57 protein-coding genes (1 of these 57 only partly in view) are annotated in these 55,902 nt (G+C 63.1%); 27 read left to right on the plus strand and 30 right to left on the minus strand.

Annotated elements, in window-relative coordinates:
• From NKH93_RS25235 to NKH93_RS25255, 5 genes are all read right to left on the minus strand, one after another.
• Positions 1 to 668, minus strand: a 668-nt coding sequence (locus tag NKH93_RS25235; RefSeq protein ID WP_352972699.1) for a phosphotransferase, incomplete at its 3' end; no start/stop codon positions are given.
• A 91-nt stretch (positions 669 to 759) separates the two neighbouring features.
• Positions 760 to 1,209, minus strand: a complete 450-nt coding sequence (locus NKH93_RS25240) for a DNA polymerase III subunit chi (protein WP_023719810.1) — start codon at positions 1,207 to 1,209, stop codon at positions 760 to 762.
• A gap of 38 nt (positions 1,210 to 1,247) precedes the next feature.
• Positions 1,248 to 2,744 carry a leucyl aminopeptidase gene (locus NKH93_RS25245; RefSeq protein WP_352501914.1) on the minus strand — a complete coding sequence of 499 codons (1,497 nt, stop codon included), beginning with the start codon at positions 2,742 to 2,744 and terminating at the stop codon, positions 1,248 to 1,250.
• Between the two features lie 49 nt (positions 2,745 to 2,793).
• Positions 2,794 to 3,177, minus strand: a complete 384-nt coding sequence (locus tag NKH93_RS25250) for a VOC family protein (protein WP_352471101.1) — start codon at positions 3,175 to 3,177, stop codon at positions 2,794 to 2,796.
• Between the two features lie 73 nt (positions 3,178 to 3,250).
• Positions 3,251 to 4,417: a flavin-containing monooxygenase gene (locus NKH93_RS25255; protein ID WP_352972720.1), complete on the minus strand. Its 1,167-nt coding sequence runs from the start codon at positions 4,415 to 4,417 to the stop codon at positions 3,251 to 3,253.
• 354 nt (positions 4,418 to 4,771) lie between these two features.
• On the opposite strand from NKH93_RS25255, the gene lptF reads away from it, so the two are divergent.
• The 7 genes from lptF to NKH93_RS25290 all read left to right on the plus strand — a co-directional run bounded on the left by lptF (position 4,772) and on the right by NKH93_RS25290 (position 12,825).
• A complete protein-coding gene (lptF, locus tag NKH93_RS25260) occupies positions 4,772 to 5,974 on the plus strand; it encodes an LPS export ABC transporter permease LptF (protein WP_352453233.1) in 1,203 nt (400 codons plus the stop codon).
• On the plus strand, positions 5,971 to 7,056 hold the full coding sequence (gene lptG, locus NKH93_RS25265; RefSeq protein WP_023677695.1) for an LPS export ABC transporter permease LptG: 1,086 nt from the start codon (positions 5,971 to 5,973) through the stop codon (positions 7,054 to 7,056). The genes lptF and lptG overlap by 4 nt, the downstream gene beginning before the upstream one ends.
• The gene (locus tag NKH93_RS25270) at positions 7,056 to 9,473 is read left to right on the plus strand and encodes an LPS-assembly protein LptD (RefSeq protein WP_352972730.1); all 2,418 of its coding nucleotides are present in this window, start codon (positions 7,056 to 7,058) and stop codon (positions 9,471 to 9,473) included. Before lptG ends, NKH93_RS25270 begins: the two co-directional genes overlap by 1 nt.
• Positions 9,474 to 9,590: 117 nt before the next feature.
• Complete coding sequence (locus NKH93_RS25275) at positions 9,591 to 10,517, plus strand: peptidylprolyl isomerase (protein ID WP_352453231.1); 927 nt, start codon at positions 9,591 to 9,593, stop codon at positions 10,515 to 10,517.
• Positions 10,518 to 10,529: 12 nt separating this feature from the next.
• Complete coding sequence (gene pdxA / locus NKH93_RS25280) at positions 10,530 to 11,549, plus strand: 4-hydroxythreonine-4-phosphate dehydrogenase PdxA (RefSeq protein ID WP_352972736.1); 1,020 nt, start codon at positions 10,530 to 10,532, stop codon at positions 11,547 to 11,549.
• A 67-nt stretch (positions 11,550 to 11,616) separates the two neighbouring features.
• A complete protein-coding gene (gene rsmA / locus NKH93_RS25285) occupies positions 11,617 to 12,456 on the plus strand; it encodes a 16S rRNA (adenine(1518)-N(6)/adenine(1519)-N(6))-dimethyltransferase RsmA (protein ID WP_352471097.1) in 840 nt (279 codons plus the stop codon).
• A 75-nt stretch (positions 12,457 to 12,531) separates the two neighbouring features.
• Positions 12,532 to 12,825 carry a DUF1330 domain-containing protein gene (locus NKH93_RS25290; RefSeq protein WP_352615819.1) on the plus strand — a complete coding sequence of 98 codons (294 nt, stop codon included), beginning with the start codon at positions 12,532 to 12,534 and terminating at the stop codon, positions 12,823 to 12,825.
• Here the strand turns inward: NKH93_RS25290 and gmk are convergent, their stop codons facing one another.
• The 9 genes from gmk to fabD all read right to left on the minus strand — a co-directional run bounded on the left by gmk (position 12,826) and on the right by fabD (position 19,882).
• Entirely contained in the window at positions 12,826 to 13,482 is a 657-nt protein-coding gene (gmk, locus tag NKH93_RS25295; RefSeq protein ID WP_023677701.1) for a guanylate kinase, read from the minus strand.
• 33 nt (positions 13,483 to 13,515) lie between these two features.
• Positions 13,516 to 14,406 (minus strand): YicC/YloC family endoribonuclease, encoded by an 891-nt coding sequence (locus NKH93_RS25300; RefSeq protein WP_352972760.1) that lies wholly within the window; start codon positions 14,404 to 14,406, stop codon positions 13,516 to 13,518.
• Between the two features lie 141 nt (positions 14,407 to 14,547).
• The gene (mltG, locus tag NKH93_RS25305) at positions 14,548 to 15,774 is read right to left on the minus strand and encodes an endolytic transglycosylase MltG (protein WP_352972769.1); all 1,227 of its coding nucleotides are present in this window, start codon (positions 15,772 to 15,774) and stop codon (positions 14,548 to 14,550) included.
• Between the two features lie 93 nt (positions 15,775 to 15,867).
• On the minus strand, positions 15,868 to 17,130 hold the full coding sequence (gene fabF / locus NKH93_RS25310; RefSeq protein WP_352454402.1) for a beta-ketoacyl-ACP synthase II: 1,263 nt from the start codon (positions 17,128 to 17,130) through the stop codon (positions 15,868 to 15,870).
• A 34-nt stretch (positions 17,131 to 17,164) separates the two neighbouring features.
• Positions 17,165 to 17,401 (minus strand): acyl carrier protein, encoded by a 237-nt coding sequence (locus NKH93_RS25315; protein WP_006203723.1) that lies wholly within the window; start codon positions 17,399 to 17,401, stop codon positions 17,165 to 17,167.
• Between the two features lie 187 nt (positions 17,402 to 17,588).
• Positions 17,589 to 18,326, minus strand: a complete 738-nt coding sequence (gene fabG / locus NKH93_RS25320) for a 3-oxoacyl-[acyl-carrier-protein] reductase (RefSeq protein WP_352471093.1) — start codon at positions 18,324 to 18,326, stop codon at positions 17,589 to 17,591.
• A 54-nt stretch (positions 18,327 to 18,380) separates the two neighbouring features.
• Positions 18,381 to 18,647 (minus strand): type II toxin-antitoxin system RelE family toxin, encoded by a 267-nt coding sequence (locus NKH93_RS25325; protein WP_352972795.1) that lies wholly within the window; start codon positions 18,645 to 18,647, stop codon positions 18,381 to 18,383.
• Complete coding sequence (relB, locus tag NKH93_RS25330; RefSeq protein WP_352467166.1) at positions 18,631 to 18,852, minus strand: type II toxin-antitoxin system RelB family antitoxin; 222 nt, start codon at positions 18,850 to 18,852, stop codon at positions 18,631 to 18,633. The genes NKH93_RS25325 and relB overlap by 17 nt, the downstream gene beginning before the upstream one ends.
• A 52-nt stretch (positions 18,853 to 18,904) precedes the next feature.
• Positions 18,905 to 19,882: an ACP S-malonyltransferase gene (gene fabD, locus NKH93_RS25335; protein ID WP_352972806.1), complete on the minus strand. Its 978-nt coding sequence runs from the start codon at positions 19,880 to 19,882 to the stop codon at positions 18,905 to 18,907.
• A 247-nt stretch (positions 19,883 to 20,129) separates the two neighbouring features.
• On the opposite strand from fabD, the gene NKH93_RS25340 reads away from it, so the two are divergent.
• Positions 20,130 to 22,055: an LTA synthase family protein gene (locus NKH93_RS25340; protein WP_352493155.1), complete on the plus strand. Its 1,926-nt coding sequence runs from the start codon at positions 20,130 to 20,132 to the stop codon at positions 22,053 to 22,055.
• Between the two features lie 31 nt (positions 22,056 to 22,086).
• On the opposite strand, the gene NKH93_RS25345 is transcribed toward NKH93_RS25340, so the two are convergent.
• Positions 22,087 to 23,631: a pilus assembly protein TadG-related protein gene (locus NKH93_RS25345; protein ID WP_352493156.1), complete on the minus strand. Its 1,545-nt coding sequence runs from the start codon at positions 23,629 to 23,631 to the stop codon at positions 22,087 to 22,089.
• A gap of 454 nt (positions 23,632 to 24,085) precedes the next feature.
• Here NKH93_RS25345 and rpsF point away from each other — a divergent pair, with 454 nt between their 5' ends.
• The 13 genes from rpsF (at position 24,086) to NKH93_RS25410 (ending at position 36,047) form a co-directional block, all read left to right on the plus strand.
• The gene (gene rpsF, locus NKH93_RS25350; protein ID WP_292663863.1) at positions 24,086 to 24,586 is read left to right on the plus strand and encodes a 30S ribosomal protein S6; all 501 of its coding nucleotides are present in this window, start codon (positions 24,086 to 24,088) and stop codon (positions 24,584 to 24,586) included.
• Positions 24,586 to 24,834: a 30S ribosomal protein S18 gene (rpsR, locus tag NKH93_RS25355; protein WP_006203718.1), complete on the plus strand. Its 249-nt coding sequence runs from the start codon at positions 24,586 to 24,588 to the stop codon at positions 24,832 to 24,834. Before rpsF ends, rpsR begins: the two co-directional genes overlap by 1 nt.
• Positions 24,835 to 25,106: 272 nt before the next feature.
• Positions 25,107 to 25,691: a 50S ribosomal protein L9 gene (gene rplI, locus NKH93_RS25360; protein WP_254820243.1), complete on the plus strand. Its 585-nt coding sequence runs from the start codon at positions 25,107 to 25,109 to the stop codon at positions 25,689 to 25,691.
• A gap of 153 nt (positions 25,692 to 25,844) precedes the next feature.
• Entirely contained in the window at positions 25,845 to 27,134 is a 1,290-nt protein-coding gene (locus NKH93_RS25365; RefSeq protein WP_352471088.1) for a cyclopropane fatty acid synthase, read from the plus strand.
• A gap of 82 nt (positions 27,135 to 27,216) precedes the next feature.
• The gene (locus NKH93_RS25370) at positions 27,217 to 27,540 is read left to right on the plus strand and encodes a YnfA family protein (RefSeq protein ID WP_352467171.1); all 324 of its coding nucleotides are present in this window, start codon (positions 27,217 to 27,219) and stop codon (positions 27,538 to 27,540) included.
• Between the two features lie 3 nt (positions 27,541 to 27,543).
• On the plus strand, positions 27,544 to 28,512 hold the full coding sequence (locus NKH93_RS25375; RefSeq protein ID WP_352835440.1) for a small ribosomal subunit Rsm22 family protein: 969 nt from the start codon (positions 27,544 to 27,546) through the stop codon (positions 28,510 to 28,512).
• A 206-nt stretch (positions 28,513 to 28,718) separates the two neighbouring features.
• Positions 28,719 to 30,209, plus strand: a complete 1,491-nt coding sequence (locus NKH93_RS25380; RefSeq protein WP_023677714.1) for a replicative DNA helicase — start codon at positions 28,719 to 28,721, stop codon at positions 30,207 to 30,209.
• Between the two features lie 228 nt (positions 30,210 to 30,437).
• Positions 30,438 to 31,856: a DNA repair protein RadA gene (radA, locus tag NKH93_RS25385; protein ID WP_352615843.1), complete on the plus strand. Its 1,419-nt coding sequence runs from the start codon at positions 30,438 to 30,440 to the stop codon at positions 31,854 to 31,856.
• A gap of 47 nt (positions 31,857 to 31,903) precedes the next feature.
• Positions 31,904 to 32,575, plus strand: a complete 672-nt coding sequence (locus tag NKH93_RS25390; RefSeq protein WP_023677716.1) for a CvpA family protein — start codon at positions 31,904 to 31,906, stop codon at positions 32,573 to 32,575.
• Positions 32,576 to 32,700: 125 nt separating this feature from the next.
• Positions 32,701 to 34,170: an amidophosphoribosyltransferase gene (gene purF, locus NKH93_RS25395; RefSeq protein WP_023677717.1), complete on the plus strand. Its 1,470-nt coding sequence runs from the start codon at positions 32,701 to 32,703 to the stop codon at positions 34,168 to 34,170.
• A gap of 74 nt (positions 34,171 to 34,244) precedes the next feature.
• Positions 34,245 to 34,985 (plus strand): SDR family NAD(P)-dependent oxidoreductase, encoded by a 741-nt coding sequence (locus tag NKH93_RS25400; protein WP_352615846.1) that lies wholly within the window; start codon positions 34,245 to 34,247, stop codon positions 34,983 to 34,985.
• A gap of 80 nt (positions 34,986 to 35,065) precedes the next feature.
• Positions 35,066 to 35,695 (plus strand): hypothetical protein, encoded by a 630-nt coding sequence (locus NKH93_RS25405; RefSeq protein WP_352820897.1) that lies wholly within the window; start codon positions 35,066 to 35,068, stop codon positions 35,693 to 35,695.
• 130 nt (positions 35,696 to 35,825) lie between these two features.
• Entirely contained in the window at positions 35,826 to 36,047 is a 222-nt protein-coding gene (locus NKH93_RS25410; protein WP_254820234.1) for a hypothetical protein, read from the plus strand.
• A 34-nt stretch (positions 36,048 to 36,081) separates the two neighbouring features.
• Here NKH93_RS25410 and NKH93_RS25415 read toward each other — a convergent pair whose 3' ends face one another.
• Entirely contained in the window at positions 36,082 to 36,588 is a 507-nt protein-coding gene (locus NKH93_RS25415) for an OsmC family protein (RefSeq protein WP_352820899.1), read from the minus strand.
• 322 nt (positions 36,589 to 36,910) lie between these two features.
• Here NKH93_RS25415 and NKH93_RS25420 point away from each other — a divergent pair, with 322 nt between their 5' ends.
• Positions 36,911 to 37,819, plus strand: a complete 909-nt coding sequence (locus NKH93_RS25420) for a DMT family transporter (protein WP_502896494.1) — start codon at positions 36,911 to 36,913, stop codon at positions 37,817 to 37,819.
• Between the two features lie 196 nt (positions 37,820 to 38,015).
• Here NKH93_RS25420 and NKH93_RS25425 read toward each other — a convergent pair whose 3' ends face one another.
• A complete protein-coding gene (locus NKH93_RS25425) occupies positions 38,016 to 38,870 on the minus strand; it encodes a LysR substrate-binding domain-containing protein (RefSeq protein ID WP_352501842.1) in 855 nt (284 codons plus the stop codon).
• A gap of 114 nt (positions 38,871 to 38,984) precedes the next feature.
• Here NKH93_RS25425 and NKH93_RS25430 point away from each other — a divergent pair, with 114 nt between their 5' ends.
• Together NKH93_RS25430 and NKH93_RS25435 are read left to right on the plus strand one after the other, a co-directional pair.
• A complete protein-coding gene (locus tag NKH93_RS25430) occupies positions 38,985 to 39,392 on the plus strand; it encodes a tautomerase family protein (RefSeq protein ID WP_352540794.1) in 408 nt (135 codons plus the stop codon).
• Positions 39,393 to 39,548: 156 nt separating this feature from the next.
• Positions 39,549 to 41,771: an AMP-binding protein gene (locus tag NKH93_RS25435; RefSeq protein WP_352972835.1), complete on the plus strand. Its 2,223-nt coding sequence runs from the start codon at positions 39,549 to 39,551 to the stop codon at positions 41,769 to 41,771.
• Between the two features lie 120 nt (positions 41,772 to 41,891).
• Here the strand turns inward: NKH93_RS25435 and NKH93_RS25440 are convergent, their stop codons facing one another.
• From NKH93_RS25440 to NKH93_RS25450, 3 genes are all read right to left on the minus strand, one after another.
• Positions 41,892 to 42,155, minus strand: coding sequence for a hypothetical protein (locus tag NKH93_RS25440; protein ID WP_352471079.1), 264 nt, complete (start codon positions 42,153 to 42,155; stop codon positions 41,892 to 41,894).
• Positions 42,156 to 42,379: 224 nt separating this feature from the next.
• Positions 42,380 to 43,195 (minus strand): CDP-alcohol phosphatidyltransferase family protein, encoded by an 816-nt coding sequence (locus tag NKH93_RS25445; RefSeq protein ID WP_023677728.1) that lies wholly within the window; start codon positions 43,193 to 43,195, stop codon positions 42,380 to 42,382.
• Positions 43,196 to 43,198: 3 nt separating this feature from the next.
• Positions 43,199 to 43,897 (minus strand): phosphatidylserine decarboxylase, encoded by a 699-nt coding sequence (locus tag NKH93_RS25450; RefSeq protein ID WP_352471078.1) that lies wholly within the window; start codon positions 43,895 to 43,897, stop codon positions 43,199 to 43,201.
• A 263-nt stretch (positions 43,898 to 44,160) separates the two neighbouring features.
• On the opposite strand from NKH93_RS25450, the gene NKH93_RS25455 reads away from it, so the two are divergent.
• Positions 44,161 to 45,027, plus strand: coding sequence for an SMP-30/gluconolactonase/LRE family protein (locus NKH93_RS25455; protein ID WP_352972855.1), 867 nt, complete (start codon positions 44,161 to 44,163; stop codon positions 45,025 to 45,027).
• A 6-nt stretch (positions 45,028 to 45,033) separates the two neighbouring features.
• Here NKH93_RS25455 and NKH93_RS25460 read toward each other — a convergent pair whose 3' ends face one another.
• From NKH93_RS25460 to NKH93_RS25475, 4 genes are all read right to left on the minus strand, one after another.
• Positions 45,034 to 45,381, minus strand: coding sequence for an antibiotic biosynthesis monooxygenase (locus tag NKH93_RS25460; RefSeq protein WP_352972858.1), 348 nt, complete (start codon positions 45,379 to 45,381; stop codon positions 45,034 to 45,036).
• 89 nt (positions 45,382 to 45,470) lie between these two features.
• Positions 45,471 to 47,357, minus strand: a complete 1,887-nt coding sequence (locus NKH93_RS25465; protein ID WP_352972863.1) for an ABCB family ABC transporter ATP-binding protein/permease — start codon at positions 47,355 to 47,357, stop codon at positions 45,471 to 45,473.
• Between the two features lie 19 nt (positions 47,358 to 47,376).
• On the minus strand, positions 47,377 to 47,751 hold the full coding sequence (locus tag NKH93_RS25470) for an ArsR/SmtB family transcription factor (RefSeq protein WP_352972868.1): 375 nt from the start codon (positions 47,749 to 47,751) through the stop codon (positions 47,377 to 47,379).
• 60 nt (positions 47,752 to 47,811) lie between these two features.
• Positions 47,812 to 49,317 (minus strand): LysM peptidoglycan-binding domain-containing protein, encoded by a 1,506-nt coding sequence (locus NKH93_RS25475; protein ID WP_352972875.1) that lies wholly within the window; start codon positions 49,315 to 49,317, stop codon positions 47,812 to 47,814.
• 114 nt (positions 49,318 to 49,431) lie between these two features.
• Between NKH93_RS25475 and NKH93_RS25480 the strand changes: the two genes are divergently transcribed.
• Positions 49,432 to 50,043 carry an LOG family protein gene (locus NKH93_RS25480; RefSeq protein ID WP_352471073.1) on the plus strand — a complete coding sequence of 204 codons (612 nt, stop codon included), beginning with the start codon at positions 49,432 to 49,434 and terminating at the stop codon, positions 50,041 to 50,043.
• Positions 50,044 to 50,144: 101 nt separating this feature from the next.
• Here NKH93_RS25480 and NKH93_RS25485 read toward each other — a convergent pair whose 3' ends face one another.
• Positions 50,145 to 51,050 (minus strand): LysR substrate-binding domain-containing protein, encoded by a 906-nt coding sequence (locus NKH93_RS25485; protein WP_352471072.1) that lies wholly within the window; start codon positions 51,048 to 51,050, stop codon positions 50,145 to 50,147.
• A 100-nt stretch (positions 51,051 to 51,150) separates the two neighbouring features.
• Between NKH93_RS25485 and NKH93_RS25490 the strand changes: the two genes are divergently transcribed.
• Positions 51,151 to 51,441 carry a muconolactone Delta-isomerase family protein gene (locus tag NKH93_RS25490; protein ID WP_352569658.1) on the plus strand — a complete coding sequence of 97 codons (291 nt, stop codon included), beginning with the start codon at positions 51,151 to 51,153 and terminating at the stop codon, positions 51,439 to 51,441.
• A gap of 55 nt (positions 51,442 to 51,496) precedes the next feature.
• On the opposite strand, the gene rarD is transcribed toward NKH93_RS25490, so the two are convergent.
• From rarD to NKH93_RS25515, 5 genes are all read right to left on the minus strand, one after another.
• Positions 51,497 to 52,429, minus strand: coding sequence for an EamA family transporter RarD (rarD, locus tag NKH93_RS25495; RefSeq protein WP_023677738.1), 933 nt, complete (start codon positions 52,427 to 52,429; stop codon positions 51,497 to 51,499).
• A gap of 150 nt (positions 52,430 to 52,579) precedes the next feature.
• Positions 52,580 to 53,119 (minus strand): hypothetical protein, encoded by a 540-nt coding sequence (locus tag NKH93_RS25500; protein ID WP_352501831.1) that lies wholly within the window; start codon positions 53,117 to 53,119, stop codon positions 52,580 to 52,582.
• Positions 53,120 to 53,122: 3 nt separating this feature from the next.
• Entirely contained in the window at positions 53,123 to 54,745 is a 1,623-nt protein-coding gene (cimA, locus tag NKH93_RS25505) for a citramalate synthase (protein ID WP_352972893.1), read from the minus strand.
• Complete coding sequence (gene pip / locus NKH93_RS25510; protein WP_352615881.1) at positions 54,742 to 55,698, minus strand: prolyl aminopeptidase; 957 nt, start codon at positions 55,696 to 55,698, stop codon at positions 54,742 to 54,744. Before pip ends, cimA begins: the two co-directional genes overlap by 4 nt.
• Positions 55,695 to 55,902, minus strand: partial view of a GFA family protein gene (locus tag NKH93_RS25515; RefSeq protein WP_352448982.1) — the final stretch only. It continues 269 nt past the right edge of the window; 208 of the gene's 477 nt are visible here — the last part of the coding sequence; the start codon falls outside the window, past its right edge; it ends in the stop codon at positions 55,695 to 55,697. The genes pip and NKH93_RS25515 overlap by 4 nt, the downstream gene beginning before the upstream one ends.

The following is a 55,902-nucleotide window of genomic DNA, read 5'->3' on the forward strand; positions in this document are numbered from 1 at the left end:
AAACACCCTAACCCCCCCCGCGCGTCTAGCTGCCCTTCTCCCCCGACCATAGGCCCCGGGGCGAGGGCCCACGGCACCCACCCGGGCGCCCGTTCCCCGCGCGCGCCATGGGCCGTCGCCCACACGGCCTCGGCGGCGGCCTTGTCGATGCGGCCGCGGAGCGCCGAGAGCGCGGCTCGGGTCTCGGCGTCGTAGACCGAAAGCCGGCCACCGCGGTGGAAATTATGCTGCCCTGCCGGTGGCCCGTCGGCAGCGTCGATCCGGTAGAGCGCAACCAGAAAGCCGGCCAGCGAACGGGCGAACTCAGTAAGATCGGCAATCAGTCCACCAGCCGCCGGTCTGCCGCCAAGCCAGCGATAGACGGACCAAGGCCATGGATAGCCTTCCCCGGGCGCGCCTTTGGCCAGCGGCACGGGTATCGGCAGAGGCAGGTGAGGCGCCAAGCGGGGCAGCCAGCGATGCTCCTTCTCGACCTGGGCGACATAGGCGGCAGCGCTCGGCAGCCGCACCGACATGCTGTCGCCCAGCCGGAACGTGCGGTTGTCCCAGCCGCCAGGCTCGACCGTCTCTACCGGCAGGTCCGCCCATTTGGGGAACTGCGCGGCAATCAGCCGGCGAACAAGTGCGGCATCTATCGGCATGCCTGGCGTTCGTTCATCGGGCGGCATCGGGCTTGCTCCGGTCTTCTGAATAGCCGGCGGTCCATCTTTTTGTCGTCGCACTATTGCGGCGCCAGTGATTCCCTTGCCGGCAAATTCTCTAAGCCTTGCGTTCCCAGCGCCGGTCAGGCGTTTGCTGCCAGTAGGTCACGGTGTGGCCGGCCTCCTTCATTGTCTTCCAGTGCGTGCGTGCCGCCTCTAGCTGGGCTGCATCGTGACCGTCGAACAGGAACACGGCGCGCTGGTAGCCGCCAAGCTCCGGCGGCACCGCCCCATCGACCAGGAAGCGTATCTGCGCCTGGTTCGGATTGTCAGGGCCGACGGTCAGAAGCACCGGCTGCTCGGCGGGATGGGCTTCGCGATCCGTTGCGTGGGCCAGGAATGAATCGTCCCGGAAAGTCCACAGATGCTGGTCCAGCGCGTCGCGCCGTTCCTCGGTGCCGGTCTGCACCACGGCACGCCAGCCGCGATCGATACTGCGCTCCAGGAGGCCGGGCAACGCATCCTCCAGCGTCGATTCGGTCAGGTGATAAAACAGAATCTCGGCCATGCGTTCAGTCTACATTGTCGGAGTCCCGCCCCAGCCGCTCATTGCTCGTAATGATCGCGCACCAGCCGGTCGAGCAGCCTGACGCCGAAGCCGGAAGCCCATGACTGGTTGATCTCGTTGGAAGGCGCGCCCATCGCGGTGCCGGCGATGTCGAGATGCGCCCAGGGCGTGTCCTTGACGAAGCGCTGCAGGAACTGCGCGGCGATAATGGCGCCGCCATGGCGGCCGCCGATGTTCTTCATGTCAGCATTCTTGGAATCGATCAGCTTGTCGTATTCGGCACCGAGCGGCATGCGCCACACCCGCTCCTGCGTCGCCTGTCCGGCCGCCGTCAACCGGTCCGCCAACTCGTCATTGTTGGAGAACAGGCCGGCATAATGCTGGCCGAGCGCGACCATGATGGCGCCGGTCAGCGTCGCCAGATTGATCATGAATTTCGGCTGGAAGCGGTCGTTGCAGTACCAGAGCGCATCGGCCAGCACCAGGCGGCCCTCGGCGTCGGTATTGAGCACTTCGATAGTCTGACCCGACATCGAGGTGACAATGTCGCCCGGTCGCTGAGCGTGGCCGTCGACGGCGTTTTCAACCAGCCCGACAATGCCGACGACATTGACCTTCGCCTTGCGCGCGGCCAGCGCGTGCATCAGGCCGGTGACGGCAGCAGCGCCGCCCATGTCGCCCTTCATGTCCTCCATGCCCGACGCCGGCTTGATCGAATTGCCGCCGGTGTCGAAGGTGACGCCCTTGCCGACGAAGGCGACCGGGCTTTCCTTGGCCTTGCCGCCGTCCCACCGCATGACCGCGATGCGGGCGCCACGCGGCGAACCCTGCGCTACGCCCAGCAGCGAACCCATGCCGAGCTTCTTCATCTCCTTCTCGGCCAGGATCTCGACCGTGACGCCGAGCGCCTCCAGTTCGGCGATGCGGGCGGCGAATTCCACCGGTCCCAAAACATTGGCCGGTTCATTGACCAAATCGCGCGCCAGCAAGACGCCGTCGATCACCGCCGCTTCATCGGCGAAGGCCTTCTTTGCAGCTGCCGGATCGGCGGTGTGAATAGTCACCTTGACCGGCTTTTTTGGCTCGCGCCTGTCGTCACCATTGTTCTTTTTGGTCTTGTATTTGTCGAAGGAATAGCTGCGCAGCAGGATGCCCGCTGCAAGCTGAACGGCTTGCCTGCCGCTGACGACCGCACCGGGAAGATCGAGCACGACGGCCACTTCGGTTGCCTTGCGAAAGGATGCGGCAATCGTGCCGCCGAGCTTCAGCCAGGCGTAATCATCGAGATTGGAGCCCTTGCCGGCACCGACCGCCACCAGCCGCTCGATCGATGTCCCTTCCGGTGCCAGCACTTCGACCAGGCTGGCGAATTTGCCGGTGAAGTCGGCGACCGGAAAAGCCCGCTCGAGGGTCTTTGCCGGATCGCAAGCCCTGGCGGCATCGCTGAGGCCGCCCTCGTCGGTCACCAGAACGAAAACGCTGCCTTTTTTGGGCGCGGCGAATTTGGCAAAGGCGATCGAGGGTCTCGAATTCATCATGTCCTGCTTTCGGGGAAGTGAGTTGGATTATTGCGAGAAACGTTCGTCAGTGAGCGGCGGGTTGAAACAGCTCGATAACATTGCCCGATGGATCTTCGAGCAGCGTCTGGGAACCGCCGACGCCCGTTATGATATCGTTGCGAAAGACAAGTCCAGCACTCTTGAGGCGCGCAACCTCTTCTTTCAGGTCCGGCACCACCAACAGGATGCGATTCCAACCTCCCGGCACCGGCTGCCGGCCATCCGGCATCGCCCGTGCACCCGAACTGCCGGGGCCGCTTAGAAGGAGCCGTAAAGCGCCGCGTGTCACGGAAGCAAAAGCCGGTCGCGCGTCCTGTTCAACAGCGAAGCCCAGATGTCCACAGTAGAAGTCGATCGAGGCGGCGACATCATCGACCATGTAGCGAATGCTGACTGGCGTCATGACCATTGACCTTTCGGTTCGAGCACCTTTCAACAAGGCGTGTCTATTGCGGGCGGAACAGTCGGCATAGTCCGGCTCATCATCGCTGCTTGACAATCCGCGCCGCTATCGCCCTGGCCTGAATGCGGGCGTTAGCGAAACAACCGCGAATGCTCGGCCGCATGCCGGTAAACCACAGACCGGGCAATTTCGGATCGGCATCGCCGCCGTTGAAAAGCGGAACGCCCTTGCCGTCGAGAACGCCGAGCTTGCCGAACATCTGCTCCAGACCGGTGCGATAGCCGGTCGCCGCAATGACGATATCGGGCGTGATCGACCTGCCGTCATTCAATACGATGCCGTCTTGGGTAAATTCCCGCAATGGTGGCACCACCACGATCGTGCCTGCCTTTATGGCGCGGACGGCGCCGTCATCGGCTGCGATCGCGGTGTAGTCGGCGCTCAGACGGCTCGCACCGCCTATAGGAGCCGGCGGAAGCCCAAATTTCGTCAGGTCGCCGAAAACCAGGCGCTGGGTTGTCGCCATCACCGCATCGGCCAGCCGCACCGGCAAGCTCGCCATCAACGGTGAAAGCCTGTGGACGGCGACCTTGCCGATGCGTTTCGGCAGCAGCGACGGGCCGTTGCGGGCCGACAGCCAGATGCTTTGGGCATCTGCATTCGCAAGATGGTTGAGTGCGTCGAACCCCGAATTGCCGGCTCCGACGACCAGCACCCTTTTGCCGACGTAGTCCTTCGCCTCGCCAAAATCGGCCGAATGGATAATCCGGCCTGCAAAATCCTTCATGCCTTTCCACGCGGGAATAAACGGCTGCCGGTCGCGCCCGGTGGCGACGACGACATGACGCGCCAGACGACGTCCGGCGTTCGTCCGCACGGTCCAGTGATCGCCATCGAACGTGATCTCTTCAACGACAACGCCGAATGCGACCGGCAGACCATGCGCCTGGCTGAAATCGTTCAGATGGCGAATGACGGCCGATTTATGCGGAAAAGCCGGGGTGCCTGCGGGATAGCCGATGCCGGGCAGCGTCGAGAGATCGCGATGCGTATTGAGGTGCAGCCGCTGGTGCCGCCGATGCCAGGGTTCAGCAAGCCGGCTCTCCTTTTCCAGGACGAGCGTCGGTACGCCGGCCTTCATCAAGGCGTGGGCGGCGGCAAGGCCGGCCGCGCCGGCGCCGACCACGATCGCGCCGTCAAAGACGGTTTCCCGACCGGTTTGACCGCGCAATTTTTCCGCTTCCATGCTGGGACTCAACAGATCCTGACCCGTCTTATCACGCCGCGGCGGTCGCGACCGGCGCGACATTTGGTCGTTTTGCCGCATTTGACAAGACTTTGGCCGAAATCGCTCCCATATGCGATATCGAACCATCCACGATTCGTCGCGGCACGGCCCCGCTTCCCGCCGCAACCTGTTGTTAACCAACAATGTTCGCCCTTTCTTATCCATTGCCGCCGACACTCCGGCCCAGCGGATTTTGCGATCCGGGACAGAACCCAGATCGAACCGCCAAACTGAGCCAGTTGTGCAGCCGGCGCCGGACGACTACCTTGTTCCAAGGCATGATGCCGTTCGAAATCGCCGAGAAAAGCCTTCATGAAGGTCGTTGAACGTTACATCATGCGCCGTGCTTTCGCGGTATTCGCGCTGGCGCTCGTCTGGACGCTGGCGATCGTCTGGACGACTCAGGTGCTCGCCCGCATCGACCTCGTCACCGATAGCGGTCAGTCGGCCCTCACCTTCTTCGAAGTCGCAGCGCTGATCATCCCGACGATCGTTCCGATCGTCGTGCCGTTCGCCCTGGTGGTCGCGGTCGCCCAGATCCTCAGCGTGATGAATTCTGATTCGGAGCTGGCCGTCATCAATGCCGCCGGCGCTTCACGCTGGACCATCGTCAGGCCGATCATGCTTCTGGCACTTGCAGCCAGCGTTTTTTCCTTCGCCGTCGACAATGGCGTCGACCCTTACGCACGCCAGAAGAACCGCGAGTTGATTGCGTCATCGCGTGCCGATCTGTTGTCGTTGATCATCCAGGAAGGCACCTTCCGCAAGATCGATGACGGCCTGTTCCTGCAGGTTGGCGAACGGCTTCCCGACAACCGTCTCGGCGGCATCTTCGTCGCCGATTCGCGCGAAGAAGGCGTCAATCTCATCTACTACGCCAAGACCGGCAGCATCATCGAACGCGGCGACGAGAAGGTGCTGATGATGAATGACGGCGTCATCCATCGCAAAACCATGACCGGCGACCTCTCGGTGATCCGGTTCACCTCCTACGCCTTCGACTTGTCCGCTTTCATGTCGGCATCATCTGACATCCTGCTTTTGCCGAAGGACCGGACGACCCAGTATCTGCTCAATCCCAGTCCGAACGACAAGATGTACCAACAAAAGCCGAACAGGTACCTGGCCGAGCTCAACCAGCGTTTTTCCGAGTGGTCCTATTCGCTCGTCTTCGCGCTGATCGCGCTCGCCGTCGCCGGAGATGCACGCTCGCATCGCGAGGCGCGTGTGCACCCGCTGATCACGGCAATCGCGATCGCGCTGTTCGTGCGCTGGCTCGGGTTCTTTGCCGCCGGCAAGGCCGACAAGGTGCCGCAATATGCCTATATGGTCTACGGCGTCCCGATCGTGGCATCGGCGATCGCCATCTGGTTCATTGTTTCCAACCGGACCATGGAACTGCCGGTTGCCTGGGCCGATTGGATAACCAATCTTGCCGGCCGCTTCAGTGAGGGCTGGAGCGCCATCAAGCTCCGTTTTGCCGGGCGTGGCGCATCCGGACAGGGAGCCGGCTGATGGGCTGGACTCTGGGTCGGTACTTCTTCTTTCGCTATGTGACGATCACCATCTGGTTCTTCATCGGCCTCTTGGCGCTGGTGTTCCTGATCGATTTCACCGAGCTTTCCGGCCGCACGACCGGCGTGCCGGGCTTCACCTACGCAACTGCGTTCGCCATTTCGGGGCTCAGGATGCCGATGATCATGCTGCAGACGGTGCCGTTCGTCGGCCTGTTCTCGGCGATGGCGACGTTGGTGTCGCTCAACCGCAAATACGAATTGGTCATTGCCCGTTCCGCCGGGGTTTCCGCATGGCAATTCCTGCTGCCGTGCTGCATCGGGGCGCTGCTGTTTGGGGCCTTGTCGGTCGGCGTCATCAATCCGGTAGCCGCGCACGCCTATTCCTGGTCCGAGGAGATCGAGACCCAGCTCCGTTCGGGCAAGTCGAACAGCGTCTCGGCCGATGCTGCGCCCTGGATCAGGCAGAAAACCAACGCCGGCGACACCATCATCGGCGCGCGCGCCATTCTCAATCAAGGCCTGGAGATGGCCGACGCGGTCTTCTTCAGCTTCAGCCCGCAAGGCGACATCATCGAGCGCAAGGATGCGGCGCGCGCCTTTTTGCGGGACGGCTACTGGGAATTGCAGGACGTCAAGGTGTTCCGGGACGGTACCATCCAGTCGTTACCCAGCGACCGGCTGCCGACCAATCTCAAGCCGGAATTCGTGCAAGAGCGGTTGGCGCGCCCTGAGACCATTCCCTTCTACGATCTGCCCGGCAAGATCGAAGTGGCCCGCTCCTTCGGCCTCAAGGCAAACGCCTTCGCCATGCAGTTCAATTCCCTGATTGCGCTGCCCTTCCTGCTTGTCGCGATGACGCTGATTGCGGCAACGGTATCAATGCGATTTGCGAGGATGGGGCAGTCGGCAACGATGATTCTGGGTGGCATCGTGGCCGGCTTTCTGCTTTATGTCGTTTCGGTGCTGGTCAAGGCATTCGGCGTAGCGGGATTCGTACCCACGGCCGTAGCGGCTTGGGTCCCGGTTGTCGTGGCTATGTTCTTCGGGGTGACATTCCTGCTATACAAGGAAGACGGCTAGTGAGGGAGGCGGTTTTGCGCAGCCATAGGCACGCCGGTTTGGCACGCCTCTCTGCGGCGAGCGCCTTGGCATGCCTGCTTGCCAGCGCCGCCCCGGTTGCTTCGGCTTTTGCCCAGGACGTCAGTGAGCTGGCAACGAAGGTTCCGAGCGGCACGCAGATGCTGCTGGCAGCCGATACGCTGGTCTACGACAACGACAAGCAGACCGTGACGGCTGTCGGCGGCGTCCAGATCGACTACGGCGGCAACCGTCTCGTCGCCCAGCGGGTCGAATACAACCGCAACACCAAACGCCTCGTCGCCAGCGGCAATGTCGAACTCGTCAATAGCGACGGCACCAAAATCTATTCGCAACATGCCGACATCACTGACGATTTCGCCGACGGCTTCGTCAACGCGCTGCGGGTCGAGACCATAGACAAGGCGTATTTCGCCGCCGAAAGCGCGGAGCGCATGGGCGGCGTGCTGACGACGTTCCATAATGGCGTCTACACCGCCTGCGAGCCGTGCGAGGACAAGCCCGACAAAGCGCCGACCTGGCGTATCAAGGCCAGGAAGATCATCTGGAACGGCGAGAAGAAGACGGTTCGCTTCGAGAACTCGAATTTCGAGTTCTTCGGCTTTCCGCTGGCCTATCTGCCGGCTTTCGAGATCGCCGACCCAACGGTCAAGCGCAAGAGCGGCTTCCTGATCCCCGGCGTCGCCTACAAGAGCGATCTCGGCGTCGGTGTTAAAGTCCCCTATTATTTCGCGCTCTCGCCGACCTACGATCTCACTGTCACTGGCAGCGGCTATACCAAGCAAGGTTTCCTCGGTGAGGCCGAGTGGAGGCAGCGCTTCAACAACGGTCAGTACAGCCTGAAGATTGCGGGCATCCGGCAGGAGAATCCCGACGCCTTCATCGACGACAATGGCCACAACGTGAATTCGGGTACCGAAGGCGACCCGAACAGGTTCCGCGGCATGATGGGCACCCAGGGCCAGTTCGCCATCAACCCGCGCTGGGACTTCGGCTGGGACATCCTGCTGCAGAGCGATAAGAATTTCTCGCGCACCTACGACATCGATGGCTTCAACGATAGCGTGCACCGCTCCGACGTGTATCTGACGGGGCTCAACGATCGCAATTACTTCGACGTGCGCGCCATGCACTTTGAGGTTCAGGAAGACACGCTCGCCAGCGATCCGACTGCACGCGCCGCCAAGCAGCCCTGGGTGCTGCCCTCGCTCGACTACGCCTATATCCCCGACATGCCGGTGGCCGGCGGGCAGCTGTCGTTCGACGTCAACGCGCGGGTCATTGACCGCGACAGGCTCGATACGGCTCTTGCAAATTCGGGCATCCCTTCGTCCGTCAACAACGTCCGCGGCATCGACGGTCAATCCGGGCGCCTTACCGCGGAAGCCGAATGGAAGCGCACCTTCACCACCGATGGCGGGCTGCTGCTGACACCGCTCCTGGCGCTGCGCGGCGACGCCGGCTACGTTAACGCCTCCTCGGCCTCGCTCGACGCCGTCAACCAGATGGCGACCAATCTCGGCGTCGAGGACGATATGCGTTCATCGCTTGCCCGCTACATGGCGACCGCCGGCCTTGAGATGCGCTGGCCGGTGCTGTTTTCGATGACCAGTTCCAGCCATGTCTTCGAACCGATGGCGCAGGTATTCATGCGTCCGAACGAGCAATATGTCGGCGGGCTGGCGGTCCCCAACGAGGACGCCCAGAGCTTCGTCTTCGACGCCACGACGCTGTTCGAGCGCGACAAATTCTCGGGCTATGACCGCATGGAAGGCGGCACACGCGCCAATGTCGGGCTGCGCTATTCCGGCGCATATGACAATGGCTGGGGCACCAATGCGGTGTTCGGCCAATCCTACCAGCTGGGCGGCCAGAACTCGTTCGGCACGCCGGACCTGGTCAATGTCGGCGCCTATTCAGGCCTTGAAACTGCAACCTCCGACTATGTCGGCCTTGTCGGCTTCAACAGCCCCAGCGGGTTTTCCGGCTCGGTCAGCGGCCGTTTCGACGAGCAAAGCTTCGAGATCCGCCGCGCTGAGGTAAAGGCCGCCTTTTCAGGCCTGCCGGTATCGCTGAGCGCCAAATACGCCTTCATCCAGGCGCAGCCACTCTATGGCTTCTCAACCGATCGCCATGAGGTTACGCTCGGCGCCTCGACACATCTTGCCGAGAATTGGCGCGTCTTTGGCACCGGCACATATGATCTGGAGCAGAGCGTTCTGGTCAAGGACGGGGTCGGCTTTGCCTATAGTGATTCGTGCTTTACCTATTTGATGACGTTTTCGGAAAGACGTGACCTGAACACCAAGGAAGTATCGCAGAACGTCGGCTTCAACCTGTCGTTCCGCACGCTCGGCGATTTCGGCTCGTCGCAACGCTCCATCGACACCATCCAATAACGGGCAGCGGTCGGCAACGGGGCGGCTGGCGGACGACATTGTTTCGCCGCATAGAGCAGGCACGAATTTTGACGGCCTGAACTGGGATAGGTTCGGCTGAATCGGGATGGAATTGGGATGCTTTCGATGAGGAAATACCTCTTTTCGGCAGGGTTCGCGCTGCTGGTGGCGTTCTCGACCACCGCGGTGACGCGGCCAGTTTTCGCCACCGAGATCAAATACGTCGTCAACAATATACCGATCACCACCGGCGACATCCAGCATCGGGCCGCTTTCCTGCGCCTGCAGCACAGAAAGGGCGATGCCGGCCAGGAAATGATCGACCAGACGCTGCGCCTGGCCGAAGCCCGGCGGCTCGGCATCCGCATCAGCGACGAGCAGGTCGATGCCGCTTATCAGCGTTTCGCCACCAGCAACAAGATGCCGCTCAAGCAGCTTGACGGCGCGATGGCGCAATCCGGCGTCACCAAGGAGCATTTCAAGGACTTTATCCGGGCGCAGATGGCCTGGAACCAGGCGCTGACCGCGCGTCACCGTTCTAGCGACGGCGGCGGCGCCATGAGCGAGCAGGACCTCGTCAAGCGCATGCTCGAAAAAGGCGGCAGCAAACCGAGCGCCACAGAGTACATGCTGCAGCAGGTCATCTTCGTGGTGCCGGCGGCCGAGCGCAGCGCGACGCTGGCCAAGCGCAAACGCGAAGCCGACGCTATGCGCGCCCGCTTCAACGGCTGCAACACCACGCGCGAATTCGCCAAGGGCCTGATCGATGTCACCGTTCGTGATCTCGGCCGGGTGCTGGCGCCGCAATTGCCGGCGGACTGGGCCGAGCAGATAAAGGCTACAAAGGTCGGCGGCGCCACCACGACGCGCGAAACCGACCGCGGTGTCGAATTCATCGGCATCTGCTCGTCGCGCGAAGTGTCAGACGACAAAGCCGCGCAGATGGTGTTCCAGAGTGAAGGTTCGAGCGACAAGAACGCCGACGAACTCTCGAAGAAATATGTCGAGGAGTTGCGGAAGAAAGCCCGCATAATCGAGCGCTGAAGTCGAAGCGCCGTGGCTGACGCAGAGCTTCCGCTGGCGTTGAGCGTCGGCGATCCGTCCGGCGTGGGGCCGGACATCGCCATCGCTGCTTGGCAGGCCCGCGAAAGCGCTGGCGTTCCGTCATTTTATCTCCTTGCCGATCCGGCACTGATTGCCGTGCGAGCGCACAGGCTCGGCACCGATATCGCGATTGCCGAGACGACGCCGGCGTTAGCGCCGGGGGTGTTTTCGCGCGCGCTGCCGGTGGTGGCGCTTGCTGCCCGTTTCGTCGACAGTCCCGGCCGCCCGGATCCAGCCAACGCCGCCGGCATCATCGAGGCGATCGACCGCGCAGTTGCCGACTGCCTGGCCGGCCGCGCCGCCGCAGTCGTCACCTGCCCCATTGCCAAGAAGCCGCTCTACGACGCCGGCTTTCGCTTTCCCGGCCACACCGAATATCTGGCGCATCTGGCATCGCTTCACACCGGCACCGAAGTGATACCGGTGATGCTGCTTGCCGGACCGGACCTGCGCACCGTGCCGGTCACCATCCACATCGCGCTGGCCGAGGTGCCGAAAGCGCTGACCACGGACCTTATCGTCGCCACCGGCCGCATCACCGCCGCCGACCTTGCGAACCGCTTCGGAATTGCCAAGCCGCGGCTCGCCATTGCCGGCCTCAACCCGCATGCCGGCGAAGGCGGCACCATGGGCACCGAAGACGAGCGGATCGTGCGCCCGGCGGTCGACCGGCTGAGGCAGGAAGGGATCGACGCCTTCGGGCCGTTGCCGGCCGACACGCTGTTTCATGCTCGCGCCCGCGCCGGCTACGACGTGGCGCTCTGTATGTATCACGACCAGGCGCTGATCCCGGCCAAGGCGCTGGCGTTTGACGAGGCGGTCAACGTCACGCTCGGCCTGCCCTTCGTCCGCACCTCGCCCGACCACGGCACCGCCTTCGACATCGCCGGCAAGGGCATCGCCCGTGCCGGCAGCCTGATTGCAGCGCTGAAACTCGCTCGCGTTCTTGCCGATACCGGGAAAAGGCCGTAGGCCCTGAGCCCAATCAGCCATATTCGATGGCCTTAACCCGATGAACCCGCCTGATGAGCCCAGCCCGATGAGCATAGACGGCCTGCCGCCACTGCGCGAGGTGATCGAGCGCCATGGGCTGCAGGCGAAAAAGGCGCTGGGCCAGAATTTTCTGCTCGACCTTAACCTGACAAGCAAGATTGCGCGAACCGCCGGCGACCTGAGCGACGTTACGGTTATCGAGGTCGGTCCCGGTCCGGGCGGGCTGACCCGGGCCCTGCTCCTCAACGGCGCCCGGCGGGTCGTCGCCATCGAGCGCGATGAGCGCTGCCTGGCGGCCTTGGCCGAGATCGCGAACCACTATCCGGGCCGGCTAGAGATCGTAGCCGGCGATGCGCTGAAAGCTGATTTTGCAGCGCTTGCAAAAGGAGTGCCGGGAGGCGGCGGGCCGGCGAAAATCGTTGCCAACCTGCCCTACAATATCGGCACCGAATTGCTGATCCGCTGGCTGACCGTTACCGAGTGGCCGCCCTTCTACACATCGATGACACTGATGTTCCAGCGCGAGGTCGCCGAACGCATTGCAGCCAGCCCCGGCAGCGATGCCTATGGTCGGCTCGGCGTGCTGGCAGGCTGGCGGACGGAGGCGAGGATTGCCTTCGACGTGCCGCCGCAGGCGTTCACGCCGCCACCCAAGGTGACGTCCTCGGTCGTGCATCTGGTGCCGCGCGCCAGCCCCTTGCCGGCAGAGGTGAAACGGCTCAGCCGCGTCACCGAAGCGGCGTTTGGCCAGCGCCGGAAAATGCTGCGGCAGAGCGTGAAAAGCCTCGGCGGCGAGGCGCTGCTTGCCCGTGCCGGCATCGATCCGACCAGGCGCGCCGAGACGCTGAGCGTCGAGGAGTTCGTTCGCCTGACCAACGCGGTGTGATGCCGGGACGCGTCTGCGTGGAATTTCCGCTCTCACGGCCATAGATAGCCGGACAAACCTGCCCGGAGACAAGCAATGGCCGCCTATGTCATTTCCGACGTCACGATCCGCGACGCAGAGGCGATCGAAGCTTATCGCATCCGCGCGGCTGCCTCCATCGCCCAGCACGGCGGGCGCTATCTGGTACGCGGTGGCAAGGTGGAAATGTTGGAAGGCGACTGGTCTCCCGGGCCGCTGATCATCGTCGAATTCCCCGACATGGACACGGCGCGGCGCTGGTATCGCTCGGCCGAATACGCCGCTGCATTGGAGCTGCGCGACGCCGCGCTCAGCCGCAATCTGATCCTGGTCGAGGGGATAGCGCGTTGATCAATCCGTCTTCTCGTCGAGCAGCCCCGAGACGAAATCGAACAGGCCGGGCCGGCGATCGCGTCTGAGCCGTTCGGCGGTGACGATGCCGCGCACCTCGGCGAAAGCGCGGTCGAGATCGTCGTTGACGATGACGAAATCATATTCCTTCCAGTGCTCGATCTCGTTGCGGGCGTTCTTGAGCCGCGTCTCGATCACCGCTTCCTGGTCCTCGGCGCGACGCTTCAGCCGCGCCTTCAATTCCTTCATCGATGGCGGCAGGATGAATATCGAGACGATGTCGGCGCGCATCTTCTCCTTGAGCTGCTGAGCGCCTTGCCAGTCGATGTCGAACAGCATGTCGCGGCCTTCGGCCAGCGCCTGTTCAGCCGGCTCGCGCGGCGTCGCGTAGCAATTGCCGTGCACCTCCGCCCATTCGAGCAGCGCATCGGAATCGCGCAGCCGCTCGAACTCGCGCATGGTACGGAAGTGGTAATGGACGCCCTCGATCTCGCTGCCGCGGCGTGGCCGCGTGGTGACCGAGACCGACAATTCCAGGCTGGAATCGCTCTCCAGCAGATTGCGCGCAATCGTCGACTTGCCGGCGCCTGACGGCGACGACAAGACCAGCATCAGCCCGCGGCGCCGAATGCGGGAACCCACATCCCTAGCGGTCATGGGGCTTGGCAGTCATGTGGCTTGGCATCGGGATCATTCCAGATTCTGGACCTGTTCGCGAAACTGGTCGACGACCGCCTTCAGTTCCAGCCCGATGGCGGTGACCGCGGCAGCATTCGACTTGGAACACAGCGTATTCGATTCGCGGTTGAATTCCTGTGCCAGGAAATCGAGCTTGCGGCCGATGGCGCCGCCGCCGCCGAGCAGCGCCCGGCCTGACGCCACATGTGTCTTCAGCCGGTCGATCTCCTCGCGTATGTCGGCCTTGGTGGCCAGGAACGCCGCTTCCATATGCAGCCGGCTGGCGTCCAGGTTGGCAGACGCGTCCATCAACAGGCGGATCTGCTCGGCGAGCCTTTCGCGGATCGTGGCCGGTTCGCGTGATGGATCGGCCTCGGCCCGCAGCGTCAGCGCCTCGATGGCATCGATATGGCCGGACAGCAGGGAACGAAGTGCCGCACCTTCGCCCTGGCGCGCCTGGTGCAGCCCGTTCAGTGCTGCTTCCAGCGCCGACAGTATTGCGGTATCGAGCGCACTGCGCGCCTCTTCGGTTTCGATGGTTTCGGGAATGTCGAGAACGCCGCGCAGCGCAAGCAGCCCGTCGGCCGCCGCAGGGGCTACTCCGAACTGCTCCTGCAGCCGCTTGGCCAAGCGCGCCAGATCCTTCAGGAAAGCCTCGTTGACCACGGGTTGCGCTTGCGCGCCGGCGGCGCGGCCAATGGTCAGCGTCATCTGGAAATTGCCGCGCGCAAAACGCTTTTGCACCGTCTGCCGGACGGCCGGTTCCAGCCGGTCGAAACCTTGCGGCAGCCGCAGCCTGACCTCGACGCTTTTGCCGTTGACGGACTTGGCTTCCCAGGCAATCGAAGTGCCGTCGTGTTCGGCGACACTGCGCGCAAAACCGGTCATGCTCTGCAAGTTCATGTAGCCGTGCGTCCCTTTGCCGAATGCCCCTCAACCCGGAGCGATTTTCTCCGGACAGGACCATGTGAATTTCAATGCCATGGCAGCCCTTGCACATCCACCCGGACATGCACAGGGCCAAACTGATGGCGTCCTCCGGCCCTACTGGGCGGCGGTGGCGCCTGCATCGTCAACGATGGCTCCCGCCGGCGTGTCGGCTCCGGTATTGGTTGCTCCGGCCTTGGCGGCGTCCTGCGCCTGCTTTTTCAGCAGTGCCCGGTAGCGAGCGACATTCTCGTTATGCTCATCGAGCGTCGAGGCAAAGACGTGCCCGCCGCTGCCGTCGGCGACGAAGTAGAGATCGCTGGTCTTCGACGGATTGGCGACAGCCTCCAGCGCCGCACGGCCGGGATTGGCGATCGGCGTCGGCGGTAACCCGTTGATCAGATAGGTGTTGTAGGGCGTCGGCTTCTGGATGTCCGACTGATAGATCGGGCGGTCGATGGGTTTGCCTTTGCCGCCGAACAGGCCGTAGATGATGGTCGGGTCCGACTGCAGCCGCATACCCTTGGCCAGCCGGTTGAGGAAGACGGCGGCTACGCGCGAGCGTTCATCGCCCTTGCCGGTCTCCTTCTCGACGATAGAGGCCAGGGTGACAAAATCCTCAACGTTGGCGATCGGCAGATCCGGCGCTCGGCGTTGCCAGACCTCGTCGACCAGCTTCTTCTGGTCGGCCAGAAGCTTGTCGACCATCTGCTGGCGTGTTGCGCCGCGGGTGAAACGCAGCGTGTCGGTGGCGAGGCTGCCCTCAGGTGGAGTGGTCGACGGCATATCGCCGGTCAGCGCGTCCTGCTCGGCGATCCGTTGCAGCGCCTGCTCGACCGTCAGCCCCTCGGGGATGGTCAGCGAATACATCACCGACTTGCCGCTCTTCAGCAGTTCCATGATATCGTGCATCGACGCCTGCGGCTTGATCTCGTATTCGCCGGCCTTCAGGGCGGAATCATTGCCGAAGGCGCGCACGCCAAGGCGGAAAATGCGGGCGTCGCTGATCAGCCCTCGCCGCTCAAGCTGGTCGGCGATCTCCTGGACGCCGCTATTCGGCTTGACCAGGAAAGTGTCGCCATTGGCCGACGGGCCGGGCTCGTTGAACTCCTGCTTGCCGAAATACAGCGCAACGCCTGCCGCCAGCACCATCAGCATCACCGAAGAGATGACGAAGTTCATGAACACGACGAACTGGCTGCGCGAGGCACGCGAGCGCTTCGGCGGCGGCGTGCCGGCCTCGGGCCGCAACGCCTCGCTGGCCGTCTTCGGCACGATCGGGCCGGGCGTGGGCGTTGCTGGCCGTTGCCCGAATTCCCCGTTATCGGCCGGATTTGTGTTCATAGCGCCCTACCATTTGATCTTGCGACGAATCCCCTCGGGCAGAGTAGGGGCGAATATGGCAAAATTGACGGCAGACGGAAACCGGCAGAGCGGTCAGCCATTGTAGCGCTGGAAGACGAGCGAGGCGTTGGTGCCACCGAAGCCGAAGGAGTTGGACAGCGCCACGTCTATCTGCCGGGCCCGCGGCTTGTGCGGCACCAGGTCGATCGCCGTTTCGCGCTCCGGATTGTCAAGATTGATGGTCGGCGGCGCGATGTTGTCGCGAATGGCGAGGATCGAAAAGATCGCCTCGGCAGCACCAGCCGCGCCCAGCAGGTGGCCAATCGACGATTTGGTCGACGACATCGATATCTTCGAGGCGGCGTTGCCGACCAGCCGCTCGACGGCGCCGAGTTCGATCGTATCGGCCATGGTCGAGGTGCCGTGCGCGTTGATGTAGTCGACATCGGCCGGCGTCAGCTTCGCCCGGTTCAGCGCCGCGGTCATGCAACGGAAAGCGCCGTCGCCGTCCTCGGCAGGCGCGGTGATGTGATAGGCGTCACCGGTCAGACCGTAGCCGGTGACCTCGGCATAGATCTTGGCGCCGCGGGCCTTGGCGTGTTCGAGCTCCTCGAGCACGACAACACCGGCGCCCTCGCCCATGACGAAGCCGTCGCGATCGCGATCATAGGGGCGTGAGGCCGTTTGTGGCGCATCGTTGCGCTCGGTGGAGAGCGCGCGGCAAGCGGCGAACCCCGCGACCGACAGTCTCGTCACCGGCGCTTCGGCGCCGCCTGCGACCATAACGTCGGCATCGCCCCAGATGATCAGCCGGGCGGCATCGCCGATGGCGTGCGCACCGGTCGAGCAAGCGGTGACGACGGCATGGTTGGGGCCTTTCAGCCCATGCCGGATCGAGACCTGACCGGAGACGAGGTTGATGATCTGGCCAGGGATGAAGAATGGGCTGATGCGGCGCGGACCGCGTTCCTTGAGGATCATCGCATTCTCGGCGATGCCTTCGATGCCGCCGATGCCCGAACCGATCAGCACGCCGGTGGCGCACTGTTCCTCATGCGTCTTCGGCTGCCAGCCGGAATCCTTGAGTGCTTCGTCGGCGGCCGCGATCCCGTACAGAATGAAGTCGCCGATCTTGCGCAGTTCCTTCGGCTCGAGAACGGCTTCAGGATTGAAAGTGGCATTGGAGCCGTCACCGCGCGGAATGACGTGGGCGACCTTGCAGGCAAGGTCTTCCACCTCGAATTCGGTGATGCGCTTGGCTGCGCTGCGGCCGGTCAGAAGCTCCTTCCAGCTGTGCTCGAAGCCCATGCCGAACGGCGAAAGCAGCCCAAGGCCCGTGACGACGACACGCCTCATCGCAGGTCCTCCCCGGTGATGACTGCAAATAGCGTCAGGCGGAGGCCTTGTCGATGTATTTCACCGCATCGCCAACAGTCAGGATGGTCTCGGCGGCGTCGTCCGGGATTTCGACACCGAACTCTTCTTCGAACGCCATGACAAGTTCGACCGTGTCGAGGCTGTCCGCGCCCAGATCATCGATGAAGCTCGCCTGCTCCGTCACCTTGTCGGCATCGACGCCAAGGTGCTCGATGACGATCTTCTTGACGCGCTCTGCGGTGTCACTCATTTGGGCATCCTCGTCTTTTGGTTGTCTGTCTTCGTTAGCGGGCAGAATGCCGCTAATCAAGCTGAAAGATGGTCCTGCCGGAAACGCAGCGGAACAGGACCGGTTTTTGCCCGAACCGCCGGGTTGCGGGCGGCATTACACGAAAAATCCCGTGCATCCAAGACGGAATGAAGCGTTTTCCCAAGTGTTAGATCATTGCCATGCCGCCATTCACATGAATGGTCTGGCCGGTGACGTAGGCTGCCTCGTTGGAAGCTAGGTAGGCGACGGCAGAGGCGACTTCGGCGCCCGTGCCCATGCGCCGGGTCGGGATCGCCGCCATGATCGCCTCTTTCTGCTTGTCGTTGAGCTTGGCGGTCATCGCCGATTCGATGAAGCCCGGGGCGACGCAGTTGACGGTGATATTGCGGGTGGCGATCTCCTGCGCCAGCGATTTGGAAAAGCCGATCATACCGGCTTTGGAGGCGCAATAGTTGGTCTGGCCGGGATTACCCATGACGCCAACCACTGAAGTGATGTTGATGATGCGGCCATGGCGGCGCCGCATCATCGGATGGGTAAGCTCGCGGGTCAGCCGGAACACGGCGGTCAGGTTGACCTCGAGCACGCTATCCCAGTCGGCGTCAGCCATGCGCACGAACAACCCGTCCTTGGTGATGCCGGCATTGTTGACGAGGATGTCGACGCCTTCGAGGTCAGCTTCCGCCTTCTGGCCGAGCGCCTTGACGTCGTCGCGGTTGGAAAGATTGGCCGGGAAAAGCTTGACCCGGTCGCCCAGTTCGGCGGCCAGCGCCTCCAATTTCTCGATACGTGTGCCATGCAGGCCGACGATGGCGCCCTGGCCGTGCAGCACGCGGGCGATCGCCTCGCCTATACCTCCCGATGCGCCGGTGACGAGCGCCTTGCGGCCGGTCAATTCGAACATGCTTTATCCTCTTCCCAAATCGTACTGGCCAATCATACGGGCCGGTGAGTTCGGCTATCTGTAAACGTTGCCGCGGTGGCCTATGGTTACCACCAGAATGACGATTCGGTTATCCTGCACATCGCAAATGATGCGATAATCCCCGACGCGATATCTCCAAAAGGTTGCGAGCGGGCCCTTCAGCGGTTTGCCGAGTTCACGCGGGTTGTCGAGAACGGCAATGCGGTTTTCAATAAAATCACGGATACCGTGACGTGTCTGCGGATCCAGTTTTTCGACAAATTTTCGCGCCGAGTGGGCGTATTCAAGCGTCCAGGCCACGCCAGAAGTCCTCGGCTCTCATGACGTCTTCTTCACCACGCCTGATCCGCTCAACGACTTCGGCAGCCAGGTAGTAATCCTCCAAGTCCTCCAGACCACGTTCAATGAGCTCGCGCAGATAGTAGGCCTTGCTGCGACCAGTCTTGGCCGCGAGAAAATCCAGGCGCTGCTCGACTTCAGGAGAAAGGCGGATCGATGTGGGCATGCCGCACCTTGTTGCGATACATGTATTCATGTAGCGGCAAGCACTGATGAATTCAAGCTACGTGGTCACCCAAGGCGGCAAGTGCCGTCTCGACCTCCGCCGCCGATCCGATGCTGCTGGTGGCAATGTCGCGGTTGATGCGGCGGGCCAGCCCCGACAGCACCTTGCCGGCGCCCACTTCGTAAAGCGTCACAACGCCGTTGCTGCCGAACCACTCCATCGTTTCGCGCCAGCGCACGCGCCCGATCACCTGTTCGACGAGTCGGCGGGCGATCTCGTCGGGATCGCTCGTCGGGGTCACCGTAACATTGGAGACCAGCGGCACGACCGGCGCACTCTTCGTCACGGCGGCCAGCGCCTCCCGCATGATCTCGGCCGCAGGCTTCATCAATGCCGAATGGAAGGGCGCCGAGACCTGCAGCATCAGCGCCCGCTTGGCGCCCTTCTCCGTGCATAGCCTCGCCGCCAGTTCGACCGCTGGCCTAGCGCCGGAGATCACCAGCTGGCCGCCGCCATTGTCATTGGCGATCTGGCAAACCAAGGCTTGTGCGGGATCTTTGGCGGCGCCCTGGGCGGCCTCTGCGCAAGCGGCTTCGACGTCGGCCTGTTCCAGCCCGATGATCGCCGCCATGGCGCCCTCGCCGGCCGGCACAGCCGCCTGCATGGCATTGCCGCGGATGCGCAACAGCCGGGCGGCGTCGGCGACCGAAACGAAACCTGCGGCCGCAAGTGCCGAATATTCGCCGAGCGAGTGGCCGGCGACATAGGTGACCTTGCCGTTCAGGGAGAAGCCGCGCGCCTCCAGCGCCCGGATTGCGGCAAGCGACACCGCCATCAGCGCCGGCTGGGCGTTGGCGGTCAGCGTCAGCGTCTCTTCCGGGCCTTCCCAGATCAGCTTCGATAGGTTTTCGCCGAGCGCGTCGTCAACTTCCTCGAAGATCCGCCGCGATTCCACAAAGGTATCGGCGAGGTCCTTGCCCATGCCGACAGCCTGGCTGCCCTGCCCCGGAAAGGTGAATGCGATGGCCATCGGCGGCTCCCAGCTGCTGGTTCACGTTGCCTGTGACGCAAGGCGTGCGGCCAAGTCAAGTCCAACCTTGATCGCGTAATATCGGCCGAGTGCCTGTTTCGGCAGGCTTTTTGGCGATCACTCATGATGAAAACCGCTCACGATTTGTTTGCTGGCTCTTCTTATTTCCGCCACAGGCGCTAGGCTTTGCGTGACAGTTCGATGACAATCGAGTGACGCTTTTGTTGCGGGCCGGGGAACTATTGAAGTGGCAAAGACCAAGCAGAGCGCAGCCGAGGCGGCGCCCCAGTTTCTTGAAGGCGATCCGTCGACCGGCTATCTGCCGGCGCGCAAATGGCCTGTCATCCGCTATGGCCTTATCAGCTTGCTGGCTGCGGCCATCCTTGTGTTTGCCATCGAACTGATCGTGCGCGGCAACTTTGCCGGCACCATTGATTTCTTTCTGCAGCCTTTCAAACCCGGCTGGACCACGATCATCATTTTTGCGCTGATCCTCATCGGCCTCGACGCCGTGCTCGGCCGCAGTCATCAGAGCCTGATGATCGTCGCGCCGCTGACATTGTCGCTGGCGTTCGTCGGCCACCAGAAGTCGCTGTATCTCGGCGATCCGCTCTATCCGACCGATTTCCTTTATTCCCGGCAGATCGTGGCACTGATGCCGCTTCTGGTACGCGATCGCCCGGGAACCGCCATTGCCCTGGCGATCGGCATCGTCGGCGGGCTGTCGCTGCTCGTCTATGGCTGGCGGCTATGGCGCCGCCGCGTTCCGGCGCTCAGCCACAAGGGCCGCCTTGCCCGGCTGACGCTGACAGTACCGCTGATCGCCTTCTTCGTTTCCATCATGGACTATGCCACTTTCTCGTGGACGCGCGACCGGCTGCAGATCATCCCGATCATGTGGGACCAGAAGGAAAACTATGCCTCGAACGGTTTTGCGCTCGCCTTCGCGCTTAACGTTCCGATGGCGCATGTCTCGGCGCCGCCCGGCTATTCCGACAAGGCGATCGAAGCGATCGGCAAACCGCAGGTGACCGCCTCGGTACCTGCCGAGAAGCCCGACATCATCGTCGTCATGAGCGAATCCTTCTGGGATCCGACCAAGCTGCCCGGCGTCACCATCACACCCGACCCTATCCCCAATGTGCGGGCACTGCGCACGGGTTACATGTTCTCGCCCGAGTTCGGCGGCATGACGGCCAACATCGAGTTCGAGGCCCTGACCGGCTTTTCCAACGCCTTCCTGCCGGCGGGCAGCATTCCCTACCAGCAATATGTGCGGACACCGACTCCCTCGCTGGCGACCTTCCTGAAAAGTCAGGGCTACCGGGCGCGCGCCATCCATCCCGGCACTAACTGGTTCTGGAACCGGGGGGCCGTCTATGCCGATTTCGGCTTCAACGACTTCAAGTCCGAGGAGACGTTGCCGCCCATGCAGAAGCGAGGACCGCTCGCGTCGGACGCTGCGATGACCGACGAGATCATCCACGAAGCCGATACCAGCGCCGAGCCGGTGTTCTTTTTCGCCGTCAGCCTGCAGAACCACGGGCCGTATGAGCCGTATCGCTATAACAATCCGACCCACAAGGTGCAGGCGCCGATCAGCCAATGGGCGCGTGAATCGCTGTTGAGCTATGCCGAAGGCTCTTCCGACGCGGACCGCGGCCTCGAGCGGCTGATCGAATGGGCGAAGAAACGCGAGCGGCCGACCGTCATCGCGTTCTTCGGCGACCATCTGCCGCCGCTTGGGCCGGTCTACGTCGAGACCGGCTTCCTGAAGGACAATGTTGCGCCGCGCAAGGAGGCGGCCGACCAGATGCTGCTGCACCACCAGACGCCGCTGATCGTCTGGTCGAATCGCAGCGGCCCGGCCGAGGATCTAGGCGCCGTCAGCCCGTCCTTCCTGCCCTACCATATCCTGAAGACAGCCGGCATCAGCCATCCCTATTACACCGGCTTCCTCGGACAGTTGCGAGAGCGCTACCGCGTTATCGACCGCAATTTGCTTTTGGCACCGGGGGGCGACGCCACCCCCGATTGGTCGCGTCAGAAAGAGATCGATCCGGCAATCCGCGACTTCCGTCTGCTGCAATACGACATGATGTTCGGCAAGCGCCATGCGGCGCCCGATTTCTTCCCTGAAACCACAGGCAAAGTGGCTGCACACACGAGTTGAGCAGCGGCGGCGGGAGAGCGGCCGACGTCGTTCAGTTCGTCAAGTGCAGCTGCGAAATCGAGCTTCCGATTTTCAGGAAGACGCTTTCGAGCTGACTGACGTCGTTGGTCGGGTAATAATCCGACGGCGACGATGCGCAGGCCTCGTAGAGCTTGCGGTTGGCTGCGGTGTCGGCCTGCAGCAGCACTGTGAAGATCTGCACGTCCTGCTTCTTCAATGTGTTGCATACATTGGTTGTCCAATCGTCGACATTGCGCGCAGCCGCGGTCTGGTCGCTGGATCCAAACCGACCCGAGGCCAGGAATCCGTAGGAGCCATAGTCCGACTTCTGCGGCGTATCCTTCGCGCCATAGACAACATTCTCGCCGTCGGTGAGCAGCAGCACCGTTTTGGTCGTGCCTGACGCCCTGAACGGCGCGCCGTCGCTGTAAGGCGGTTCCGGCGAGAGCACCCGCATCCCCCATGACAAGCCTTCCGAAACATTGGTCCCCGAGCCGTTCCATTCGATCATCTCACCGACGGCCTTCCGCAATTTGTCGAAATCATCGGTCAGCGGCACTATCGGCGTCGGACAGGCCCGGTTTGGGCCGATAGTCAGTGGGCCTCTCTTGTCGTTGATCAGCTTCATCGTCGAAACACTGTACTTCGCCATGTCGCTGGTGAGGCCGGGAAGCAGGGTGACGACGGTATCGTCGAGATAGGAATTGTTGTAGCCGGTCGCTGAATTGCCGTAGGAGCTGTTTGGATTTCTAGCGTTACCTGGATCGTCCGGCGCGAAATAAGGTACGAACAGGGTGTCCGGTTTGTTTTGGTCGGGCGAAATGTCGGAAACATTGTTGGTTCCTGGCCGCGCTTCGACGCAGCCTCTCCACTCGACGCCCAATTGCTTGAACAGATCCATATGGTTGACGCGCTTGCCGCCGACCGAGGGGAAATTGGCGCCGTTGTTCGGCGATTTGCCGGCCATGTCGATCCAGGCCGGATCGTAGTCCTCGCCCTTGACGTTGACCGCGGTGACGAACGGCACCACCGCGACACGTACGCTGCGCGTCGGCGACTTCGCCGCTTCGAGCATATCGATCAGGGCCGTCGCCGCCGTCCGCAATGCGCCGATGCGATCGTTGCTGGCCATCGACCCGGTATTGTCGAGCACCAGCACGACTTCGAGCTGATTGGTCGATTCGACGGCGCCGGCATCGACGGTGATGCGCTTGTCGTTGCCGAACAGGAAGGCGAAGTTCAAATTGACGTCCGCCGTGGCGACAGCCTTGGTCTGGATGTAATTGAGGCCCCTTTCCACGGTAAGCGTCGCTTCGGCGTTCCTCAACTCGCTGTGGCCGGCGACATTGGTCTGGAAGTAGCGGTCGAAGACGTCCTTGCGCGAAGCCTCGATGTCGCCGAGATGCGAAGATGCAAGGTTCGCGGCATCGAGCGCATTCTGCAAGCTGACCTTGGCCCTCATCAAGGTGGACACGTCCACGGCAAAGGCGACGGCGGTCAGAACCGCAGGCAGCCCGAACGCCAGCATCAGGGCAAAGTTGCCGCTCTTCGAACGGCAGAATTTGTCGAAAAGCATTTTTGTCCCCAAACCGCCTTGGTGCCGAACTCGCGCAGACTGTTTGCTTTTGCATCCGCATGATGAACGACGGGTTGCCGCCACGCCCGCCGATGCTGGAACTTCGCATGGTGGTTAAGGTCCGGTTTCAGGAGATCCGTAAGCCTTGCCGTCGAGGCCCGTGGCGCTCTGGGACGTTAGGGCCGTTTGCTCCGTGGTTTGGCCTTGCTTTGCGGTCAAATTCCTGTATAGACGCCCGCAATCTGCCGGTCCTTGCTGGGGGCTGAACGGAGGGCCGGAGGTTTTTCGAAACCTTCGCGTGAAGCCAGAAGCGCTTCCGCCTCCCGTGTCTCCGCTCTCGACCGTCTCGTCATGCTCCTTTCTTCCCCGCCTTCGCAAGGATTGCGGGTCAGAGAAGTTGCAGAGGCTTTTGCCGCCGGGAACCGGGAGAGAAACGAAGAAAGGCACGAACACTATGGCTCTATACGAACATGTGTTTCTTGCCCGGCAGGACCTCTCGCAGCAGCAGGTCGATGCGCTTGTCGAACAGTACAAGGGCGTCATCACCGCGAATGGCGGGTCCGTCGGCCGGGTCGAGAACTGGGGACTGAAGTCCCTCACCTATCGGGTCAACAAGAACCGGAAGGCATATTATACACTCATGGACATCACCTGCCCGCCGGCCGCGCTCAACGAGATGGAGCGCCAGATGGGCCTGTCCGAGGACGTGCTGCGTTTCCTGACCATCAAGGTCGATGCGCATGAGGAAGGTCCGTCGGCAATGATGCAGAAGCGCGAAGAGCGCTCGGAACGCGGCGGCTTCGGCGACCGCGACCGTGGCGATCGTGGCCCGCGCTCATTCGGCGACCGCGATCGCGGTGACCGTGGTGATCGTCCGCCGCGCAGCTTCGGCGATGGCGGTGCCGATCGTGGCCCGCGCCGTCCGCGCGAAGGCTTTGAAGGAGCCGCAGAATAATGGTCGACATCAACCAGATCCCAACCCGGCGCCCCTTCCACCGTCGCCGCAAGACCTGCCCGTTCTCCGGCGCCAATGCGCCGAAGATCGACTACAAGGACGTGCGGCTTCTGCAGCGCTACATCTCCGAGCGCGGCAAGATCGTTCCATCGCGTATCACCGCCGTCAGCCAGAAGAAGCAGCGCGAGCTCGCCAAGGCGATCAAGCGCGCCCGCTTCCTCGGCCTGCTGCCCTACGTGGTCCGCTAACACTGATTAGTTGACCATGATCTTATCCGAAAACCGGTTTCCACTTTTCGGGATCATGGTCTAGCCAGCGGGCGGTTCGCCGCCCGCTTTTCACCGGCCACGACGGGCGTAGCCGGATCGAACACCAAATCCCGGGTTGGATTTCGACAAGAGATCCTAACTGCCGCGACAGGCAGGACAGCGACACAGGCGGCGACGCCCCAGCTTCCTGACCTGTTCCAGACAACTCGGCGCCGATCCTGAGGATAGCGCCCAAGCGAAGGAACAAAACCATGGAAGTCATTCTTCTCGAACGCGTTTCCCGCCTCGGCCAGATGGGCGATACCGTCAAGGTCAAGGACGGGTTCGCCCGCAATTTCCTGCTGCCGCAAGGCAAGGCGCTGCGCGCCAACGAAGCTAACAAGAAGAAGTTCGAGGGGCAGCGGGCCCAGCTCGAAGCCCGCAACCTGGAGCGCAAGTCCGAAGCCGCGCAGATTGCAGAAAAGCTCGACGGCAAGAGCTTCATCGCCGTGCGCTCGGCCGGCGAAACCGGTCAGCTTTATGGTTCGGTCTCGACGCGCGACATCGCCGAGCTGGTGACGGCGGAAGGTTTTTCGGTCAACCGCAACCAGATCCTGCTCAACCAGCCAATCAAGACCATCGGCGTCACCAATGTGGCGATCGCGCTGCACCCGGAAGTCGAGGTTACCATCACGCTCAACATTGCCCGCACGGCCGACGAAGCCGAGCGCCAGGCCAAGGGCGAAACACTGACCACCGCCGAAGCCATCTACGGCGAGGACATCAACGATAATGCGCGGCCGGAAAACTTCTTCGATCCGAATGCGGAGTTCGAAGGCGGCGAAGACAACGGCTGATCGTCATTCGTCGGCATTCGCCGGCTAATCGCTATTCTGGACCAATGCCCGGGCCTCGTACCCGGGCATTTTTATGCCAAATGGAACTTTTCGAACCCCTATATCTTGATGCAGAATAGGACAGCATGTCTGGCCGAGAGGGGACAATTGGTCATGAATATTCTGCTGAAACGCGTTCTCGACCGCCTGGTCCGCACAGGCAATCTCAAGGTGACAGGGCCGCAAGGCTCGATGGTGACTTTCGGTGACGGCAGCGGCGAGCCGGTGCACATGCACATCAAGACAAGGCATGCCGAGCGCGCAATAACCTTCGATCCGATGCTGGCGGTGCCGGAAGCCTACATGGACGGTGAACTCGACATTCTCGAGGGCGGCGTGCTGGGGGTGATGCGGATTGCCTTCCAGAACATGGGCAGCGGCGGTATCGATGCCACCTGGTCGAAGGCGATCGAAGGTCTGCGCCACGCCTTCCGGCGCCTGCAGCAGATCAACACGGCGTCGCGGGCGCGCCGCAACGTGCAGCGCCATTACGATCTGTCGGGCGACCTCTACCGCCTCTTCCTCGATGAGGACATGCAATATTCCTGCGCCTATTTCGAGCAGCCGGACATGACGCTCGACGAGGCCCAAGCAGCCAAGAAGCGCCATATCGCCGCCAAGCTCAGGCTGAAGGCGGGCCAGACGGTTCTTGATATCGGCTCCGGCTGGGGTGGGCTTGGGCTCTATCTAGCCAAGGCGTTCGACGTCGACGTACAGGGCGTGACGCTGTCGACCGAGCAGCACGGCGTCGCCACCGACCGCGCCCATGCGCAAGGCCTGCAAAACCGGGTGCATTTCGACATCAAGGACTATCGCGAACTCAATGAACGTTTCGACCGCATCGTCTCCGTCGGCATGTTCGAGCATGTCGGGGTCAATCATTTCCGCACCTTCTTCGACAAGTCGGCGACGCTGCTGAAGCCGGACGGCGTCATGCTGCTGCACACGATCGGCCGCTCCGGCGTGCCGTGGGCAACCAGCGCCTTCATCCGCAAGTACATCTTCCCGGGCGGCTACATCCCGTCGCTATCCGAAGTGATGCCGGCCATCGAAAAATCGGGGCTCGTCGTCACCGACATCGAGGTTCTGCGGCTGCATTATGCCGAGACGCTGAAGCATTGGGGCGAGCGCTTCGCGGCCAACCGCGACAAGGCCAGGGCGATTTATGACGAGCGCTTCTGCCGCATGTGGGAGTTCTATCTTGCCGCCTCGGAAGCTGCCTTCCGCTGGCAGGATCTGGTGATCTTCCAGATCCAGATTGCCAAGAAGAACGACACGCTGCCGATGACGCGCGACTACATGGCCAGTTGCGAGAAGGCGCTGGAGATGCGCGATCTTGGACGTCGCGAAAAGGCTCCGGTTGCCAAGCCCACTCGCCGCCGCAAGGTGGCGGATCCGGAGTAGACTGCCGGCATCACGCCATCGCCACTTGCCATTGCCGGCCGGCACGCTGAAAAGGGTCCCGTTAAACGCGGGACCTTTTTTCATGACCTACCTCCTCTACGTCGCCGCCGCACTTGCCGAGATCGCCGGCTGCTTTTCGTTCTGGGCGTGGTGGCGGCTGGACAAGTCGCCGCTGTGGTTGGCGCCCGGTCTCGTCTCGCTCGTGCTATTCGCGTGGCTGCTGGCGCTGGTCGACACCAGCGCGGCGGGCCGGGCCTACGCCGCCTATGGCGGCATCTACATTGCCGCCTCGCTGGCCTGGCTGTGGCTGGCGGAAGGCGTGCACCCCGACCGCTGGGATCTTGCCGGTGCCGCGATCTGCATCGTTGGCGCCTCGGTCATTCTGCTCGCACCTCGGACTGCCTAAGCGATGGAACTGCCCGTCCCGCTTAGACAAGGCGTCGACCGCCTTCTCGAACAGGTGCCTTTGCCGATGCTTAAGCACGCGGCAAAGACGCTGTCGGACCGCTACCGCGCAGAGTTGCGCGACGGTCGCCTGCACATGGCCGAAGACATGGCGGTGAAGGCCTATCTGGCAACGCGGCTACCGGCGACCTATGCGGCCGTTCGCGCCAGCCTCGATGCGGTGGGCGAGTCTCGGCCCGACTATGCTCCGAAGACCTTGCTCGATGTCGGCGCCGGCCCTGGCACGGTGCTTTGGGCCACAATCAATCTCTGGCCGGATCTCGAACAGGCGGTGCTACTCGAGGCCGGCGCCGCGGTACGAAGGGTCGGCGAAGCACTTGCCGCGGATGCGATCACGGCCAGGACCGCCTGGCGGACCGGCGACATCACCATCGACCTGGTCGATCTGGAGCCGGCCGAGCTGGTGACTTCAGCCTATGTGCTGGATGAGATCGCGCCGGCATCGCTGGCAAAACTCGTCGACCGGCTCTGGCAGCTGACCGCAGACACGCTGCTGGTGGTCGAGCCGGGCACGCCGGCCGGCTGGCAGCGTATTCTTGCCGTGCGGCGGCAGTTGATCGAGGCGGGCGCGCACGTGCTTGCGCCCTGCCCGCATGAGGCGCCCTGCCCGCTCGTTGCCCCCGACTGGTGCCATTTCGCCCGCCGCGTCGCCCGCTCGCGCCTACACCGTCTGGCCAAGGATGCCGAGGTGCCGTGGGAGGACGAGAAATTCATCTTTGTCGCGGCCTCCCGCCATCCGGCCGCTCCGCCTCGAGCGCGAGTGATCGCACCGCCGAAGTCGGGGTCCGGCAAGGTCTTGCTGAAGCTTTGCGAACAGGATGGGGGTGCTGCCGAGCGACTGTTCACCAAGCGCGACGGCGAGACGTTCAAGGCCGCGCGGCGACTGGATTGGGGTGATGCCTTGCCGGAATGACCGGCAGCTATTTTCCTGTTTTGTTCTCGCCCGAGAACGGCTAGGCTCGCCATCTTGATTCGAGTCAATCGAGATTCTTTCCACCGAAAGATCCTGGCTGTGAATCGCGGGCATCAAAGTTGGTTGGTTGGGGACTGATGCAGATAAGTCATCACCGACTTGTCTCGTTCTGATATCGAGAGACGGGGATCAGGACCGGGGACATCATGGCAGAGGCAGCACGAAAATTCGGCGTGGCGGAAACACCGCTCTATCGCGAGGCGCCGAACAATATCGAGGCCGAGCAGGCGCTGCTCGGCGCCATACTGGTCAACAACGATGCCTTCTACCGCGTCTCCGACTTCCTGAAGCCCGGCCATTTCTACGAGCCGCTGCATAGAAAGATCTTCGAGGTCGCGGCCGAGCTCATCCGCATGGGCAAGATCGCGACGCCGATCACGCTGAAGACCTTCCTGCCGGCCGACGAGAAGGTCGGCGACATGACGGTGGCGCAATATGTCGTGCGGTTGGCGGTCGAGGCCGTCACCGTCGTCAACGCCACCGACTATGGCCGCGCCATCTACGATCTGGCGACGCGGCGCGCGCTAATCACTGTCGGCGAGGACATGGTCAACATCGCCTATGACGCGCCGGTCGACATGTCGCCCTCCGACCAGATCGAGGATGCCGAGCGGCGCCTGTTCGAATTGGCCGAAACCGGCCGCTACGATGGCGGCTTCGAGAGCTTCACCGATGCCGTCAAGACCGCCGTCGACATGGCCAATGCGGCTTATATGCGCGACGGGCATTTGTCGGGCGTTGCTACCGGCTTGCGCGATCTCGACCGCCGCATGGGCGGCCTGCAGTCGTCCGACCTGATCATCATTGCCGGCCGCCCCGGCATGGGCAAGACCTCGCTCGCCACCAATATCGCTTTCAACATCGCCGAGGCCTATGTCCCGGCGCAACAGGCGGACGGCTCGTTCAAGGCGGCCAATGGCGGCGTCGTCGGCTTCTTTTCGCTCGAAATGTCATCCGAACAGCTGGCCACCCGCATTATTTCCGAACAGACGGAAATCCCGTCGTCGAAAATCCGGCGCGGCGAGATCAGCGAGATGGATTTCGAAAAGCTGGTCGCCTGCTCGCAGACAATGCAGAAAATCCCGCTGTTCATCGACCAGACCGGCGGCATTTCCATCGCTCAGCTGTCGGCCCGCGCGCGTCGCCTGAAGCGCCAGCGCGGCCTCGACGTCATCGTTATCGACTATATCCAGCTGATGCAGGGATCGAGCGCGAAATCCTCGCAAAACCGCGTCCAGGAAATCACCGAGATCACCACCGGCCTCAAGGCACTAGCCAAGGAGCTGGCGGTGCCGATCATCGCGCTGTCGCAGCTGTCGCGCCAGGTCGAGAGCCGCGACGACAAGCGCCCGCAGCTTTCGGATCTGCGCGAATCGGGCTCCATCGAGCAGGACGCCGACGTGGTGCTGTTCGTCTACCGCGAGGAATATTATCTGAAGAACCGCGAGCCGAAGCCGGGCACCGACGAATACATCAAATGGGAACACGAGATGAACGAGATGCGCGGCAAGGCCGAGGTCATCGTCGCCAAACAGCGCCACGGCCCAACGGGATCGGTCAGCCTCGCCTTCCAGGGCGAGTTCACCCGCTTCTCGGACCTTGCGGAAGAGCATCATTTGCCGGATCGGTTCGAGTGACCTCTTGATACAGGTCTCATTCCTTCGCACCCCCCTCTGTCCTGCCGGACATCTCCCCCTCAAGGGGGGAGATCGGATGTCGTTTCGGCTTTCGGCAATCGTCAATGCTGCTAGATGTACGGCAATATCGGAGCTGCCAATCTCCCCCCTTGGGGGGCAGATGTCCGGCAGGACAGAGGGGGGCGCTGTCCCGCCGACCTGTCTTTCAATTGTCGCAGGCCGCGCCTGATGGCCAAATCCCGCGTCCAGTTCATCTGCCAGAATTGCGGCTCCGTGCATCAGCGCTGGGCCGGCAAATGCGATGCCTGCGGCGAGTGGAACACGCTGGTCGAAGAAGGCACGGCAGGCGGCATCGGCTCGGGCCCGGCCAACATGCGCAACGCCCGCAAGGGCCGCGCGGTGGTGCTGACCAGCCTCTCCGGCGATATCGAGGACGCGCCGCGCATCGTCTCCGGCATCGGCGAGCTCGACCGCGCCACCGGCGGCGGCTTCGTGCGCGGCTCGGCGCTGCTGGTCGGCGGCGATCCCGGCATCGGCAAGTCGACGCTGCTCACCCAGGCCGCGGCCGCGCTGGCGGCAAAGGGCCACCGCATCGTCTATGTCTCGGGCGAAGAGGCGGTCGCGCAGATCAGGCTGCGCGCCCAGCGGCTCGGCGTCGCCGACACCCCGGTCGAGCTCGCCGCCGAAACCAATGTCGAGGACATCCTCGCCACCATCGCCGATGGTAAGCGGCCGGATCTGGTCATTCTCGATTCGATCCAGACGCTGTGGACCGATATGGCCGATTCGGCGCCCGGCACGGTGACCCAGGTGCGTGCCGCCGCCCAGGCGATGATCCGCTACGCAAAATCCACAGGGGCGGCGATCGTTCTGGTCGGCCACGTCACCAAGGAGGGCCAGATCGCCGGACCGCGCGTCGTCGAGCACATGGTCGACGCGGTGCTCTATTTCGAGGGCGAAGGCGGCCACCACTACCGCATCCTGCGCACGGTCAAGAATCGCTTCGGGCCGACCGATGAGATCGGTGTCTTCGAAATGTCGGACAAGGGCTTGCGGGAAGTCGCCAACCCGTCCGAGCTTTTCCTCGGTGAGCGCCATGCGAAGTCGCCGGGTGCCGCGGTTTTCGCCGGCATGGAAGGCACACGGCCGGTGCTGGTCGAGATCCAGGCGCTGGTGGCGCCATCGACGCTGGGCACACCGCGCCGCGCCGTCGTCGGCTGGGACGGTGCCCGGCTGTCGATGATCCTGGCGGTTCTGGAAGCCCATTGCGGCGTCCGCTTCGGCACGCACGACGTCTATCTCAACGTTGCCGGCGGCTACCGCATTTCGGAGCCGGCGGCCGACCTGGCAGTGGCGGCGGCACTGGTTTCCTCGCTCACCGGTCTTGCCCTTCCCGCCGATTGCGTCTATTTCGGCGAAATCAGCCTTTCGGGTGCGGTGAGGCCGGTTGCGCATGCGCAGCAGCGCCTCAAGGAAGCCGAAAAGCTGGGTTTCGGACGCGCGGTTCTGCCCTTGGGCAGCGAGGAACTTGTTGGTGGTAATGCGGTCGGGGGGATCGGAGCCAGCGCTTTCCAGCCCACCGAGCTTGCCGATCTCGTGGCGCGAATAGCCGGCTCTCGGCGCAGCCGCGCCGACGAGCAAGAGTGATGCGGCTCGTCGGGCCGTGAAAAAGAGATCGGAGTGGGGCGAAAAACATGCCGATTACGCTGCTTGACGGAATTCTCGTCGGCTTCACCCTGGTCTCGGCGATGCTCGCTATGGTTCGCGGCTTTTCGCGCGAGATCCTGTCGATCATCTCCTGGGCAGCCGCCGCGGCCGCCGCCTTCTTCTTCTACAAGCCGGTGCTGCCTTACATTCAGCCCTATGTCGACAACGAAAAGGCCGCCATGGCGGCGGCCGCCGGTATCGTCTTCATTGTCGCGCTGATCGTCGTTTCGGTCATCACCATGAAGCTCGCCGACTGGATCATCGATTCCAGGATCGGCGCGCTCGATCGTACACTTGGCTTCCTCTATGGCGCGGCGCGCGGCATCCTGGTCGTCGCTGTCGCGCTGCTTTTCTTCAATTGGCTGGCCGGCGCCAAGGCTCCAGGCTGGATTGCCAACGCCAAGTCAAAGCCATTGCTCGAATCGATCGGCGCCAAGCTCGAAAGCCTGCTGCCCGAGGATCCGGAAAACGCCATCCTCAACAAGCTCAATCCGAATCAGCCGGCCACCGAGACGCCTCTGGCCCCCGATGCGCCTGCAGCGGAAGCCCCTGCCGCCGGCGACGACGCCACTGCTCCGGCACCCGACGACAGCGATGCGCCGCCGGCCGACAATGCGCCCGCGACGCCGGCACCTGCAAACCCGGCGCCGGCAAACTGATTTCGACAGACTTGCGAGGCTCAAGACTGTCGATCATGTGAACGCCGCACGACGTGCGTTGCTTTCGATGCGCTATGACCTTATATGGCGGCTTTAGCGGAGCTTGAGCCCCAATGGCAGCCTCAGTGGCAGACGCAGACGACGTGCTTTCCGCCGAAGCCGATGACCATTTCCACGACGAATGCGGCGTGTTCGGCATTTTCGGCCGGCAGGACGCCGCAGCCATCGTAACGCTCGGTCTGCATGCGTTGCAGCATCGAGGCCAGGAAGCGGCCGGCATCGTTTCCTATGACGGCACCCAATTCCATGTCGAACGCCATGTCGGCCTGATCGGCGACACCTTTACTAAGCAGCGTGTCATCGACAGCCTGCAAGGCAACCGTGCTATCGGCCACACACGCTATGCCACCACCGGCGGCGCCGGTCTGCGCAATATCCAGCCTTTCTTCGCCGAACTTGCCGATGGCGGCTTTGCCGTCGCCCATAACGGCAATCTCACCAACGCCATGACCGTTCAGCGCGCCCTGCAGAAGCAAGGCGCCATCTTCTCTTCCACCTCCGACACCGAAACGCTCCTGCACCTGGTTGCCACCAGCAAGGAGCGCGACCTGAATTCGCGCTTCATCGATGCGGTGCGCCAAGTCGAAGGCGCCTTCTCGCTGGTGGCGATGACGTCCAAGAAGATGATCGGGTGCCGCGACCCGCTCGGCATCCGCCCGCTGGTGCTCGGCGATCTCGACGGCGCCTGGATTCTCGCCTCCGAGACCTGCGCGCTCGATATTATCGGTGCGCGTTTCGTACGCGACCTGAAGCCCGGCGAAATGGTCGTCGTCACCAGCAAGGGCATCGAAAGCCTGTTCCCGTTCGAGCCGCAGAAGACCCGCTTCTGCATCTTCGAATATGTCTATTTCGCGCGGCCGGATTCGTCGGTCGAAGGCCGCAACGTCTATGAAGTGCGCAAGCGCATCGGCGCCGAGCTGGCGCAGGAAAGTCCGGTCGAGGCCGACATCGTCGTGCCGGTGCCGGATTCGGGCACGCCGGCGGCGATCGGCTTTTCGCAGGCCGCGGGCATTCCGTTCGAGCTCGGCATCATCCGCAATCACTATGTTGGCCGCACCTTCATCCAGCCCGGCGATTCGATCCGCCACATGGGTGTCAAGCTCAAGCACAACGCCAACCGCCGCATGATCGAAGGCAAGCGCGTGGTGCTGGTGGATGATTCGATCGTGCGCGGCACCACCAGCCAGAAGATCGTCCAGATGGTGCGCGATGCCGGCGCCAAGGAAGTGCATATGCGCATCGCTTCGCCGCCGACGCGCGCCTCCTGCTTTTACGGCGTCGACACACCGGAAAAGTCGAAGCTGCTGGCGTCGCGCATGTCGGTGGAGGAGATGGCCGAGTTCATCCGCGTCGATTCGCTCGGCTTCCTGTCGATCGACGGGCTCTACCGCGCCGTCGGCGAGGCCGGCCGCGACAACGAGCAGCCGCAATTCTGCGACGCCTGCTTCACCGGCCAGTATCCGACCCGGCTTGCCGACTTCGAAGGCTCCGACAATGTGCGCACGCTGTCGCTCTTGGCGGCAGGCGGGTCGTAGGCCTTGCCGGTCCGTTTGTCTCCCTCCCCTTAGCCCCTCACGGCGGTTTCACCTTGCCTGTCGGAATCCATCGTATGAGCCTTGACCTCTCCGGCCGCGTTGCGGTCGTCACCGGCGCCTCGCGCGGCATCGGCTATTTCATCGCCAGGGAGCTTGCCGCCGCCGGTGCGCATGTGATTGCGGTTGCCCGCACCGTCGGCGGGTTGGAAGAACTCGACGACCAGATCAAGGCAGGTGGCGGACAGGCGACGCTGGTACCGCTCGATCTTGCCGACATGGCGGGGATCGACCGGCTGGGCGGCGCCATCCACGAGCGCTGGGGCAAGCTCGACATACTGGTCGCCAACGCCGCCGTGCTCGGCGTCATCGCCCCGATCGGCCATGTCGAGGCCAAGACCTTCGAGAAGGTGATGACCATCAACGTCACCGCAACATGGCGGCTGATCCGCTCGGTCGACCCGCTGCTCAGGCTTTCCGATGCCGGCCGTGCTATCGTGCTGAGCTCCAGCCTTGCCCACTCCGCACGCGCCTTCTGGGCGCCTTATGCGGCGTCGAAGGCGGCGGTCGAGGCCATGACGCGTTCATGGGCGCATGAGACCGAAACCCTGCCGCTCAGGGTCAATGCCGCCGATCCCGGGGCAACGCGCACCGCGATGCGGGCGCAGGCCGTACCCGGCGAGGATCCTGAAACACTGCCGCACCCTTCGGAGATCGCCAAGCGAATCGTGCCGCTGGCCAGCCCTACGCTCAAGGAGACCGGGCTGATCTTCCAGGCCAAGCACAATCGCTTTGTCGCCTACCGGCAGCCGAAGTAGCCACACATCGCATTTTGCCGGAAGAATTGCGCCGGCACCAACGTTGTTCGGGTGCCACAATTCGAGAAACGGAGGACCAAATGCGGAGACTGCTTCTCTTGACTGCCACCGCGCTGCTTGCAGTGATCGGCGCCGCGTCGTCGCAGGAGGCAACGATGAGCTTTTTCGTCACCAGCGTCGGCTCTGGCAAAGGCGCCGATCTCGGCGGTCTCGCCGGCGCCGACGCCCATTGTAGTTCACTGGCCGAAGCCGCGGGCGTTACCGGCAAGACATGGCGCGCCTATCTCTCGACCACCGATACCGATGCACGCGACCGTATCGGCAAAGGCCCGTGGTTCAACGCCGAGGGCGTCAAGATCGCCGATGATGTCGCTTCCCTGCATAGCGATGCCAACGCCATCACCAAACAGACGGCACTCGACGAAAAGGGCCAAATGGTCAACGGCCGCGGCGACACGCCCAACCGGCACGACGTGTTGACCGGCTCCAAGCCGGATGGCACGAAAATTGCCGACCAGACCTGCGGCGACTGGACGCTGAGCGGAGCAGAAGGTGTGGCCATGATGGGTCATCACGATCGTACCGGCCTCGATGGCTCGGCAGCCGCCAAATCGTGGAATTCCTCGCATGCGTCACGCGGTGGCTGCAGCCAGGAAGCGCTGAAGGGCACCGGCGGCGACGGCCTGTTCTATTGTTTTGCGGTGAACTGAACCAAAACGACCCGACATCACGTGGCTGTGATACCGTGGCTTAACGCCGCGCTTTGGCCCAGCTTTCGCCGCTGGGCCGGAGTTGCTAGGATCGTGCGACTCCCAAAACAAGCAGAGCGAGGAAATACTCATGGCGGCACCGAGCGTAGCGTTAGTCTGGTATCTGGTGATCGCTGGCCCGCAAGGCGGCATGGTCGTGCTGCCCAGCACATTCGACACCCGCGAACAGTGCGCCTTCGCCATAACCGAATACCAGAAGCAACCGACGCCGGCCGGCTGGTCGGTGCAGTGCGTGCCGAGCGCCTCGCCCTTCGCCGACGAGGGCGACGCCGAGGAGCCGTCGGCGCAGTAGGACAGCGTGATCTCCCCACTTGAGGGGGAGATCGTCAGCGTCGCGCGCTTACCGTCAGCTCCGGCTTCTGGCTGATGGTCTGCAACACGACGCAGTAGCGCTCGGTCAGCTTGAGCAGCGCATCGATGCGCTCCTGCGGCTCGTCGGTGTCGAGGCCAAATGTCAGCCGGATGGCGCGGAAGCCAACCGGCGCATCCTTTGCCACGCCAAGCGTGCCGCGAAAGTCCAGGTCGCCTTCGGCTTCCACCGTGGCGGCCCCAAGCTTGAATTCCAGCGCCGTCGCTACCGCCTTCAGCGTGACGCCGGCGCAAGCCACCAGTGCCTCCAGCAGCATGTCGCCGGAGCAGAGTTCGAGCCCGGTGCCGCCGGTCGCCGGATGCAGCCCGGCAATGGCGATCGCCCTGCCTGTCTCGACCTTGCAGGCGATCGATTGGTCGTCGATCGAGCCTTTGGCGCGGAGAGTAATCAGCGCGCGCGAGGCGTCGTCGCGATAGGCCACCTTCAGCGGCGCCTGCACGGCCTTCAATGCGATCGCATCCATTTTGTCGTCTCCCATAATTGCCCTGGCTTCGCTGCTTTACGGCTATGCCGCCTGCCCCAAACGCAAGTCCGCGCTGGCGTAGCGCTTGGCAGGGTTTCGCCGGTATAGCCTGACGATACGGGGAGCATCCAACGCCATCACACCGTCTCTCGCAACACATTCGTAAGGCCGCCGGACATATGGCCGATATCGCCATCGTGAAAACCCGCGAACGGGTTCTTGCCGGAATCCTGTTCAGCGGGGCTGCCTACCTGCTGTTTTCGATGCAGGACGCCTCAAGCTGACACTATGGTGTCAGGAAGGGGCAGCGTAGGCTGGTGAGATGACGGGATCGCTGGACATGCCATGCACAGTGGAAAGCGCCCGCGAACGTACCCTCGGCATCATCCTGGTCTCGGCATCGGCGGCCGTCTTCGGCCTCACCGGCGTGCTGACCAAATCGATCCATGCCGACCCGCTGACCATTACCTGCTGGCGCGGCTTCGTCGGCTCGATCCTGATCAGCCTCTATGTGCTATGGCGCCACCAGCGCTCCGGCGGTCGCGACAGCCTGCGGCTCGGCTGGCGCGGCTGGCTGCTGGCGATCGAGGGCGCGCTCGCCAGCATCGCCTTCATCTCGGCGTTCAAGTTCACCTTTGTCGCCAATGTCGCGATCATCTATGCCACCGCCCCCTTCGTCACCGCGCTGCTGGCCCTCCTGTTGGTCCGCGAGCCGTTCCGGCTGCAGACGCTTGCCGCCGCCGCTGTGTCATTATGCGGTGTGGCAATCATGGTCTGGTCCGGCTTCGGCACCGGCCATTTGTTCGGCGACGGGCTGGCGCTGCTGATGACGATCGGCAGCGCGCTCTACATGATCATGGTGCGCGCCTTCCGCGACACGCCGGTGGTGTGGGCGGGTGCGGTGTCGGCATTCCTTTTGTTCGTGCTCGGCTGGTTCGTCGCCGATCCGCTGGCTGTCTCGGCCAGGGACGCTGTGCTTCTAGCCACCTTCGGCGCCTCGTTCGCGCTGGCTTCGATCCTGTGGACGGAGGGCACCCGGCTTATTCCGGCGGCCGAGTCCGGATTGCTGGGTTCAGCTGAAGTGCCATTCGCGATCCTGTTTGCCTTCCTGTTCCTGGCGGAGATCCCGCCGGCAGCCAGCATGGTCGGTGGCGCCATCGTGCTTTGCGCGGTGTTCGCTCACGCCGGCCGCGACTGGCTGATGGCCAGGCAGCGCGCAGCGGATGCATGACCAATCCTCGCCGCGTCCGAGCGCGAGTTGGTGGTCCGATCACGAGAAATCCGGTCCTGAAAATTAATTTGAAAAGTCATGGAACCATCATAGGGCTCAGGCATTATGGCTGCGACGGGCCACCCCAAGTCCCCCCAAACCCCTCGGCCCGTCCTACTCAGAAGCCGACCGCAAGGTCGGCTTTTTCTTTGCTGGCTCAATTGGCCAAGGCCAGGTTGCCGCTGAACAACGCTGCCAGATCCTGCGCCGGCCGGTCGGCATCCTCACGCAAGCGGACGGCGAATTCGGCGACCGGCACCGGCGGCAGATCAAGATCGCTCGGCGCCTCGACGATGCCGGAATGAGCGAAGCGCGCCGTCCTCAACGTCAAGGCGATGCCGGCGTGCACCGCCGTACGCAGGCCGGCAAGGCTGGCACTGCCGGCAGCAATGCGGTAGCGACGGCCGGCCGCATCGAGTGCACTGGTCGCCGCTTCGCGAAACCCGCAATGGGGATCGAGCAGCGCCAGGGGCAGTTCGTCGTGGCGGGTGGCCAGCCCGTTCTGTGAGCAAAGCCAGATCATTGGTTCCTTGAGCACACCGACTTCGTCCCGTGTCGGCACCTGCCGCATGGCAATGGCCAGATCAAGGGTGCCGGCCTGCAAAGCCTGCGCCAGTTCGGCGGAACGGCCGACGCGCAGTTCGATCCTGACGCGCGGATGGCTGACAGCAAAAGCCCTGAGAAGCTGCGGCAAGCCGCTGTCGGCGAAATCCTGCGTGGTGCCGATGGCGACGCGCCCGTCGGCGTGCGCGCCTTTGAGGGCCAGCCACGCCTCGCGGTGCGCGGCAAGGATGCGACGCGCGTGAACGATCAGATCCTCGCCTGCCGGCGTCAGGCCGCGCCCTCGCCCCTGCGGCACCAGCAGCGGTTCGCCGACAACATCCTCCAGCCGCTGCATCTGCGCGGTCACTGCGGACGGCGAGCGACCGACGATCGACGCGGCCCGCGCCAGGGAACCGCCATCGACGAAAGCGAGGAAAGTCTTGAGGAGGTCGGGATCGAACAACTGCATAATTCGATGCTATCAAAGTGTTTATCAAAAACAATTCTATTTTTTTGATCAAAGGACGATGGCATGATTTTCTCGACGGCGAAGAGGCGCCGCTTGAAACCGAGGAGAAGAAACATGCCGATCATCAATGTCAGCGTTACCGGCAAGCCCGATGCCGCTTTGTCCGCCGCCATTGCCAGGGAAGTGACCGAACTGACAGCCACGCATCTGCGCAAGGACGCGACGATCACAGCTGTTGCCATTTCCTATCACGACCCCGAGCACTGGTTCGCCGGCGGCAAGTCGCTGGCCGAGCATGGCACCAACACGGCCTGGCTCGACATCAAGGTTGTCGACGGTACCAACACCAAGCTCGAACTGGAGGCGTATCTGCAGGCAATTTTCGCGGCATTCGGCCGGCTGCTGGGTAAGGTGCATGAGGAAAGCTACGCCCTCGTGCATGAAGTGCCTGCGGCCGCCTATGGCTTTGGCGGCAAGACGCAGGAATTCCGCTTCATCAGCGGAAGGATGAAAGCGGCGTAGCTGCGATAAGCAGCCGAGCCGAATCAAACATAGGCGAATCAAACATAGGAGAGAAGGAAAAATGGAGCCGCATTGACGTTGATCCAACTTCGGCTAGGTTCTCACCCGAAGCGGCCGGTGAAGAGCCGCGACGTGAGATCGTTGGGAGATGCGGCGATGATCCTGACACTGGCGCTGCTTGCGGGTCTTGTCGCGGCCTGGCTGCTGATCGGCGTGGTGGAGAAGTTCCGCCTCGGCCTGCGTTTGAGCCAGGCGCTGCTCTACGTGCCGTTCAAGCTCGCCTACCGGATCAGCGACGAGCGCATCAAGATTGCGCGCAGGTCGGTGGCCCCGGTCATCTATGTCATCTGGCATCAGTCACGCATCGAGCCGGCGCTGATGCTGTCGCTGCTGCCGGAGGACACGCTGCACATCCTCGACCAGGCTTCGGCCAGGTCGCCGTGGCTGGAGCCGTGGCGCGAGCTCGGCCGCACCATCGCCTTCAACGCCGAGCATGTCTTCGTCAGCCGCAGATTGGTCCGGGTGCTGAAGGGCAAGGGCCGGCTCGCCGTTTACCTGCCGGATGCGGTCGAGCCAGACGTCAAGTCGTTTCGGTTGTTTCGCGCCATCACCCGTATCGCCATGCAGGCCGACGCCCGTATCGTGCCGATCTTCGTTGCCGGCGCACGCAGCCTGCCGGCCTCGCTGACGCCGGCGGACAAGGCGCCGCGCCATTGGTTTCCGCAGCTGTCGATCAGCGCGCTGGAGCCGATGACCATCGCCGAGCTGGTGGCGCGGAACCCAGATCAGGCCTCCAACACCAATGCGCTGTTTGATCGCTTCGCCGAGGCCAGGCTTTTCGGCAGTGATCTCGACCGAGGGCTGTTCCTCGCCATGCGCGATGCGGCCGACCGTGTTGGCGCTTCGCACCCAATAATCGAGGACGTCATTGGCGGTGCCCTGAGCTACCGGAAAGTGTTCATCGGCGCCAGGGTTTTGGGCCGACGGCTCGAGGCAATAACGGCGCCGGGCGAAGCGGTTGGGCTGCTCCTGCCCAACGCCAATGGCGTCGTGCTGTCGTTCGTCGGACTTTTGTCGGCTGCGCGGGTGGCAGCAATGATCAACTATACCGCCGGCCCGGCCAGCGTCACCGCCGCTATCCGCACGGCGATGATCCGAACCGTGGTCTCCTCACGCGCCTTTGTCGAAAAGGCCAACCTCGCCGACATCGTCGAGGCGGTGGAAAAGGGCGGGGCGAAACTGCTGTGGCTGGAGGATGTCCGCGCAAGCGTGACCGTGCTGGACAAGGCCGCAGCCGCCTTGCTGTGGCGGTGGCCGTTGCAGCGCCAGGATGCGGCCAAGCCGGCGGTGATCCTGTTCACCTCCGGCTCGGAAGGCACGCCCAAGGCCGTGGTGCTGTCGCACCGGAACCTTCTTGCCAATGCGATGCAGGCGGAAGCCCGCGTCACCATCTCGCCGGCCGATATCCTGCTCAACGTGCTGCCGGTGTTCCACTCGTTCGGGCTGACCGGCGGCACCATCCTGCCGCTGGTCACCGGAGTAAAGCTGTTCCTCTACCCGTCACCGCTGCACTACAAACTTATTCCGGAGGTGGCGCGCAAGGTCCGGCCGACGGTGATGTTCGGCACCGACACGTTCCTCGCCAACTATGCCCGCACCGCCAAGGACGGCGATTTTTCCAGCCTGCGCTTCGTCGTGGCCGGTGCCGAGGCGGTGAAGCCGGAGACGCGCCGGGTTTACCGCGAGCGCTTCCAGGCCGAGATCATCGAAGGTTTTGGCTTGACCGAGGCCGCACCAGTGGTTGCCGTCAACACCGCCATCCACGGCCGCGACGGAACGGTCGGGCGGCTGCTGCCGGCCATGCGCATGAAACTCGAACCGGTCGAAGGCATCAGCGACGCCGGCCGGCTGTGGCTCGACGGGCCGAACCTGATGATGGGCTACATGACCGGCGACCGGCCGGGCGAGTTGCAGCCGCTCGAAGGCTGGCACGATACCGGCGATATCGTTTCGGTCGATCGCGAAGGCTTCATCACCATTCGCGGCCGCGCCAAGCGCTTCGCCAAGATAGCCGGCGAGATGGTATCGCTTGGCGCGGTCGAGATGCTGGTGCAGTCGCTGTGGCCGGAAGAGCATCACGCCGTGGTGGCAGTGCCGGACAAGCGGCGCGGCGAGCGCCTCGTTCTGGTCACCACGGCCGACAATGCCGATCCCGACGAATTGCGCGAATTCGGCAAAAAAGCCGGGGCGGCCGAACTGATGGTGCCGAACGACATCGTCAAGGTCGAGGAGATCCCGGTACTGGGCTCCGGCAAGACCGACTATGTCTCGACTAGAAAGCTGGCGCTCGAGAGGCTGGGACTGAGCGCAGCCGCCTGAGGCTTGCTGTCGAAATTCTAAAGCGCGTCGCGTTCGACCGGCCTTGTGCGACGCGCTTTAGATTCTTGTTTTTATGCATGTCGTTATCGCAAAACCGCTGCACACTTTTGCGCGAATGCATTAGAGGACTACCACCGACAACAGCAGAATGACGCCGACGGCCATCATCAGCAGGCCCGGCCAGTTCTGCGACAGGCCGAGAAAACGGAGCCCGCGTCGTCGCGGCTCCAGAGTCGGACCTGGTGTTGCGAGATTGGGCGTCGGACTGTCCGGCGCGGTGGAGACAGCGGCCGGCTCACTAAGCCGCCCGCGCATGATGGCCGCAATCGCCATATACACGAGGCCGGCGACAGTCAGTAACGCGCCGATGAGGATGACAGCCATTTCTCCTCGTTTTCCGATGGTTCTGCGCCCGATGCGGCAGCTTGCGCTACGTTGACGACGTATCACGAGCAGCCGCTCAGGCGGACCTACCAACACAAACGGTCTAGCCGCCCAGCAAGTTCCGAAAACGGGGTTTTTGAGGTGCGTTCCACAGCGCCGCGTGCTCTGCGAGCCTTTTTGGAATCATGCACTGCCAGGCGCAACGCGAACTGGCACCAAATCCGTCAGCCAATATCCGAGGACGGCACCTTCTCGCCTTCGCGCTTGGCGCGTCTCGAATAGGCCCGCACGCTGAACGGCAAGAAGACCAGATAGCCGGCAACCGAGGCCGTCAGCGTATACCAGGGATAGGTCATCAAAAGCAGGACGTAGAGGACGACTGCGAGGATGATCGGCAGCACCCTGTCGCCCGGTATCCTGACGCTCTTGCCGGAATAGACGGGCAGTCTGCTGACCAGCAGGAACGCCACCAATATTGTAAAGCCGGTGGCAATGAAGGCTGCCAGGCGGCTGGGTTCAAGCCCAAGCCTGAGGAAGAACAGATAGAGCGGCAGCATTACGAGCACCGCACCCGCCGGCGCCGGCACGCCGACGAAATATTCGGTTTGCCACTGCGGACGGTCGAGCTCTTCGTCGAGCACGTTGAAACGGGCAAGCCTCATCCCACAGGCGATGGTGAACAGCAGCGCGGCGATCCAGCCCGGCGAACCTGCCCTGTCGAGCAGAAAGGCATAGAGCACCAGCGCCGGTGCCACGCCGAAATTGACGATATCGGCCAGCGAATCCATCTGGGCGCCGAATTTGGAAGTCGCCTTCAGCATTCGCGCCAGACGGCCGTCGATACCATCGAGGAAGGCGGCGAGCAGCACCATCACCACCGCTGGCTCGAAGCGGCCCTCGAAGCCGAAGCGAATACCGGACAGGCCGGCGCAGATGGCAAGCACCGTGACCAGATTGGGCAGTACCATGCGCATCGGGATTTCACGAATGCGCGGGCCACCGCCGCCATGCGCCTCGAATTTCTTGAACGGCGGCGCCACCGGTCAGGAGACCCGCACGAGCGGCGTTGCGGCAACGCCGCCGAATTCCGCCAGCACCGTCTCACCGCCAACCGCGGTCTGGCCGACGGCGACACGCGGCGTCGCGGTAGAGGGCAGGAATACATCGACGCGCGAGCCAAAGCGGATCAGCCCGAAGCGCTGGCCGGTGCCGATGGCGCCGCCGGGCTCGGCCCAGCAGACGATGCGCCGCGCCACCAGGCCGGCAATCTGCACCGCGGCGACCGTTCCATTGGGGCTTTCGATGACCAGCCCGTTGCGCTCGTTCTCGGTGCTTGCCTTGTCGAGCTCGGCGTTGAGGAATTTTCCTGGCCGATGCTCGATCCTGGAAATGCGGCCGCGCACCGGAGAGCGGTTAACGTGGCAGGAAAAGACGTTCATGAATACCGAGATGCGGGTCATTTCGCCGCCGCCGAGGCCAAGCTCGCGCGGCGGCACGGCCGGGCCAACCGCCGAGACGATGCCGTCGGCCGGGCTGACAACCAGCCGGTCGTCGATCGGCGTGACGCGCTCGGGATCGCGGAAGAAATAGGCGCACCAGGCCGTCAGGATGAGACCGATCCAGAACAGGGTCGAGGAGAAATAGCCAAGAAAGAGCGTCGCCGTGCCGAACGCAGCGATAAAGGGATAACCCTCGCGGTGGATCGGAACGAACGCATTCTTGATCGTGTCAACGAGGCTCATGGGATGAGGGCAACCTTGGTTCCAAGTCCGGCCTCAATAGCGGAAACACCCCGCGGTCGCAACGCGACAATGAGAGCGCTCGGGGGTGGCGGTCACCGCCGTTTCAGGATGCCGTTAGCAGCATCCGGACTGCCGAAGTGATCAACCGGAAATGTTCATTGCGATTGTCGGAACGCAGCACTCTCGCCCGTCCTTGGCAAGACGGCGCCTCTCATCGGCCTTTCGGCCATGACGATTTGCGCAAACCCGGAGGTTCTCGGCCCATGCAGAAATCAGCAGCTAGGCAAGTGCAAGTGGTGATGAACGGCTTGGCCTTCGGCGAGTCACCGCGCTGGCACGACGGCCGGCTGTGGCTCTGCAACTGGGGCACGGGCCAGATCATCGCCGTTGACGCCCTAGGCAACAGCGAGATCGTGCTCACCGTGCCGGCCACCCTGCCCTATTCCATTGACTGGCTGCCGGACGGGCGCCTGCTTGTCGTGTCCGGCCGCGAAGGGCTGATCCTCAGGCAGGAGGCAGACGGGACATTGGTCACCCATGCCGATCTGAGACAACTATCAAAGAGCCCCTGGAACGAGATGGTGGTCGATGGGCGCGGCAACATATACGTCAATGGCGGTGGGCCTGCTCCGGCCCTCGGCCAGCATTTCGGTCCCGGCACCATCGTGCAAGTTGCACCGGATGGCTCGGTTCAGCAGGTGGCTGAGAACCTCGCGTTCGCCAATGGCATGGCGGTGACGCCCGACAACAAGACGCTGGTCGTTGCCGAGTCCCACGCCAACCGGCTGACCGCCTTCGACATCGCTGCCGATGGTGGCCTTTCCAAACGCAGGATCTGGGCCAATCTCGGCAACGGTTTTCCCGACGGCATCTGCCTCGATGCCGAAGGTGCGGCGTGGTACGCCGACGTTCCGAACCGGCATTGCGTGCGGGTGCGCGAGGGCGGCGCGATGCTCGAAAGCGTCGACGTCGATCGCGGCTGTTTTGCCTGCATGCTCGGCGGCAGCGAGGGAAAAACGCTGTTCATCGTCGCCGCCGAATGGCGCGGCTTCGAACATATGATCAGCGATGCCCGTACCGGCCAGGTGCTCAGCATCGAGGCTGCCGCGCCGGGCGCGGGCTGGCCGTAGAAGAGCTTACACCCCGGGAATCCGCTGATAGTTGGCGATATCGGCCTTGACGCCAAGTCGCGCAATGGTCTCCTGAGGATTGAAGCCGCTGCGCTCATGCGCAGCCTTGATGATCGGCACGACCTTGTCGACAGCGGCCTGCCCTTCCCATTCGACAATGGTTACGAGGTTGAACTCCCCCGGCCCCGAGAATTGCTCGAGCAGGAAATCCTGGACGAACCCTTGCTGCTGGCGCAGCAAATCATGCGTCATCTGGACCTTGGCAAGAATCTCCTCGCGGGCGTTGGCCGGAACGACAAACTTGTCCACCCGGAATACACTGCCGCCACTAACTGCCTGATTTATCCCATTCATATCGATTGTCTCCGTTTTTGAACGACGCATCTTGCTGCGATCCAAAACGGCCTACGATCTCAACTTAAGTTGAGGTCAAGCACGAATTTTCAGCTCACCTCCGAGGTGCGGCGGCGGACGACGACGCCGAACTCGTCGCTTTCGCGGGCGATACGCAGCCGCTCCTCGGCCTCGCTTGCCTCGCGCTGGCGGTCCCACATCGATGCATAAAGGCCGCGCTTGGCTATCAAGGCGACATGGGTGCCGCGCTCGGCGATCTGGCCATCCTGCAGGACGATGATCTCGTCGGCCGAAATCACTGTGGACAGCCGATGGGCGATGACGAGGGTGGTGCGGCCCTGGCTGACTAGGTCGAGTGCCGCCTGGATCTCCTGCTCGGTGTGGCTGTCCAGCGCCGAGGTCGCCTCGTCGAGCATCAGGATCGGCGGCGCCTTCAAAATGGTGCGGGCAATCGCCACCCGCTGCTTCTCGCCGCCGGACAGTTTTAATCCGCGCTCGCCGACCATTGAGCGATAGCCGTCGGGCAGCCGCTCGATGAACGGTCCGATCTGGGCCAGTTCTGCCGCCTTGCGCACATCCTCCTCGCTGGCGCCGACGCGGCCGTAGCGGATGTTGTAGGCGATGGTGTCGTTAAACAGCACCGTGTCCTGCGGCACCATGCCGATGGCAGCGCGCAAGCTCTCCTGCGTCACGTCGCGAATGTCCTGGCCGTCGATCAGAATCTTGCCGCGCTGGATGTCGTAGAAGCGAAACAAGAGCCGCGAAATGGTCGACTTGCCGGCTCCGGAGGGGCCGACGATGGCCACCGTCTTGCCAGCTGGCACCTCGAAGCTGATGCCCTTCAGGATCTTGCGGTTGGGGTCGTAGGAAAAATGTACGTCGCGGAACTCGACCCTGCCGGCATCGACGACCAGCGGCTTGGCGCCCGGCCGATCGACGATCTCACGCTTGACGTCGAGCAGATCGAACATGTTTTCGATGTCGGTCAGGCCCTGGCGAATTTCGCGGTAGATCATGCCGATGAAATTCAGCGGCACCGAAAGCTGCATGAGCATGGCGTTGACGAAGACGAAATCGCCGACGCTCTGTGTGCCCGCCTTCACCTCGAGCGCCGACATCACCATGACGACGGTCATGCCGATACCGAAGATCACACCTTGGCCGAAGTTCAGCCAGCCAAGCGAGGTCCAGGTCCTGGTCGCCGCCAACTCGTAGCGCGCCGTGGACCGGTCGAACCGCTCGGCCTCCATGGCTTCGTTATTGAAATATTTGACTGTTTCGTAGTTGAGCAGCGAGTCGATCGCCTTCGTGCTGGCTTCATTGTCGCTTTCGTTCATCTCACGGCGGATCGAAATACGCCAATCGCTCGCCCTGACGGTGAACCAGACATAGAGCCAGACCGTGACCGCGATCACCAAGACGTAGAGCCAGCCATAGGTGACGGCGAAGATGCCGGCGGTGAGCGCGAATTCGACGATTGTCGGCGCCGTCGCCAGCATGGTGAAGCGGACGATCGTCTCGATGCCCTTGGTGCCGCGCTCGATGACGCGCGACAGTCCGCCGGTGCGCCGTTCGAGGTGGAAGCGCAGCGACAGTTCGTGCATGTGCACGAAGGTGCGGAAGGCGAGCCGGCGCACCGCATGCTGGCCGACCCGTGCAAACAGGGCATCGCGTAACTGGTTGAAGCCGAGCTGCACCAGCCGCACCGCATTGTAGGCGACGACCAGCATGACCGGCGCCAGCAGCAGGGCCGGCAGCGGCGGCGGCGATTTGCTATCGCCGGCCAGTGCGTCGGTCGCCCATTTGAAGAAATAGGGTCCGGCCACCAGGGTCAGCTTGGCGACAACCAGCAGTACGGTGGCCCATACCACTCGGGCCCTTAGGTCGGCGCGGTCGGCCGGCCACATATAGGGCCAGAGATTGCGCAACGTTCTGAAGGTCGAGCCGGACTCTGCGGAAACGGTTTTCTCGGCCATTCTTGTTTACCTTATGATTTTAGCGGCCGGAGCAGCAGGAATCGACCAGCGCGGCCAGCGATGCCGAAACATCGGCGAGCGCGGCGCGGTCGAGCTCATAGCGGGAGCGCTGGCGGTCAGGCTCGAAGCGGATCAGCCCGGCCTCGACCAGGATCTTCAAATGCTGGGAAACGGTGGACTGCGCCAGGTCGAGATGTTCGACGACCTCGCGACAGCAGCAGGAACGGGTTGCGGAAAGGTGTTTGAGAATTTCGATCCGCGCTGGATGCGAAAGGGCCGCGAGCCGGACAGCGACAGCGCGGCTATCCGGCATGCAGTTGGCCGGCGTGCAGTCGGCCGGCGGGCGTTCATCTGCCGCGCGGCTTCGGTCCGTTACGAGGGGGGATTCGGTCATCGTCCATCGGCGATAAACGATGACTGGCCCTGCCGCAAGCTATCCTGATGGGCAGAACGGCTATTCGGCCTTGACTGGCGCCGTCGTCATCTGGTCGCCCATTGCCTTGAGATCGGCGGGCTCGCCTTCCTTCGATTTCTCCGGCACCTTGAACACCTGCCCCGGCCAGATTCGGTTCGGATTGCTGATCTGGTCCTGGTTGGCGAGATAGATGGTCGAGTAGCGCATGCCCTGGCCATAGACCCGCCGCGAAATCCGCCACAGCGTGTCATGGCGGCGGATGATGACTGCGCCATCGGCATGTTCGAGCTTTGGCGCCACGGCCTCGGGCGTTTCGCCCGGAGGCGTTGCGACAGCCGTTTCGGCCGGGGCCTCGGTTGCAGGAGTGGGGACAGTTGCGGGCGTTTCGGTGGCCGTTGCCGGTGCGCCTTCGGTCGCCGGAGCATTCGGCTCGGCTGGTTTTATCCCGGCAGGCTTCTGCTCGGCCGGCGCCACGGCCGCAACCGCCTCACCAGGCTCGCGCTCGAACGGCACAGCCGCACGGGCAACCACCGTCACGCCGTCGGCATCGAGCGCATCGACGTGGATGGTGTAGGTGCCGACCGGGATGTCGCGTGTCGCTTCGACCAGGAAGTGGCGGTCGGGCGAGGTCTTCGCGTCACCGAGCAGGATATCGTTGGCATACGCACGCACCTTGCGGCCGGGATCGGCGACGCCGGCAACGAAAATCTTGTTGCCGTCGATTTCGACAGCTTCGACGACGATCTTCCGCTCCGCCGCGGAAGTAGCGGGCGCTGCCGGTGTGGCGGGCGCTGCCGGAGCCGGCGCGGCTTCAACAGCGGCCGGCGCGGCAGGAGCAGACGCTGCTGGAACGTCAGCCGCCGGGGCGGCTGGCGCCGGCGCTGCGGCAGCCGGCAATTCGGTGCCCGTGGCGGGTGGCTGAACGGCCGCCTGTTCGCCGACAGGCGGCGAGGTGTCAGATTTCGCCTGAGGGGCCGGAACAGTGAGCAGTTCGGACGGCTTGCCCGGCTCCTCGACCATTGCCAGCACCTGGCCGGTGGAATTCTGGGGGATCGAAACGACGGCGGTCTGCGCCGAGGCGGTCACGACATTGCCAGCCGTCGAGCGCAGTGTGATCGTGTAGTCGCCGGGCTTCAGCGGATCGTCGAGAATAATGGCAAAGGCGCCGTCGGGACCGGCGACCGTCGAGCCGAGCACAGCCGAACCGTTGAGAATCTCGACCTTGGCGTTGGGCGCCGCATTGCCGGCGACGACGATCGAGCCGTTGCTTTCGACGCGCACGATGTCGAAGGTCGGCACGATTGCACCTGCTGTGGCCGGCGCGGCGGGCGCTGCCGCATCGGTGGACGCGGCAGACGCAGGCGGCAGCCGGTCCTCGGTCGCCGGAGCGGCCGGTTTCGAAGCCGGCGGCGTCAGCGCCGCGACCTCCGCAGGCCGGGTAGAATTGAGATACGGGTCGAGTGCGCCCGATACATAGGCGGTTCCCGCTGCTGCGACAGAGCCGCCAGCCGCGAACAAAAACGCCTTCAATGGATTAATTGCCATGTTTCCCTGCCCCTTAGCCACCTAATTTCGGTCTAGCCTGTTTTGCCAAAGCCGACAAGAAAAAGCCCGCCCCGGGGCTTGACCATGCCTATAGTCCCTATCACCAATCATAACATGAACACGATTCGATCTGTCTGCGTCTATTGCGGCTCGTCCCCGGGCCGAGATGAGACCTATATCAAGGCCGGACACCTGCTTGGCCGCTCGATCGGCAAGTCCGGCCTGCGTCTGATTTATGGCGGCGGCACTAAAGGGATCATGGGTGCCGTCGCTGAAGGGGCATTAAAGGCCGGTGGCAAGGTAACCGGCATAATTCCACGCTTTCTGATCAACCGGGAGGCGACCGAAACCGCGCTTAACCGGCTCGACGAGCTCGTCATCACCGACAACATGCACGAGCGCAAGCACAGGATGTTTGAGAAATCCGACGCCTTTGTGGCGTTGCCCGGCGGCATCGGCACGGTCGAGGAGATCGTCGAGATCATGACTTGGGCGCAGCTCGGCCATCACCGCAAGCCGATCGTCTTCGGCAACGTCGGAGGGTTCTGGGATCCGATGCTGGCGTTGCTCGACCACATGGCAACGGAGGGCTTCATCCACACGGCGCAACGGGTCAAGCCGCTGGTGGTCGAGGATCCGGAAGCAATCGTCGCCGCTATCATGGTGGCGGGATCCTCCGTCGATGCACCGACGGAGGGTGTGCAGTCGGTGATTGATAAGATGTAGAGTGAATGGTGAATGGTGAATGGTGAATGGTGAATGGTGAATGGTGAATGGTGAATGGTGAGGTAGAAGACTTTCCAAACCGGCGCCTGTCCATTCACTATTCACTCCTTGCCTACTGCCTTCCTCAAGTCTCCGATGACCGCACGCTTGTCCTGACGCCGCCAGGCGAGATGGATCGAGACGGTGCGTTCAAACCACGGCAGATCGCGAAACACGGTCTGAGGCGGCGCGGCACTCCGCAGGCTGGCCTGCACCGTCGCCAGCCCAAGCCCGGCGCTGACCAGGCCCAACGACGTCAACGGATCGGTCGTCTCATAGGCAATGTCGGGCAGGAAGCCCGCCTTCGCGCAGGCGGCGAGAAATTGGCTGCGGTTGGTGTCGTCAGGCTGGCGCACCACCGTGATCCAGGTGCGTCCGTCCAGTTGCTGCGGCAGTATCTCCGCGATTTCTGCCAATGGATCGCCTTCCGGCATCGCCAGAACCAGCGGCTCGCGCATAATGAGCATGGCGGCGATGTCGGGATCGTCGGCAGGAGGAGGCGTGTAGACGAGGCCCAGATCGAGCGATCGTTCGCGCAGCGCTTCGATCTGGGCGGCGGAACGCTGATCCTTCAGTTGAAGATGAAATTCGGGCCGGTCGCGGCGAAACTGGCGCAGCATCCGAGCGACAAGCCCGGCATGGACCGCACCTTCCACATAACCGATGGCGAGACGGCCGACCGTACCGCTGGCGAGATTGCGGCCGAGCTCCTCCAGCCGTCTTGCATGGGCCAGCAGCGCACGCGCCTCGGCAAGAAAAGCGCGGCCCTCGGCATTGAGATGAACACGCTGCCTCGCCCTCTCGAACAGTGCGACGCCCAGCTGCTCCTCCAGCTGAATGATCTGACGGCTGAGCGGCGACTGCGAGATGTGCAGCAATTCGGCGGCACGCCCGACGTTGCCGGTTTCGGCCACCGTGATGAAATAGCGAAGCTGGCGCAGGTCGAACATTGTTGCTTCGATGCTCAAGTCCCGTGAGGTCTCAAATTTAGCCTAATCAGTCTTGGACTGTCTGGCCAGCAGAAGCGAATATTTCCGCCATTCCAACGGCCAACATCAGGAGATTCCGATGCAGTTCTTTGCCCTTCTTGCGCGCAACACCGAAAAGTTCACCGACGCCGATTTCGCGCCGCTGCTGCCTGGCGAGGCCGAGCAGCGCCGCACGCTCTATGCCGAAGGCGCCGTGCGTCAGGTGTGGAATCGGGGCGACATTCCCGGCAGCGGCATGATGTTCGAAGCCGGCAGCGATGTCGATGTGCGCCACCATCTTGCAACTTTACCGCTGGTCAAGGCCGGCATGATGGATATTGCCGCCGTCGTGCCGCTGCAGCCATATCCCGGCTTCGGGCCGAAGCGCTGAGCGCTCGTGAAAGACGCGGCTGCCGGCATTAAGACCGGCCAGCCGCCTTTCTTCGTTACGCGGCTCGAGCTGATGCGGAAACGGTCTTGCGCGCCGAAGAAAACATCGACCAGGAGTACATCGCCAGTGCCGCCCAGATCAGCCCGAAGGCTATGGCCTGAACACTGCCGAAAGGTTCGCCGAAAATCAGCACCGCGATCAAAAAGACGATCGTCGGCGCGATATATTGCATGATGCCGATGGTGGAGAGGCGCAGCAGCCTGGCGCCGAACGCAAACAACAGCAGAGGCACGGCGGTGACCGGACCGCAGCCGATCAGCAAGGCGGTGTCGTTCAGCGAGCTCGAGACGAAATGATCCTGTCCTGTGGCGATCAGGAAGATGATGTAGCCGAGTGCCGGCACCGACAGCAGCAGCACTTCAAGCAGGAAGCCCTGGCTCGGGCCGATTGGCAGCGTCTTGCGGAAGAAGCCATAGGCGGCAAAGGAAAAGGCCAGCACCAGCGACACCCAGGGCAGTTTGCCAGCGTCGATGGTCAGCACCGCGACCGCGATTGCCGCCAGCACCACCGCCGCGATCTGCAGACGGTCGAGCCGCTCGCCGAGGAGCAGCGCGCCGACAACGACGCTGACCAGCGGGTTGATGTAATAGCCGAGCGCGGTCTCGATGGTGCGGTCGACCGCGATCGCCCAGACATAGATGCCCCAGTTGACCGAGATCAGCGCCGCCGTCAGCACCGCCATCGAAATGATGCGCGGCGAACGAACTGCCGCTTTGAAATCGGCAGTGCGACCGGCCCAGACCAGGACCGCGGCCGCGATCGGCACCGACCAGACGATGCGGTGGGCGATAACTTCGGCCAGCGGCAGATGCGCGACAGCCTTCATGTAGAAGGGCAGCAGCCCCCAAAGCAGGTAGGCGCCGAGCGCCAGCAGGAAGCCGCGACGAGCTTTGGTGTCGGCCTCGATGTGAAGTGCTTGGGTAGTCATGGCCCAAGGCTATGCGCCAGCGGCTTGCCCAAAACCATCGCAAATTGCTGATGGATCAATGGAGTCTTGCTGATGGTTCAACACGACCGCTAAACGTCGAACAATTGCCGCTGTCTGCGAGAGTGATTGCAGGCCCGGCACGACACGGTCTCAAGGCGGAGCAGGCTTCTCCTTGAGTTCGAAAAAGACGTTGTCGGGCGAACCTTCATCGTGCCTAAAGCCCGTCAGTTCCGCCGCAAGATCGAGGGGAAGGTCAAAAACAAGATCGACCTCTGTACCTTTGCTATCTTCTTCATCCTGCTTTGAAAAACACTGTTGCTTCAGCGCTTCGAAAGACGCAGGGAGATCACCCGTGACATGCAAGTCCCGCACGGTCTTGTCGCCGCTGTGCCAGACTTTCCAGATGTTCCTTCCGTCGCGCCAGAGCTCGGCGCGCGCGAACATTACATGCTCTTCTATGTGCGCGATCACGATTTCCCGCTCTTGCGAAATCGCGGCCAGATATTGCTGAGGCGGGTTCGGAAAGCTGCAGGGATCGAGGATGATGATCGCCCAGTTCTTTTCGCTGGCATAGGCGTTCACAGGCGCTTCGAAAATCTCCGATGGATCGCCAATCTCGCGTCCGAACAACGCCGCAGCTTCCTTTATCCCGTAACCGCGAAAGCCCAGCCAACTTATCGAAAAGCCCATTTCTTACTCCGCCGCCGCCAAGCCCGCCATGTCGCGGTTCTTCATCAGCTTATAGACGATCGAATCCATCAGCGCCTGGAAGGAAGCATCGATGATGTTTTCGGAGACGCCGACCGTCCACCAGCGCGCACCGGTGCCGTCATGCGATTCAATCAGCACGCGGGTGATCGCCTCGGTGCCGCCGTTGAGGATACGCACCTTGAAGTCGGCCAGTTCGAGATCGGCGATCTCGCTCTGGAATTTGCCGAGATCCTTGCGCAGCGCAATGTCGAGCGCGTTGACCGGGCCGTGGCCTTCGGCCACCGACATCTTCTCCTCGCCCTCGACCAGCACTTTCACGATCGCCTCCGAGACCGTCTTCAGCTGGCCGTTGGCGTCGAACCGGCGCTCGACCATGCAGCGGAAAGAAGTGACGCGGAAGAATTCCGGCAGGCCGTGCAGCATCTTGCGCGCCAAAAGCTCAAAGCTGGCGTCGGCACCTTCGTAGGCATAGCCCTCGGCCTCGCGCTCCTTGACCACGGCGATCAGCGCGTCGAGGCGATCGTCGTCCCGGGGCATGTCGATGCCACGCCGTTTCAGCTCAGCCAGGAAATTGGCCTTGCCGCCCTGGTCCGAAACCATGACGCGGCGGCGGTTGCCGACGGTCTCTGGCGGCACATGCTCGTAGGTCGCCGGCTCCTTTGCCAGCGCCGAGGCATGGATGCCGGCCTTGGTAGCAAAAGCGGAGGCGCCGACATAGGGCGCCTGCGCTTCGGGCGCACGGTTCAGCAACTCGTCGAAGGCGCGGGACAGGCGCGATATACCGGTCAACGCCTCTGCCGAAATGCCTGTAGCAAAACGGTGGGAAAAGGCCGGCTTCAACGCCAATGTCGGCACGATCGAAATCAGGTTGGCGTTGCCGCAGCGCTCGCCGATGCCATTCAGCGTGCCCTGGATCTGGCGGACGCCGGCCTCCACGGCGGCAAGCGAATTCGCCACCGCCTGGCCGGTGTCATCATGGGCGTGGATGCCGAGATGGTCGCCCGGTATGCCAGCGGCGATCACCTTTTCGACGATGGCGCGCACCTCGGAGGGCTGCGTGCCGCCATTGGTGTCGCACAGCACCACCCAGCGCGCGCCGGCATCGTAGGCCGTCCTGGCGCAGGCCAGCGCATAATCGGGGTTGGCCTTGAAGCCGTCGAAGAAATGCTCGCAGTCGACCATCGCCTCCTTGCCAGTAGTGAGCGCCGCCTCGACCGAGGCCTTGATCGCCTCGAGGTTCTCCTCATTGGTGCAGCCGAGCGCGACGCGGACATGGTAGTCCCAACTCTTGGCGACGAAACAGATGGCGTCCGACTTCGACTGGACCAGCGCGGCAAGCCCAGGATCGTTCGAGATCGACACTCCTGCCCGTTTGGTCATGCCAAAGGCAACGAACTTGGCATCGGCCGTGCGACGCTCGGCAAAGAAGGCGGTGTCGGTTGGATTGGCGCCGGGGTAGCCACCCTCGACGTAGTCGATGCCGAACTCGTCGAGCAGCTTGGCGATGGCGATCTTGTCCTCGACGGAGAAGTCGATACCCGGCGTCTGCTGACCATCGCGCAGCGTGGTGTCGAACAGATAAAGGCGCTCGCGAGCCATGGTCATTTCCCGGCAAACATGTCCGTTGCGCGGATCAGCCTGTCGAGGATGCCCGGCTCCGAATAGGCGTGGCCGGCGCCTTCGATCAGATGGAAATCCGCTTTCGGCCACGCCTTGTGCAGCGCCCAGGCGTAGCACGCCGGGCACGGCATGTCGTAGCGGCCGTGAACGATGGTACCCGGGATATCCTTAAGCTTCCATGCATCGCGCAGCAGCTGTCCCTCTTCCAGCCAGCCGGCATGGACGAAATAGTGGTTCTCGATGCGGGCGAAAGCCAAGGCATAATCATCCTGGCCGAAGGGACCGCTGGTTTCGGGTTCCGGCAGCAGCGTGATCGTCTCGCCCTCCCACAGGCTCCAGGCGCGGGCGGCCTCGACCTGCGCCACAGGATCGCTGCCGACCAGCCGTTTGCGGTAGGCGGCCATCATGTCGCCGCGCTCGGCCTCCGGGATCGGCGCCAGAAACCGCTCCCACTTGTCGGGGAACATCTCCGACACGCCGAACTGGTAGTACCATTCGAGTTCGGCGCGGGTCAGCGTGTAGATGCCGCGCACGACCAGTTCGCTGACCCGCTCGGGGTGGGTCTCGGCAAAGGCCAGCGCCAGCGTCGAACCCCACGAACCGCCGAACACCAGCCATTTGTCGAAGCCGCACATTTTTCGCAGGCGCTCGATGTCGGCGACCAGGTGCCAGGTGGTGTTGGCTTCAAGCGAGGCATTAGGCGTCGATTTTCCGCAGCCGCGCTGGTCGAACAGGATGACATCGTACAGCTTCGGATCGAACAGCCGCCGGTGCTTTGGCGAAATGGTGCCGCCCGGCCCGCCATGCAGGAAGACAGCCGGCTTGGCCCCTCTGGTGCCGGAGCGCTCCCAATAGACCTGATGGCCGTCGCCAACGTCGAGCATGCCGGACTCGAAAGCCTCGATCTCGGGATAGAGGGTACGGAATTCGCTGCTCATAATTTCAGGCCCTGCTGCGGCCAGTTGGCCGTCTCGTGATCGGGATGCTGGAAGGAGATGATGGATTCCTGTCGCGCGTAGAAATCCGGGTCGTCATGGATCGGCGCGTCGAAGATCGTCTCGACCCAAGGCAGCCTGGCGGCGTAGTTAACCTGGATCTGCGGCGCCAGATCGGAGCGGTCGTCGAAGGCGCCGATGGCGATC

Origin of the sequence: Mesorhizobium sp. M0954, from assembly GCF_040319155.1 — a bacterium.
Classification (GTDB): domain Bacteria; phylum Pseudomonadota; class Alphaproteobacteria; order Rhizobiales; family Rhizobiaceae; genus Mesorhizobium.

Coding starts and splice junctions, on each gene's coding strand:
- NKH93_RS25240 (WP_023719810.1), bottom strand. CDS start 1,209: ATGGCCGAGATTCTGTTTTATCACCTGACCGAATCGACGCTGGAGGAT.
- NKH93_RS25245 (WP_352501914.1), bottom strand. CDS start 2,744: ATGAATTCGAGACCCTCGATCGCCTTTGCCAAATTCGCCGCGCCCAAA.
- NKH93_RS25250 (WP_352471101.1), bottom strand. CDS start 3,177: ATGGTCATGACGCCAGTCAGCATTCGCTACATGGTCGATGATGTCGCC.
- NKH93_RS25255 (WP_352972720.1), bottom strand. CDS start 4,417: ATGGAAGCGGAAAAATTGCGCGGTCAAACCGGTCGGGAAACCGTCTTT.
- lptF (WP_352453233.1), top strand. CDS start 4,772: ATGAAGGTCGTTGAACGTTACATCATGCGCCGTGCTTTCGCGGTATTC.
- NKH93_RS25275 (WP_352453231.1), top strand. CDS start 9,591: ATGCTTTCGATGAGGAAATACCTCTTTTCGGCAGGGTTCGCGCTGCTG.
- rsmA (WP_352471097.1), top strand. CDS start 11,617: ATGAGCATAGACGGCCTGCCGCCACTGCGCGAGGTGATCGAGCGCCAT.
- NKH93_RS25290 (WP_352615819.1), top strand. CDS start 12,532: ATGGCCGCCTATGTCATTTCCGACGTCACGATCCGCGACGCAGAGGCG.
- gmk (WP_023677701.1), bottom strand. CDS start 13,482: ATGACCGCTAGGGATGTGGGTTCCCGCATTCGGCGCCGCGGGCTGATG.
- NKH93_RS25300 (WP_352972760.1), bottom strand. CDS start 14,406: ATGAACTTGCAGAGCATGACCGGTTTTGCGCGCAGTGTCGCCGAACAC.
- mltG (WP_352972769.1), bottom strand. CDS start 15,774: ATGAACACAAATCCGGCCGATAACGGGGAATTCGGGCAACGGCCAGCA.
- fabF (WP_352454402.1), bottom strand. CDS start 17,130: ATGAGGCGTGTCGTCGTCACGGGCCTTGGGCTGCTTTCGCCGTTCGGC.
- NKH93_RS25315 (WP_006203723.1), bottom strand. CDS start 17,401: ATGAGTGACACCGCAGAGCGCGTCAAGAAGATCGTCATCGAGCACCTT.
- fabG (WP_352471093.1), bottom strand. CDS start 18,326: ATGTTCGAATTGACCGGCCGCAAGGCGCTCGTCACCGGCGCATCGGGA.
- relB (WP_352467166.1), bottom strand. CDS start 18,852: ATGCCCACATCGATCCGCCTTTCTCCTGAAGTCGAGCAGCGCCTGGAT.
- fabD (WP_352972806.1), bottom strand. CDS start 19,882: ATGGCCATCGCATTCACCTTTCCGGGGCAGGGCAGCCAGGCTGTCGGC.
- NKH93_RS25345 (WP_352493156.1), bottom strand. CDS start 23,631: ATGCTTTTCGACAAATTCTGCCGTTCGAAGAGCGGCAACTTTGCCCTG.
- rpsF (WP_292663863.1), top strand. CDS start 24,086: ATGGCTCTATACGAACATGTGTTTCTTGCCCGGCAGGACCTCTCGCAG.
- rpsR (WP_006203718.1), top strand. CDS start 24,586: ATGGTCGACATCAACCAGATCCCAACCCGGCGCCCCTTCCACCGTCGC.
- rplI (WP_254820243.1), top strand. CDS start 25,107: ATGGAAGTCATTCTTCTCGAACGCGTTTCCCGCCTCGGCCAGATGGGC.
- NKH93_RS25365 (WP_352471088.1), top strand. CDS start 25,845: ATGAATATTCTGCTGAAACGCGTTCTCGACCGCCTGGTCCGCACAGGC.
- NKH93_RS25370 (WP_352467171.1), top strand. CDS start 27,217: ATGACCTACCTCCTCTACGTCGCCGCCGCACTTGCCGAGATCGCCGGC.
- NKH93_RS25375 (WP_352835440.1), top strand. CDS start 27,544: ATGGAACTGCCCGTCCCGCTTAGACAAGGCGTCGACCGCCTTCTCGAA.
- NKH93_RS25380 (WP_023677714.1), top strand. CDS start 28,719: ATGGCAGAGGCAGCACGAAAATTCGGCGTGGCGGAAACACCGCTCTAT.
- radA (WP_352615843.1), top strand. CDS start 30,438: ATGGCCAAATCCCGCGTCCAGTTCATCTGCCAGAATTGCGGCTCCGTG.
- NKH93_RS25390 (WP_023677716.1), top strand. CDS start 31,904: ATGCCGATTACGCTGCTTGACGGAATTCTCGTCGGCTTCACCCTGGTC.
- NKH93_RS25400 (WP_352615846.1), top strand. CDS start 34,245: ATGAGCCTTGACCTCTCCGGCCGCGTTGCGGTCGTCACCGGCGCCTCG.
- NKH93_RS25405 (WP_352820897.1), top strand. CDS start 35,066: ATGCGGAGACTGCTTCTCTTGACTGCCACCGCGCTGCTTGCAGTGATC.
- NKH93_RS25410 (WP_254820234.1), top strand. CDS start 35,826: ATGGCGGCACCGAGCGTAGCGTTAGTCTGGTATCTGGTGATCGCTGGC.
- NKH93_RS25415 (WP_352820899.1), bottom strand. CDS start 36,588: ATGGATGCGATCGCATTGAAGGCCGTGCAGGCGCCGCTGAAGGTGGCC.
- NKH93_RS25420 (WP_502896494.1), top strand. CDS start 36,911: ATGACGGGATCGCTGGACATGCCATGCACAGTGGAAAGCGCCCGCGAA.
- NKH93_RS25425 (WP_352501842.1), bottom strand. CDS start 38,870: ATGCAGTTGTTCGATCCCGACCTCCTCAAGACTTTCCTCGCTTTCGTC.
- NKH93_RS25430 (WP_352540794.1), top strand. CDS start 38,985: ATGCCGATCATCAATGTCAGCGTTACCGGCAAGCCCGATGCCGCTTTG.
- NKH93_RS25435 (WP_352972835.1), top strand. CDS start 39,549: ATGATCCTGACACTGGCGCTGCTTGCGGGTCTTGTCGCGGCCTGGCTG.
- NKH93_RS25440 (WP_352471079.1), bottom strand. CDS start 42,155: ATGGCTGTCATCCTCATCGGCGCGTTACTGACTGTCGCCGGCCTCGTG.
- NKH93_RS25450 (WP_352471078.1), bottom strand. CDS start 43,897: ATGAGCCTCGTTGACACGATCAAGAATGCGTTCGTTCCGATCCACCGC.
- NKH93_RS25455 (WP_352972855.1), top strand. CDS start 44,161: ATGCAGAAATCAGCAGCTAGGCAAGTGCAAGTGGTGATGAACGGCTTG.
- NKH93_RS25460 (WP_352972858.1), bottom strand. CDS start 45,381: ATGAATGGGATAAATCAGGCAGTTAGTGGCGGCAGTGTATTCCGGGTG.
- NKH93_RS25465 (WP_352972863.1), bottom strand. CDS start 47,357: ATGGCCGAGAAAACCGTTTCCGCAGAGTCCGGCTCGACCTTCAGAACG.
- NKH93_RS25470 (WP_352972868.1), bottom strand. CDS start 47,751: ATGACCGAATCCCCCCTCGTAACGGACCGAAGCCGCGCGGCAGATGAA.
- NKH93_RS25475 (WP_352972875.1), bottom strand. CDS start 49,317: ATGGCAATTAATCCATTGAAGGCGTTTTTGTTCGCGGCTGGCGGCTCT.
- NKH93_RS25480 (WP_352471073.1), top strand. CDS start 49,432: ATGAACACGATTCGATCTGTCTGCGTCTATTGCGGCTCGTCCCCGGGC.
- NKH93_RS25490 (WP_352569658.1), top strand. CDS start 51,151: ATGCAGTTCTTTGCCCTTCTTGCGCGCAACACCGAAAAGTTCACCGAC.
- rarD (WP_023677738.1), bottom strand. CDS start 52,429: ATGACTACCCAAGCACTTCACATCGAGGCCGACACCAAAGCTCGTCGC.
- NKH93_RS25500 (WP_352501831.1), bottom strand. CDS start 53,119: ATGGGCTTTTCGATAAGTTGGCTGGGCTTTCGCGGTTACGGGATAAAG.
- cimA (WP_352972893.1), bottom strand. CDS start 54,745: ATGACCATGGCTCGCGAGCGCCTTTATCTGTTCGACACCACGCTGCGC.
- pip (WP_352615881.1), bottom strand. CDS start 55,698: ATGAGCAGCGAATTCCGTACCCTCTATCCCGAGATCGAGGCTTTCGAG.